This is a genomic window from Caballeronia sp. LZ035 (assembly GCF_031451175.1).
Taxonomy (GTDB): Bacteria; Pseudomonadota; Gammaproteobacteria; order Burkholderiales; family Burkholderiaceae; genus Caballeronia.
The window spans coordinates 2,395,720-2,452,787 of record NZ_JARUXS010000001.1; the positions used below are offsets into that span (position 1 = coordinate 2,395,720).

Below are 57,068 nucleotides of genomic sequence, written 5' to 3' on the forward strand. Positions count from 1 at the left end.
AAAAGCGCTTGTCGACGACGCCGACATTCGTATTGAAGCGCGCGAGCCGCAGCGCCGCGCCCGAGCAATACACGAATGCTGCGAGCCAGCCCCAGCGGCCCAGGTCCTTCAGCACCCATTCGTACATCACGAGCGCCGGCGCGACGCCGAACGACACCATGTCCGAAAGACTGTCGAACTGTTCGCCGAACGCGCTCTGCGTGTGCGTCATGCGGGCGACGCGTCCATCCATGCCGTCGAGCACCATCGCGACAAAAATGGCGATGGCCGCGATCTCGAAGCGCACGTTCATCGCCTGCACGACGGCAAAGAAGCCGCAGAACAGCGCGGCCGTGGTGAAAGCGTTCGGCAACAGATAGATGCCGCGCTTCTTGAGGAATTGCTGCCGCTTGGCGCGGCGCGTTTCGACCGCGCCCACGTCCTGCACGGCCTTGTTGCGGCGGAACGCGCGCGGCGAAGCGCCGGACACGCGATTACGGCGTGGTTTGAATGCCGCCATGGAACCTCCGCGTTATTCCGCGAACTCGGCGAGAATCGTCGACGAGGCCGAAACCTTTTCGCCAATCGACACGCGCGGACGGCTTCCCACCGGCAGATAGACATCGACCCGCGAGCCGAAGCGGATAAAACCGTAGCGCTGACCGCGCGTGAGCGGCTCGCCGACATGCACGTAGCACAGGATGCGCCGCGCGATGAGACCGGCGATCTGCACCGACGTCACCGTGTGACCGGCAGCCGTCTGCAGCACGACGGCATTGCGCTCGTTCTCGGTGGATGCCTTGTCCACCGCCGCGTTCAGATACGCGCCCGGGAAGTACTGCACCTTGGTGATCGCGCCATCCACCGGCGAACGCTGCGAGTGCACGTTGAACACGTTCATGAACACGCTGATCTTGAGCGCTTCGCGGCCGGCATACGGATCGTGCGTGGTTTCCACGGCGACGATGCGGCCATCGGCCGGGCACAGCACGGCGTTGGCCTGCGAGGGAATGGGACGCGCCGGATCGCGGAAGAACTGGACGACGAAAATCACGATCAGCCAGAAGATCCAGGCGAAGCCCAGGCCGCCCATCGCCTGCACGAGGATGGCGACGACAGCCGCGATGGCGATGAACGGCCAGCCTTCGCGGGCGATGATCGGATGAGGATAGTTCATGAACGGGTTCTGTGTTTTTTAAAACCGTAGGATAACAAAAGCCGCCCGGCGCCAAGGGCGTCCGGACGGCTTTTGATGCAGCAAGAAGCGTGACTGGCGAAAGACCTTAGTTCTTCGACTGGTCGACCAGCTTGTTCTTCGCGATCCACGGCATCATCGCGCGCAGCTTTGCACCGACCTGCTCGATCTGGTGCTCGGCCGTGATGCGGCGGCGCGATTGCAGCGTCGGCGCGCCGGCGCGGTTCTCGATGATGAAGCTCTTCGCGTACTCGCCGGTCTGGATGTCCTTCAGGACTTCCTTCATCACCTTCTTCGTGTCTTCGGTGATGATGCGCGGACCCGTCACGTACTCGCCGTATTCGGCGTTGTTCGAGATCGAGTAGTTCATGTTCGCGATGCCGCCTTCATAGATCAGGTCGACGATCAGCTTCAGTTCGTGCAGGCACTCGAAGTACGCCATTTCCGGCGCGTAGCCGGCTTCCACCAGCGTTTCGAAACCGGCCTTGATGAGGTCGACCGTACCGCCGCACAGCACCGCTTGCTCACCGAACAGATCGGTTTCGGTCTCTTCACGGAAGTTCGTTTCGATGATGCCCGCACGGCCGCCGCCGTTGGCCGCCGCATACGACAGCGCGACGTCGCGTGCCGAACCCGACTTGTCCTGTGCCACGGCGATCAGGTGCGGCACGCCGCCACCTTGCTGGTACGTGCCGCGCACGGTGTGGCCCGGGGCCTTCGGCGCGATCATGATGACGTCGAGGTCCGCGCGCGGGATCACCTGGCCGTAGTGCACGTTGAAGCCGTGCGCGAAGGCCAGCGCTGCGCCTTGCTTGGCGTTGGCGTGCACTTCGTTCTTGTACACCTCGGCGATCTGCTCGTCGGGCAGGAGCATCATGACGACGTCCGCGCCCTTCACGGCTTCGCCCACTTCCTTCACCTTGAGGCCGGCGTTCTCGGCCTTGCTCCACGATGCGCCGCCCTTGCGCAGGCCGACCGTCACGTTCACGCCGCTTTCCTTCAGGTTCAGCGCGTGTGCATGGCCTTGCGAGCCATAACCGATGATGGTGACTTGCTTGCCCTTGATGAGGGAGAGGTCGGCGTCCTTGTCGTAGAAAACTTTCATGGTGGTTCCTTGAGTCCTGATGATGCGTTGAAATAGGTTGCGCTACGTGTGCTGCTGAAGAGATGAACCGCGCCGCTACACCCGCCGTTACACCTTGAGGATGCGCTCGCCCCGGCCGATGCCGGAGCTGCCCGTGCGAACCGTTTCGAGGATCGCCGTGGCGTCGAGCGCCTGGATGAACGCGTCGAGCTTGTCGGACGCGCCGGTCAGTTCCATCGTGTAGGTCTTCTCGGTCACGTCGATGATGCGGCCGCGGAAAATGTCCGCCATGCGCTTCATCTCTTCGCGTTCCTTGCCGACCGCCCTGACCTTGATGAGCATCAGCTCGCGCTCGATGTGGGCGCCCTCTGTCAGGTCGACCACTTTCACCACCTCGATCAGGCGGTTCAGGTGCTTCGTGATTTGTTCGATCACGTCGTCCGAGCCAATCGAGACGATGGTCAGCCGCGACAGCGAGCTGTCTTCGGTCGGCGCCACCGTCAGCGTTTCGATGTTATAGCCGCGTGCCGAAAACAGCCCCACGACGCGCGATAACGCGCCCGGTTCGTTTTCCAGCAAAACGGAGATGATGTGTTTCATGTTCATGTTTCCCGATGTGTTTCCAGAATGGCGCCTGCCCGAAAAACCCGCGCGCCGCGCATGTCCTTTGTGAAGACAGGCGCGCACGAGCCTCGCGAGACAAACCCGCGTTAGAGATCCTCAGACCCGAGCAGCATTTCCGTGATGCCTTTGCCTGCCTGCACCATCGGGAATACGTTTTCGGTGGGATCGGTCTGGAAGTCGAGAAATACAGTGCGATCCTTGAGACGCAGTGCTTCCTTCAGCGCCGGCTCGACGTCCGCGGTCTTTTCGACGCGGATGCCGACGTGGCCGAACGCTTCGGCAAGCTTCACGAAGTCAGGCAGCGCGTCCATGTACGAACTGGAATAGCGCTTCTTGTATTCGATCTGCTGCCACTGGCGCACCATGCCGAGATAGCGGTTGTTCAGCGAGATGATCTTGACGGGCGTGTTGTACTGCTTGCACGTCGAGAGCTCCTGGATGCACATCTGGATGGAGCCTTCGCCGGTGATGCAGACCACTTCGTCGTCCGGATAGGCCATCTTCACGCCCATCGCCGCCGGCAGGCCGAAGCCCATCGTGCCCAGGCCGCCCGAGTTGATCCAGCGGCGCGGCTTGTTGAACGGATAGAACTGCGCGGCCCACATCTGATGCTGGCCGACGTCCGAGCACACGAAGGCGTTGCCGTCGGTGAGTTCCCAGAGCTTTTCGACCACGTATTGCGGCTTGATGATCTCGCTCTTGCGGTCGTAGGCCAGGCAATCCTTCGCGCGCCAGCCTTCGATCTCGTCCCACCACGACTTGAGCGCGGCGGTGTCCGGGCCGTGCTCCGCGTGCTGCAACTGCTCGATGAGATCCTTCAGCACTTCCTTCACGTCGCCGACGATGGGAATGTCCACCTTCACGCGCTTCGAAATGGAGGAAGGATCGACGTCGATATGGATGATCTTGCGCGGCGACGAGGCGAAATGCTTCGGGTCGCCGATCACGCGGTCGTCGAAGCGCGCGCCGATGGCGATCAGCACGTCGCAGTTCTGCATCGCCATGTTGGCTTCGTACGTGCCGTGCATGCCGAGCATGCCGAGGAACTTCTTGTCCGAGGCACGATAGCCGCCGAGGCCCATCAGCGTGTTGGTGACGGGGTAGCCCAGCAGGTCGGCGAACTGGTTCAGTTCGCGCGCCGCGTCGGCCAGGATGATGCCGCCGCCGGTGTAGATGTACGGACGCTTCGCCGACAGCAGCAACTGCACCGCTTTGCGAATCTGGCCGGAATGGCCCTTGGTGACCGGATTGTACGAACGCAGCGACACGCTCTTGACCGGCTCGTACTTGCACGGCGCTTTCGACACGTCCTTCGGAATGTCGATCAGCACCGGGCCGGGACGGCCGGTACGGGCAATGTAGAAGGCTTTCTTGACGGTTTCCGCCAGGTCGCGCACGTCCTTCACGAGGAAGTTGTGCTTCACGCACGGACGCGTGATGCCGACGGTGTCGCATTCCTGGAAAGCGTCGAGGCCGATGGCCGCGGTGGGCACCTGGCCGCTGATGACGACGAGCGGAATGGAATCCATGTAGGCCGTGGCGATGCCGGTGACGGCATTGGTGACGCCCGGGCCGGAAGTCACGAGACACACGCCTACTTTGCCGGTGGAACGCGAATACGCGTCGGCGGCATGGACGGCGGCCTGCTCGTGGCGCACGAGGATGTGCTGGATCTGGTCCTGCTTGTACAGCTCGTCGTAGATGTAGAGTACCGAGCCGCCGGGATAGCCCCAGATGAATTCGACGTTTTCATCGGCCAGGGCGCGCATGAGCACGGTGCCGCCGATGGAGTCAGCTTCTGGAGAGGGGGTCGTATCCGACGTGGAGAATTCCGCGCTGGGCATGTTCATTCATCACCTTTCGAATTTTCGGCAAAAAATTGATCGGGTGCTCTCTGCCGGGCTTATGGCTCGGGTTCAAGCGGCGCGTCTAGGTTTGACAGGCGTGCTTCTTGGGCTCGCCTCAAAGCAGACATTTCACTGGATGATGCGAGTCAGAAAATGTAACAGCGGCGCAACGGGCGGGTCAAGTAAAAAGTTTCCATTCTGGCCGCGCGCTGGCCAGAATCTTTCAAGCCTGTCGCATATGTCCGCTTATCGTGCCGCAATCGGCGCGCTGGCCACTGTTCCCGCCGCACGCGCAAACCACCGGTCGAGCGTCAAGAACCGCAACAAAACATCCCGAAACCGCCGAATTGCACGAAACTTTGCTAGGATTCGCAGGTTTTCCCAGAACTCCACGATCCCTCACCGACGCAATCCTGACGCAACTTCGAACGCAGATTCGTTGCGCCGGGTCCCAACGGATGGCCTCAGACAAGGAACTCGCCGACTTCCTGGCGGGCGTCGAAAGACGCGCGTTCAAGCAGACCGTGTACACCGTTCGCGATGACGACGCGGCGCTGGACGTCGTCCAGGAAGCGATGATCAAGCTGGCCGAAAAGTACGGCGACCGGCCACCCTCCGAGCTTCCGCTTTTATTCCAGCGTATTCTCCAGAATGCGACGCACGATCATTTTCGTCGCCAGAAGGTGCGCAACACCTGGATCAGCCTGTTTTCGTCCTTCGGCAACGCCGACGACGACGAATTCGACCCGCTCGAAACCTTCGAATCCGGAGACGGCGCGGTCGGCAGCGAAAGCAGCGAGAACCAGCTGGAGCGCGAGCAGGTCCTCAATCTGATCGACGCCGAAATCCAGAAACTGCCCGCACGTCAACGAGAAGCTTTTCTCATGCGTTACTGGGAGGATATGGATGTCGCCGAGACGGCCGCCGCGATGGGTTGCTCCGAGGGCAGCGTGAAGACACATTGCTCCCGCGCTACGCACGCTCTCGCTCAAGCCCTGAAAGCCAAAGGGATCACGCTATGAGTTCCGCACTTGAAACGAAGGAAAACGAGTTCGCGCTGAAGATCGCCCGCGCGCTCGACGAAAACACCGCCAGCCTTCCCGCTGCCACCGTCGACCGGTTGCGGGACGCCCGCCGCGCGGCAATCGCCCGCAAGAAGCCCGAGAAGGTGGCGGTGGCCGTCAGCGCGCCCGCGTTCACGCCGGCCTTCGCCAGCGCGGGCGCTACGTTCACCACGGGCGGCTCCGGCGAGGAACCGCCCGCGCGTGGCCTGTTCGCGCGGCTGGGCGGTCTCGGGCTTGCGTGGCCGCTGGCGGCCCTGATCATCGGCATCGCCGGCATCGCGTACTGGGAAGACCAGCAGCGCCGCGCCGAACTGGCCGAGATCGACGCCGCCATGATGAGCGACAGCCTGCCCATCGACGCCTATCTGGACCACGGCTTCAACGCGTATCTGACGCGCAATCACTAAGCACTGAACCAAGCAGCACTGAACCAAGCAGCACTGAACCAAGCGGGGGAATTTTCGGGTGAGTTACAAGCGCGGTCTCGCGATTGTCTTTGGTTGCGCGATTGCGGGACTGGTCGCGTTCGCCGCAACCTATCCGCGCTTCTACTCCGCCACTCCCGCCGCGCCTTCGGCTGCGGCCGCGCCGGCCGGCGGTTCGGCCACGTCGCCGGATGGCAGCGCCGCTGCGGCTGCCTCCACGAGCCCGCTTTCCTGGAATCATCTGACCGACGCCCAGCGCGTCGCGCTCGCGCCGTTCGCCACGCAGTGGGATTCCTTCTCCGACGAACGCAAGCAGAAGTGGCTCAAGATCGCCTCGCGGTTTCATCGCATGTCGCCGGATGCGCAGAAGCATCTGCATCAGCGCATGGAAGAGTGGGTGCGACTCACGCCCGACCAGCGCAAGGTCGCGCGCGAGAACTACCAGGTGTCGAAATCGGTGCCGCTGGAGAAGCGCGAGAAGGCCTGGGATGCTTACCAGAAGCTGTCCGAGGAGCAGAAGAAAAAGCTGGCGGCGACCGAGCGCACGCGCCGCGGCAACGTCGTCTCCGCGCCGCCCACCGGCAAGACCGAAGTGAAGGACATCAACCGGATCGTCACCGCGCGCGAGCAGGGTCATGCCGGCGCGCACGCGGAAGGCGGTTCGGGTGCGGCGCCCGGCATGGCGGCGCCCGCGTCCGGCGCGCCGGTTCAGCCGGCCATTCCGAATGCCGCGAGCATCGTGCCGGCCACGCCGATTCCGGTATCGCCACAACAGGCGCCCTCGATGTACAACGGCTCGTGAGCGGCTCGTGAGCGCCCCGCCCGTGATCCCCGCCGCCGACCCGCTGCGCGCGCCCACGCTGCGCCGCCGGCTCGCCACGATGCTCTACGAGAGCGTCATCCTGTTCGGCGTGGTGTTCATCGCCGGCTATCTGTTCAGCACACTCACGCAGCAACGCAACGGCCTCACGCATCACAACTGGCTGATGGCGTGGATCGGCATCGTGCTCGCCGCGTATTTCGTGTACTTCTGGACCCACGGCGGCCAGACGCTGCCAATGAAAACCTGGCGTCTCAAGCTCGTCGATACGCGCGGTCAGCCTCTTCGGCCCGCGCGCGCATTCGTGCGCTATGTGCTCGCGTGGCTCTGGTTCCTGCCGCCGCTCGCGCTGCATCCGCTCTTCTCCCTCGCCGTGCCCCAGACGCTCGCCGTCTTCGCCGCGTGGATCGTGCTGTGGGCCGCCGCCGTGCGCCTCGATCCGGCGCGTCAGTTCCTGCACGACCGGCTCGCCGGCACCCGCATCGTCACGGCCCAGGCGGCTGTCAAGTAATAAGAACTTCTCGTGACTGTCACGGCTCGGTCATGGCCGCATGGCGCAATGCGCATACCGAAACCCGATGCGCGAGCCAATGGCCTACACCTCGTCTGTCCGCCCGGCAATCGATCCGCCTGTTGAACTGACATCGTCTCCTTTTCGCTTCGGCAACGGCGAGCTGCGCGCCGGGCCCACCCTGCGCTCCGAATCCACCGACTCACCGCCCTCCGCATCATCGGGCGCGTCGTCGAGCCCGGTCGATCCGCGTCTCGCGTCTTCCCGTCACGATGACGACGACGACTCCACCGACGCGCCCCAACGCTATCGCACCATCTGGCTGTCGGACATCCATCTGGGTTCGGGCGGCTGCCAGGCGCCCTATCTCCTCGACTTCCTCCGTCATCACGAGTCGGAGTACCTGTACCTGGTCGGCGACATCATCGACGGCTGGCAGTTGCGCAAGGGCTGGTTCTGGCCGCAGGCGCACAACGACGTCGTGCAGAAGATCCTGCGCAAGGCGCGCAAGGGCACCCAGGTCATCTATATCCCCGGCAATCACGACGAAGCCGCGCGCCAGTTCTGCGACCTCGCGTTCGGCGACATTCACGTGCGCGGCGAAGCGTTCCACACGACGCTCGCCGGCAAGCGCCTGTGGATCGTTCACGGCGATCTCTTCGACGGCGTGATCCAGCATGCGAAGTGGCTCGCCTATCTCGGCGACACCGCCTACACGATGATCCTGCTCCTGAACCGCTGGTTCAATCGCGTGCGCACGAAACTCGGCTTCAATTACTGGTCGCTGTCGCAATACCTGAAACACCAGGTGAAGAACGCCGTCAACTTCATCTCCCAGTTCGAAAAAGTGATGACCGACGAAGCGCGCCGCCGCGGCTGCGACGGCGTCGTCTGCGGACACATCCACAAGGCCGAGATTCGCGACATCGACGGCGTCCTGTACTGCAACGACGGCGACTGGGTCGAGAGCCTGTCGGCGCTCGTCGAGACTTACGACGGTGAACTGAAGATCGTCTACTGGACCGTCATGCGCTCGCCTTCGCAACGCGCCACGCGGGCGCGCGCGACGGTCTGAACACTGCGCCGAAACCTTCAAGCGACACCAACCCAGGGCCGAACCGATGAAAATCATGATCGTTACCGACGCATGGCAGCCGCAGGTCAACGGCGTCGTGCGCACGCTCACGCAGACGACGAAGGAACTCACCGCGCTGGGACATCGCGTGGAGTTGCTCACGCCGCTCGAATTCCGGACGATTCCCTGCCCCACGTACCCTGAAATCCGCCTCTCGCTGATGCCGGGCCGCCGCGTCGCGGAGCGCATCGACGCGTTCGAGCCGGACGCGCTGCACATCGCGACGGAAGGCCCGCTCGGTCTCGCCGCGCGCGCCTATGCGAAGCGTCACAAGCTGCCCTTCACGACCGCTTACCACACCCGTTTCCCCGAGTACGTGAAAGCGCGCTTCGGCATTCCGCTGGCGCTGACGTATCGCTTCCTGCACTGGTTCCACAAGCCGTCGCAGGCGGTCATGGCGCCCACGCCGGTGGTGCGCAGCGACCTCGAACACTACGGCTTCACGAACGTGGTGCTGTGGACGCGTGGCGTGGATCTCGAGATCTTCCAGCCGATGGATTCGAAGGTCCTCAACACCGCGCGGCCGATCTTCCTGTATGTCGGACGCGTGGCGGTGGAGAAGAACGTCGAGGCCTTTCTCAAGCTCGACCTGCCCGGTTCGAAGTGGGTGGCGGGCGAAGGTCCGGCGCTCGCCGAACTGAAGTCGAAGTACACCAACGTGAACTATCTCGGCGTGCTGTCGCAGACGGAACTGGCGAAGGTCTACGCCGCCGCCGACGTCTTCGTGTTCCCGAGCCGCACCGATACCTTCGGCCTCGTGCTGCTCGAAGCGATGGCCTGCGGCACGCCGGTCGCGGCCTATCCGGTGACGGGTCCGATCGACGTGCTCGGCACGGAAGGTCCGGGCGCGCTGAACGACGACCTGCGCGAAGCCTGTTTGCAGGCGCTGAAGATCGAGCGTAGCGATGCGCGCGCGTGGGCCGAGCGCTTCTCATGGCGCGCGGCGTCGGAGCAGTTCGCCTCGCATCTGCGTCATTTCGGACCGCGCGCGACCTCCGAGCAGGCGGCCGCATGACGCGACGCGCGGCGCCGCGGGAACATGCTGAAGCCAACGCGTCCGCGCGCGATCCGTTCGACGACGAGATCGACGATGACCCGGACGACACGTTGAACCCGGTCAACGGCGTGAACGGCGTGAATGGTGCAAGCGCACCGACCCGCGAACCCCTGAGCCCCGACGACCTGCCCTTCAACCCGTACAAGGGCAATCGCGGCGTGACGCGCGCGTGGCACGCGATGAAAAACTCGCTGTACGGCTTCCAGGTCGCGATTCGCGAGGAGAGCGCGTTCCGCCAGGAACTGACGCTCGCCGCGATCCTGTTGCCGTGCAGCCTGTTCGTGCCGGTCGCGCCGGTGGAACGCGCGGGGCTGATCGCCTCGGTGTTGCTCGTGCTGATCGTCGAGTTGCTCAATTCGAGCGTCGAGGCGGCCATCGACCGCATCTCGCTCGAACGTCACGAACTCTCGAAGCGCGCGAAGGATCTCGGCAGCGCGGCCGTGATGGTCGCGCTCGGCACCTGCCTGATCACCTGGGGGCTGATTCTCTGGCCGCTTGCATCCGCGTGGTTCGCGCGTATCGTGTAACGGAGGGACTGCCGTGCGGCGTACGGCCGATGCGCCCGAACGGCCGGTTTATAATCGTCCGACATTCTCAGTAACAGCAACGGAAGCCGCGCGCGAATGCTCATTCCGAGCCGCGGGCCCGATGCCAAGGTCGGACGACATGGAAGCCAAACCACCCCGCCGCACGCGCGAACGGATACTCGAGCTGTCGCTGAAACTGTTCAACGATATCGGCGAGCCGAACGTCACCACGACGACGATCGCCGAGGAGATGGAAATCAGTCCGGGCAACCTGTACTACCATTTCCGCAATAAAGACGACATCATCAACAGCATCTTCGCGCAGTTCGAGCAGCAGATTCAGAAGCGGCTGCGCTTTCCGGACGACCATCGTCCGACCATCGACGAGATGTGGTCGTATCTGCAATACATGGCGGACTTCCTCTGGACGTACCGCTTCCTGTATCGCGATCTCAATGACCTGCTGGCGCGCAACCGCACGCTCGAAACGCACTTCAAGCAGATCATCACGCACAAGGTGCGCTTCGCGAGCCGCTTGTGCGAAGCACTGGTCGCCGATCAGGAAATGGTCGCGACGCCCGAGGAAATCCAGGTGATCGCGACCAACATGGGCGTCATCGCCACCTACTGGCTGTCGTACCAGTACGTGATGAACCCGCGCAAGTACAACGATCAGGAAGCGATCCGCGCGGAGCTGCATCAGGCGAGCCAGCACATCATCTCGATCATGGCGCCGTATCTGCGCGGCCGTTCGCGTCAACTCTTCGACGACCTCGTGTCGGGCAAGCTGCCGAAGCGCGAGTTCGCCGATTTCCGCGCGCCGCGCGACGAAACACCATCGCCGCTTCCTGCGGCGAAGAACGAAACCAAGGATTCCAGGCAATGAAAGCAGTATGTGTCTATTGCGGCTCCGCGAGCGGCGCCCGCCCCGTCTATGCCGAAGCAGCCAAGGCCTTCGGCCGGGCACTGGTGCAGAACGATCTCGCGCTCGTCTACGGCGGCGGACGCGTCGGCCTGATGGGCCTGATCGCCGATGAAGTCCTCGCCGCCGGCGGCCGCGCGGTCGGCGTGATTCCGGAATTGCTGCTCGCGAAGGAAGTGGGCCACACGGACCTGACCGAACTGCACGTCGTGCCTGACATGCACGAGCGCAAAAAGATGATGGCGGATCTCTCGGACGCGTTCGTCGCGATGCCCGGCGGCGTCGGCACCTTCGAGGAGTTCTTCGAGGTCTATACGTGGGCGCAACTGGGTTATCACCAGAAGCCGGTCGGCCTGCTCGACGTGAACGGCTACTACGATCCGCTGATGGCGATGCTGCGTCACACCGTCGAGGAAGGCTTCATGCGCGCGCCCTATCTCGACATCATCCAGGTCGCGGCTGGACCCGACGAGATGATCGCGAAGCTCGCCGCCTACACGCCGCCCGTGCATGACAAGTGGGCCCAGAAGCGCGACGCCGTCTGACTGTCTTGACCCAAGGGGAAGCCATCCGATGTCCAAAGTCATCCTGATTACCGGCGGCAGCCGCGGCATCGGCCGTGCGGCGGCGGTGCTCGCGGGCCGGCGCGGCTGGTCCGTCGGCGTGAACTATGCGTCCAACGCCGCGGCCGCCGAAGACACCGTCGCGGCAGTCGTCGCGGCGGGCGGCAAGGCGCTCGCCATCGCGGGCGATGTCAGTGACGAAGCCTCCCTCATCGCGATGTTCGACGCCACCGAGCACGCCTTCGGGCCGCTGGACGGCGTCGTGAACAATGCCGGCATCGTCGCGCCCGGTTCCGCGCTCGCGGACATGGACGTGGCGCGCATGAAGCGCATCTTCGACATCAACGTGCTCGGCGCGTATCTGTGCGCGCGTGAGGCGGCGCGGCGCATGTCGACCTCGCGCGGCGGCCGGGGCGGCTCGCTGGTGAATGTGTCGTCGGCGGCGGCACGGCTTGGCGGACCCAACGAGTATGTCGATTACGCGGGCTCCAAGGGCGCGATCGATACCTTGACGATCGGGCTCTCGAAGGAACTCGGCCGCGAAGGCGTGCGCGTGAATGCGATCCGCCCGGGTCTCATCGATACCGAAATCCACGCGAGCGGCGGCAAGCCGGATCGCGCGCATGTGCTGGGCGTGCAAACGCCGATCGGACGCGCGGGCACAGCGGAGGAAGTGGGTGAATCGATCGTCTGGCTGCTGTCGGACGAGTCGTCTTACGTGACCGGCGCGATTCTCGACGTCACCGGCGGCAGATAACGAACGGCGTTCAGAAGCCGCCGTGTGCGGCGAGCCAGGCTTCTTCCTCGGGCAACATCGCGCGCCCGAGAATGCGATTGCGATGCGGAAAGCGCCCGAAGCGCGCGATCACGTCCGCATGCCGTTGCGCCGCTTCGTGAAAGGACGAGATGCCGGTTTCGTCCATCAGTCGTTTGAACAGCCGTAGCGCTTCGTGCTGGCTCGGCATCGACTCGTCGTGCTCGAAAGGCATGTAGGCGAACGCGCGATGCCAGGCGCTCGGCAGTCGCATGTCGTCGCCTTGTGCGACCAGCGTGCGCGCCAGTGACAACGCGCGAGCATCGCCGGCGAAAGCGCGCGGCGTGTTGCGAAAGCAGTTGCGCGAGAACTGGTCGAGCAACACGATCAGCGCGAGCATCGAAAGCGGCGCGCGCTCCCATTCGCGCAGACCATCTTCATGCGCGCTCACCAGCAGTGCGCCGAAACCTTCGGTCAGTTGCGCGTCGAAGGCGCGCTTCTTCTTCCACCACAACTTGCGATCGGTGCCGAACTCGGGCGAGCCCGGCGCGCCGAACCACACGTCGAGCACCGCCTGCGCGCGCGGATCGATCTCGGCCGCCACGCTCAGACCAGTTCCAGCACGAGCCGCCGCGTGCGCGCGCTCTTCTTCTCCAGCTTCGCGATACGCAATGTGCCGATCTCGTTCGTGTTGCGCACATGCGTGCCGCCGCACGGCTGCAGGTCCACTTCGTCGATGCGCAGCAGCCGCACGCGGCCGAGGCCCATCGGCGGTTTCACGCTCATCGTGCGGACGAGTTCGGGGCGCGCGGACATTTCGTCGTCGGTGATCCATTCGGTGCGCACGTCGTGCGCGCCGCCGATCAACGCATTCAGCTTCGCTTCGACCGCTTCCCGCTCGATCGGCTCGACGGTCGCCAGATCGAGGCGCGCGTAGTCGGTCGTGATGCTGCAACCGTCCACCGGATACGGCAACACCGCGCAGATCAGATGACTCGCCGTGTGCAGGCGCATGCGCCGGTAGCGCTGCGCCCAGTCGATTTCCGCCGTCACCATGTCGCCGACCTTCAGGCCGGCCAGCGCCGCTTCCTGACCCGGTGCCGGGACGTGGATGGCGTCGTCGGGCGTGGCGCCTTCGAACTTCGCCTTGCGCGTATCCGCGATCACGATCGTCGTGCCGTCCGCAAGCTTCAGTGTGCCCGCATCGCCCGCCTGACCGCCGCCGAGCGGATAGAACACGGTTTGATCGAGCTGAATGCCCTGTTCGTCGATGGCGGTAATGCTCGCCTCGCAGTGCGTCAGATATGCGTCCTCGCGGAATAGCGCGCGTGTGCCCATGATCGTGCTTCCTTGCTGTATTCGGGGATGAGGCGCTCAAGCGCCTGCGAGCGGACATGATGCAGTACACCCGGCGCAATCGAACCGATACAAAAGCCAGCGATTCAACCGGGACGGTTGCGCATCCAGTCGGCCGTGTCGAAGAACGACGTGAGCAGCCGCTCGCGCAAAGCCTCGTCGAGGCCGATGTCTTCCATCGCCCAGGCCATGCAGCGCAGCCATTGATCGCGCTCGCCCGACGCAATCGCGAACGGCAGATGCCGCGCCCGCAGACGCGGATGTCCGAAACGGCTGATGTAGTGATCCGGTCCGCCCATCCAGCCGCACAGGAACCAGAAGGTCTTGTTGCGCGAATTGTCGAGCGTCGGCGGATGCAGCGCGCGAATGCCCGCGAACTCGGGTTCGAGGTCCATCAGGTCGTAGAAGCGGTCGACGAGCGCGCGCAGGCGCGCTTCGCCGCCGATCAGCTCGAACGCCGTCGGCTGCTGGACTTCGTCTTCAGGGGAAGGTGGGGAGGAATTGACTTCGGTCATTGCTTGAGAACCGGTGAAACACTAGGCGTCGCGCAGCGACTGCAACGCGGGACGCGCGAGCACGCGCCGCAGGCTGAGCCAGCCGCTCAAGCCCGCGCAGGCGACGCCCGCGACCACGCCCGCCGGCACGAGCCACGGATTGAAATCGATATGGAATTCGAACACGCGCGCGGCCAGCACATAGCCGATGCCCTGCGCGCCGAGCGCCGCCATCAGGCCCGACAACGCACCCACCGCGACGAACTCCGCAATCTGCACCGCGCGCACTTGGCCGTGCGACGCGCCGAGCGCGCGCAGCAGCGCCGACTCGCGCACGCGCTCATCCCGCGTGCCGGCAAGCGCCGCGTACAGCACGAGCACGCCCGCCGCGAGCGTGAAGATGAACAGGAACTGCACTGCGCCGATCACCTGCGCGAGCGTACGATGAATCTGCGCGAGGATCGGCGCGACGTCGATGGCCGTGACGTTCGGATAGCGCGCGACCAAGCCGTCGATCATCCGTTGTTCGCTCTCGGGCAGATGAAAGCTCGTGATGAAGGTCGCCGGCAGATCGGCGAGCGCTTCGGGCGGCATCAGCACGAAGAAGTTCACCTTGAACGAATTCCAGTCGACCTTGCGCAGACTCGTCACCGGCGCTTCCACCGGCAGACCCGCGACGTCGAAACGCAGCATGTCGCCTTCTTTCACGCGGATCGTCTTCGCAATGCCCTCTTCGATCGACACCTGCGGCTTCGCGTCCGTGCCGAACCACGTGCCCTGCGTCACGCGGTTGTCGTCGGGCAGCTCGGTGGTATAGGACAGGTTGAATTCGCGATCGACCAGGCGCTTCGCATCGGCCTTGTCGTAGTTGTCGGGATTCACCGGCTTGCCGTTGATCGATACGAGCCGCGCGCGCACCATCGGCGACAGCACGGCGGCCGGCTGACCGTGTGTATGCAGATAGTCGAGGACGCCCGCGCGCTGGTCCGGCTGGATATCGATGAGGAACTGGTTGGGCGCGTCGGGCGGCGTGGCATCGCGCCAGCCCTTGATAAGATCGTTGCGCGTCATGCCGATCAGCAGCAGACACATCAGCCCGATGCCGAGCGCGGTGATCTGCAGCGCGCTCGAGCCGCTGCGCCGTTCCAGCGACGCCAGCGCATAGCGCCAGCCCACGCCCGCGCGGCTGCGTTCGCGCCGCACGAAGCGCGCCGCCGCCCACAGCGCCGCGCGCGCGATCGCGCCGAACACGAGCAAGCCCGCCGCGAAGCCGCCCGCGACGATGCCGCCGAGCTTCCACTCGCCCGCCGCGACGATCAGAAGCGCCGCGAACAGCAGCACGCCGACGCCGTAGGCCGCATGCGCGACCCGCTGCGCGTCGCCGAGTTCGCGGCGGATCACGTGGACCGGCGGCACGCGCGTGATCGGCAGCAGCGGCGGCAACGCGAAGCCGAGCAGCAGCACGAGGCCCATCGCGATGCCTTGCAGTGCGGGCCATGCGCTGGCCTGCGGCAGTTCCACGTCAACGAGCGAGCCCAGCCAGTTCAGCAGCACGAGATGCCCGCCGAAACCGAGCACGACGCCCGTCACGCTGCCGATCACGCCGATCGCCAGGAATTCGTTCAGGAACAGCAGACGCAGCGTGCGCTGGCTGACGCCGAGACAGCGCATCGCGGCGCAGCCGTCGAGATGGCGGCGCGCGAACCGATGCGCGGCCATCGCGATCGCAACCGCCGCGAGCAGCGCGGTCAGCAGCGACACGAGCGTGAGGAAGTGGCTCGCACGGTCGATCGTCTGGCGCACCTGCGGCTGCCCGTCCGACAGCGATTCGAGGCCGACGCCGCGCAGCTTGCCGCCGTCCACCTGGTCGCGCGCGAATTTCGCGAACTCTTCGACCCGGTCGTCCGGTCCCGCCACCAGCAGGCGATACGTGACCCGACTGCCATAGCCGTTCAGGCCAGTGCCCGCGATTTCATCGGCGCGCATCATCAGGCGCGGCGAAAAGTTCACGAAGGAGAAGCCGCGATCCAGTTCCCGCGTGATGACGCCCGCCACCGTGAAGGTCCTCGTGCCGACCTTGAGCGTGCCGCCCACCTTCGTCTTGAGGGCATCGAGCAATGCGGGATCGGCCCAGACCGTGCCGGGCGCGGGAATGCCGTGCGCGGGGGCGTCGGGGGCATCCAGCGCGGGCGCGATGCGCAGCGCACCGCGCAACGGATAGCCGTCGGTCACGCCCTTGATCGCCGCGAGCCGCGAGCTGGGCTGCGAGCTGGGCTGTGAACCGGGCTGTGAACCGGGCTGTGATGCAGTCGAGCTGATCATGCTCGGGAAAATCGTGGTGCCCGCCGTCTCCAGTCCGAGCGACTTCGCTTCAGTGGCGAAGGTCGCATCGACGGGATGATCGGCGCGTACGACGAAATCGGCGGCGATCATCTGGCGGCCGTCGCGGGCCAGCCCCTGGCGCATACGATCGGCGAGAAAGCCGACACTCGACAACGCGGCAACCGCCAGCACGAGCGCGAGCAGCAGCATGGTCAGCTCGCCCGCGCGCCAGTCGCGTGCGGTCATGCGCCACGCCTGGCGCATCAGCGGCACGAGGCCGAGCCGCACGGGCGCATGCGCCGCGCCAGCCTTGCGTGTGACGTGGGAAGGGTTGGAACCGGGCTTCGCTGCGGTGCTCAATCGTGCTTGCTCCGCAGCCGGTCGATACGCGCATAGGTGCGCGGCAGCATGTGCTTGGCCATGCGCGACACGCCGCCGTGCACGCCGCGCGCGAGCCGCGGCAAGGCCCAGCCCGCCAGCACGAGGAACACCAGCACGAGAATGAGGAACAGCAGCGGCACGAACAGCGCGAGGGTAATGCCCGCGAGCGCACCGACATCCTCGGTGGTCGACGCAGCCCAGTTCGACACCGGTTCCGGCGAAAGATTGATGAGCGCGCGCGTGCCCGCCTTGGCGAAATGCGATGCACCGGCGAGCGTGCCGCCCGCGAGCGCCGCGATGGTCAGCATGGCGGGATCGGCGTGGCCGAGCGCGCCGGCCGCGAGCACCGCGCCCGCTGGAATGCGAATGAAGGTGTGGACCGCGTCCCAGAGGGAATCGACAGCGGGGATTTTATCGGCGAGAAACTCGACGACGGTAAGCACCGCCGCGGCACCGATCACCCAGGGGGAAGAAAGAATGGCGAGGGAATCCGGCAGGTGGACGAGGCCCATGCGCTGGAACATCCCGGCGATGAAGACCGTCAGGTACAGGCGCAGCCCGCTCGCCCATGACAGGCCCGCCGCGAGCGAAAGTGACTCAAGCATTGCCGCCTCCCTTGATGCTGCTGCCGAGGTTCGCCGCTGGCGGGCGATTGACCGGCTGAAAATTGCGGTCTTGCCGGGGATGATGAAAAACGTCGCCTGCTGCCATGAAGCCGTGCGGCCCAAACGTGCGATGGCGCATCGGGCGGCGCACGAAACACAGGAATCTGACGAAAACCGGTTGACCTCAGACCATTATATCCACGCAAAACCACGCGGTGCAGCAACAACCCAAGCGATCGGCGTTCCCGGTGCGTCAGCGCACGGCGGCGCCGGACGTACTTTCAATGCCCTGACGAGAGCTTGAGACCGATCAGCCCCGCGACGATCAGCACAGCGCTGAACACGCGCGCCGCCGTGAGCGCCTCGCCCATGAACACGATGCCGAACACGAAAGCGCCGACCGCGCCGATGCCCGTCCAGACCGCGTAGGCCGTGCCGAGGGGCAGTTGCCGCATGGCCATGGCGAGCAGCACGAAGCTGCCGGTGGCGGTGACGAGGGTGAAGACGGACGGCCACAGACGGGTGAAGCCTTCCGAGGTCTTGAGGCCGGCGGCCCAGGCGACTTCGAGCAGGCCGGCGATGAACAGCAGGATCCAGGACATTGGGGTGACTCCCTTGAAAGCGGGGCCGTCCCCGATGGACACGATGCGCAGGCGGTCGTCCGCATGGCCTTGAAGCGAAGCCCGGATTTTACCAAAGTGGTGCATGGCTCGCCCGCAGCGGCGCCGGATTGCCCGTCCGGTTGACGCCGCGCCCGACCTCCGTCATCAAAACCGTGTATTAATCTTGGAAAGCCAGGAGCACAACACGCCGGCGCCCGCGCGCGGCGTCTGGTCTGGCAACCCTGTCAGGAATGCCTCACAAGGAGCGTTCATGCACGTCGATTCGGTCCTGCTGTCCCGTTTCCAGTTCGCCTGGGTCGTCGCGTTCCACATTCTGCTGCCGGCGTTCACGGTCGGCCTGTCCTGCTTCATCGCCACGCTCGAATTCAATTGGTGGGTCACCAAGCGCGACGTCTACCGCCGCCTGTCGGCGTTCTGGCTCAAGATCTTCGCGGTGTCGTTCGGGATGGGCGTGGTGTCGGGCATCGTCATGCCGTTTCAGTTCGGCACCAACTGGAGCCGCTTCTCCGATGCCACCGCCAACGTCGTCGGCCCGCTGATGGGCTACGAGGTGCTGACGGCGTTCTTCCTGGAATCGGCATTTCTCGGCGTCCTGCTGTTCGGCCGCAAGCTGGTGCCGCAATGGGCGCACGTCATGTCGGCGGTGTTCGTCGCCGCGGGTACGGTGATCTCGTCGTTCTGGATTCTCGCCGTGAACAGCTGGATGCAGACGCCGCAGGGGCATCGCATCACGCCCGACGGCCGGTTCGAGGTGGTCAGTTTCTTCGACGTCATCTTCACGCCCTCGTTTCCGTACCGGCTGAGCCATACCGTGAGCGCGTTCCTCGTGACGACCGGTTTCGTGATTCTCGGCGTCGGCGCAATGTACCTGCGACAGCGGCGCGCGCTCGAGGAAAGCCGCGTGATGGTGAAGATGTCGCTGATTTTCCTGATCATCATGGTGCCGATCCAGATGGTGCTCGGCGACTCGCACGGCATCAACACGCTGAAGCACCAGCCCGCCAAGCTCGCCGCGATGGAAGGCCTGTGGGAATCCGGCACGCGCATTCCGGCCAATATCTTCTCGATCCCCGACCAGGACGAAGAGCGCAATCACTTCGAGATCTCGATTCCGGTCCTGGGCAGCCTCTATCTGACCCACGATCCGAACGGCTACGTGCGCGGCCTGAAGGATTTCCCGCGCGAGGACCGGCCGCCCGTCGCGGTGGTGTTCTTCGCGTTCCACATCATGGTGGGCATCGCGCTGCTGATGTTCGCGCTGGTGCTGTGGGGCATCGTGCTGTTCGCGCGCGGCAAGGTGGAGACGAGCACGCGCTGGCTGCGCTGCGCGACCTGGTCGATGCCGGCGGGCTTCATCGCGGTGATCGCCGGCTGGACCACCACCGAAGCAGGCCGTCAGCCGTGGACGGTGTACGGCATCCTGCGCACGAAGGATTCGGTGACGCCTTCCCTGACCGCCGCCGACGTCGGCCTCTCGTGGCTGCTCTACGTGCTCGCGTATCTGGTGATCTTCGGCGCGGGCTTCTTCCTGCTGCGCCGGCTGGTGCGCGTCGGGCCGGCGGAAGTGGCGCATGCGCACGAGAAGGACGAGCTCGACACGAAGACGCGCGCCTCACGGCCGCTCTCGGCGGTGTCGGCGGGTGCGGGCAGCGCGACGCGTCCGGTGAGCGGCGACGACATCGTCCCGCCGGGCCGCGGCCGTTCCTGAGCGCCGCTGAGCGCACCCGATCGCACTGACAAGAACCGAACCGGAGAACCCGATGCTCGATCTCGTGCCCCTGTGGGCCGCCATTCTCGCGCTGGCGGTATTCATGTACGTGCTGCTCGACGGTTTCGATCTGGGCGTCGGCATCATGTTCCTGCTGCGCCGCGACGGCGAGTCGCGCAACCTGATGATCAACTCCGTCGCACCGGTCTGGGATTTCAACGAAACCTGGCTGGTCCTCGGCGGCGGCGGGCTCTTCGCGGTGTTTCCGCTGGCCTTCGCGATCATCGTGCCGGCCGTCTATTTCCCGATTCTCTTCATGCTGCTCGGCCTCATCTTCCGCGGCGTCGCGTTCGAGTTCCGCGAGGTGATCGGCGCGCGCAAGCGGCTCTGGGACGGCGCGTTCGGGCTCGGTTCGCTGGTCGCCACGTTCTCGCAGGGCATCGTGCTCGGCATGTTCATCCAGGGCTTTCCGATCGAAGGCCGCGTCTACACCGGCACCAGCTGGAACTGGGTCGCGCCGTTTCCGCTGCTGACCGGCGTCGGCATGATCTTCGGTTACGCGCTGCAAGGCACGACCTGGCTCGTGCTCAAGACCGAGGGAGAATTGCAGGAGTGGGGACGCCGGATGGCGCGCTATGCGCTCATCGGCGTGATTGCGTTCATTGTGCTCATCAGCCTGTGGACGCCGCTCAAGGACGCGCGTATCGCGGCGCGCTGGTTCGGCTTTCCGGACAGTCTCGTGTTCGCGCCGGTGCCGGTGCTGACCGTGCTGCTCGCCTGGACGCTGTGGACCAGTCTCGCGAAGGGCCGCGAAGTCACGCCGTTCCTGTGTTCGATGGGGCTGTTCTTTCTGGCCTTCACGGGTCTGGTGATCAGCCTGTGGCCGTTCATCGCGCCGCCGTCGGTGACCTTGTGGGATGCCTCGACGGCGCCGCTCTCGCAGCAGTTTCTGCTGATCGGCACGATGTTCCTGCTGCCGGTGCTGATCATCTACGTGGTCTGGTCCTACTGGGTGTTTCGCGGCAAGGTGCGTGGCGACATGGGCTACCACGCGGAGTGATCAGAGCTTCTGCTGGGTCGCAAGCGTCAGCAGCCGCGCCCACTGGTGCGCCTGCGCGCGATCGCGCATCGGCAGGGTCCATTCGCCGTGCTGCGCGTCGCGCACGTCGAGCACGACCTGCCACGCGCCGCCGCTGGCCGGCTCCAGCATGCGCGCGCCGCGCAGGTCCGCGAAGATGTAGCTGCCCTGCGCGTCGCCCACGCGCACGTCGCACAGGCGCTTGCCCGCCGCCAGCCGCACGCCGCCCCACTCGGCCTTGAGTTCGTGGGTCCAGTCGCCGTGCTCGCCGCGGCTCAGGTTCGGCGCAATCTCGCGACGGCTCGCGCGCCAGCGCATCAACCCCGCCGCGATGAGCGCCAGCACGACCACCGCCGCGCCGATTGCCGCACCGAGGCCGAAGTGCGCGTGAATGGTATCGAATGACCAGATCGCGCCGTAGATCAGCAGGCCGACAACGATCAGTCCGACGACGATGGGCATGGCGGCTCCGGTGGGTTCAGATCAGAAAACCGCAGTGCTTCACTGCGCCTTGTGCTTCGCGTTCCAGTCGCGCAGCGCCTGCAGCGTGTTGCTGACGTGCTGGTCCGGCGACAGGCTCGTGTACTCGTAGATGACCTTGCCGTCCGGCGCGATCACATAGGACACGCGATTGGCCATCGTGCTCTTCATGGGCATCGAGGCGTCGTACGAGCGGATGATCTTCGAATCGGCGTCGGCCGCCACCGGGAACTTGCTGCGGCACTCGCTGACGGAGAACTGCTTCAGCGTGTCGATGTTGTCGTGCGACACACCGATGACCGTCGCGCCTTCCGCCTTGTATTGATCGACCGCTTCGGCGAACTCGTGCGCCTCGATCGTGCAGCCCTTGGTGAACGCGGCCGGATAGAAGTACAGCACCACCGGGCCTTTCTTCAGCGCGTCGGCGAGCGAATAGTCGTACACGTTGCCGCCCAGCGATGCCTGTGCGGTGAAGTTGGGCGCGGCATCGCCGGGTTTGAGCGTCGCGGACGCACTGAGCGGATGAAGCACGGCCGCGCAGGCGATGGCCGCCGCCCACATGCGGGCGCCCCGCGCCGTCCGGTTGAGAGACTTGCTGTTCATGCGCGCTCCTTGCGGTGAATGTCGATGATGGGGTGCGCCGCGCGCCCGTCACGCGTTGCCGGCGTCCTCGTCCAGGCGATGCTCGGCAAACCACGCCGCCGCCTCGACCTGCAGCTTGGCCAGCATCGCGGGCGTGAGCGCGTCGAGCCCGGGTTGCGCCAGACGGCTTGCGTCGATGGCAGGCGCATCGCCCCGCTCCGCCGCCCGCGCGACGCCCAGCAGCGTGCCGAGGGCGCCGCTGCCCGTGAGAATGGCGGCGCGGATGTCGGCTGCCAGATGGAGCTTATCGAGAATCTCCGCCGGCTGCATGTCGAGCACGACATGCACCAGCGAAAAGATGCCGGTCATGAAGGCGGCGTCGGCGAGCGCTTCGTCGCCGGGGCGCAGCACGCCGGCCGTGAGTTCCAGGAAGCGCGCGCGGGTGCCGACGAGTTGCAGCAGCGGGTCCGAGCGCCACGGCAGGCCGCTGCCGTCCGCGTAGAGCAGCAACTGCGCCCAGCGCATCAGCTGGCGGGTGCCGACCGCCGCGATCGCTTCGCGCAGCGACGATACGCGCCGCCCGCGCGTCTGCGCGCTCGAATTGGCGAGGCGCATCAGCTGCACGACGATATCCGGGTTGCGCTTGAGCTCCGTTTCGAGTTCGCGCATGCCGGGTTCGCCGGCGAGCACGGTCATCAGCCGCAGCAGCGCGCCGCGCGCCGGGCTGGCGCGCCGCGCCGACAGCACCTGCGGCCGCGCGAAGAAATATCCCTGGAACAAATCGAAGCCGAGCTTCCGGGCCTGCGAGAAGTCGTCGTGCGTCTCGACCTTCTCGGCCACCAGCTGCTTGCCGCGCAGTTTCACCGCCGCCGCCAGTTCCGGCAGTTGCGCGCGATCGGCGGCGAGGAAATCGACCTTGACGATGTCGACCGAGGGGAGCGCTTCGAGCAGTGCGTCGTCGAGCCGCACGACGTCGTCGAGCGCGAAACGAAAGCCCGCCTTGCGCAGTTGCGCGCAACGCTTGAACAGCACGTCGTCGAAGGTGATGTTTTCGAGCAGCTCCAGCACGAAGCGCTGCGGCTGCATGATGTGGACGATGTCGTCGAACAGCAGTTCGCGGCTCATGTTCACATAGCCCGGATACGGACCGAGCACCGCCGGTACACCGATTTCTCCCACCGTACGGGCGACCACGTGAGCGGTGGCCTGCACGTCGTCGTGGACGCGCGCGCGATTGTCGGGACCGTCGCGGAACAGCAGTTCGTAGGCGACCAGCGCGCCGTCGCCATCGAGGATGGGCTGGCGGCCCACGTAGACGCTCTGGCCCCGCCGCCCCAGTATCGAGCGCCTCAGGAACGAATCAGGCATGTCGGGAAGCGCGCTTGGGCGGGCTGGAGGGCGGACGTTGCCGTCGGCGTGTCGGATGGATGCTTGAAGGCCGGCCTGACGATCCGGGCTCGAGCCCGGGCCGGCAGCGAAAGGAAGTCGATCATGAGGCGAACGGAGGCTGGGAATTCACAACGCGGCGAAGGCTGGCCATTGGCGGAGATACCGTTTCCTGCTGAAACCGCGCCACTGTAACCGATATCGCGGGCATACATAATATGAAACTTGATATCGACAATCGCTGGACAATTCTTGACCCCGGCGTGTTTGGTTGCATTTAGGTGACTTGTTAAAGAAACCCACCCCCTGCGCCGATAACTCGCCTGATAGAGCGTGCCGCGCCCGTTCCGGCATGTCCCGGCGGCAGGCGCGAGCCTTAAGTGAGCGCGCCGTCCTTTGCCGGACACGCGCGCCGCCGCCCGAACCCCACCGAAATCATGCAAGCGAACCGGATCACCGCCTCCCGCCGCGCACCGTGGCGCATCGCGCTCGATGCGCTGTCACGCGCATGGGGAAGCGCCGCGCGCGAGCGCCGGGAACACGCCGCGCCGGCCGACGCGCCGCCGGCCCATGCGGCCGAAGACATCGACGCACTGGCTGCGGCATTGGCCACCACCGACGTGACCCAGGCCACGCCCGTTTCACCCGCGCCCGAAGCCATGCTCGGCGCCGTCGATTTCCTCGCCCAGCTCGACGACGCATTGCGCTTTCAACATGTGTCGGACGCGAGCATCGAATTCATCGGCTATCACCGCGACTACCTGAGCATGCTGACCTTGCACGATCTCGTCGCCTCCGAGGAGGCCGACGAGCTGCATGCGCTGGTCGCCCGGGCGCGCGCGAGCGGCAGGCTCGAGTCGGCGGTGCTGACGGTGGTGAAGTCGCTGACCTATCCGATCTGCGTCGAGCTGCGGCTCATTTCGACAGCCGCGCGCGGCACGCCGGGATTCGCACTCGCCGCCTTCGACGTGTCGCACTGGCGCGAACGCGAAGCCGAACTCAACCATCAGCTGCATCACGATCCGCTGACCGGACTCGAAAACCTGACCGCGCTGAAGACCGCGATCGGCGCCGCGCAGGCCGAAGCCGAGCTGACGCGCACGTACGCGGGTCTCGTGCTGCTGGGCATCGACGACTATCAGCGCATCAACCGCGCGCTCGGCTACGATGCCGGCGACGAACTCCTGCGCGAAACCGCGCGCCGCATCCAGCACACGGCAAGCCACGGCGAGCGCGTCGCGCGCGTGGCCGGCGACGAATTCGCCGTGCTGCTGCCGCCCGGCACCTCGCCCGAACTCGCCGAAGCGCTCGGGCGCCGCCTGCTCACCGCGATCGCCCAGCCGTACCGGCATCGCGGGCAGCATACGCACTTGTCGGCGAGCGTAGGCGTCGCGCTGTATCCGGACCAGACCGGCAAAAACGCGCGCAGCAACGTGCAGACGAGCCTGCTGCGCATGGCCGATCACGCGCTCGCGCAGGCCAAGGAAGCGGGCGGCAACGCGCTCGTGTTCCATACCGTCGACGACAATCCCGCCGACGCCGAACGTCTGAAGCTCGAAGCCGACTTGTACGAAGCCGTGCGCAACGGCGAGTTCTCGCTCTACTTCCAGCCGATCACGAAGATCCTGACCGGCGCCGTGGTGGGCGTGGAAGCGCTGATGCGCTGGAATCATCCGGTGCACGGACTGGTGCCGCCCTCGACCTTCATTCCGCTCGCGGAATCGATCGGCCTCATCAACTATCTGGGCAACTGGGTCCTGAAGGCCGCCTGCATGCAGATCGTGCAGTGGGATGCAATCGGCATCCGGCTCGACTATGTTTCCGTGAACGTGTCGCCGCAGCAGTTCCGCGACAAGCGATTCACGGCGGCCGTTCAGGAAGCGCTGGCGCTGACTGGCATCGACGCCCGGCGGCTCGTGTTCGAGATCACCGAGAGCCTGCTGATGCACGATCCGGAAGAAGCGACCGGCCTGCTGGAGGCGCTGACCGCAGTCGGCATCCGCTTCGCCGTGGATGACTTCGGCACCGGCTATTCGAGCCTCGCCTATTTGCAGCGTTTTCCGCTTTCCAAGCTCAAGATCGACCGCAGCTTTGTCGAGAACATTGTTACCTCGCGCAACAACCGTGCGATCGTCGGCGCCGTGGTCGGGCTCGCGCAGTCGCTCGGGCTCGAGCTGGTCGCCGAAGGGGTCGAGACGGAAGCGCAGCGCGATCTGCTGGCGGGGCTCGGCTGCGATCACATCCAGGGCTGGCTGATCAGCCATGCGCTGCCGTCGGACGAACTGGCCCGCTCGTTCCAGTCGAATACGCTGGTGTTGTACGAGGCATGAAGCGCGCCCCTTGGTTCGCGTTCAAATTGAGGAACGCGCCGTAACTCCCTAATAACGTGTAAATTTCGTTATCAGGTGCTGGGATTGTAGGTGCTGGACCGCCTCGGGATAGCCGTCGCGTAACGCAGGGTTCTTATTTTTAGCAATGGCACGCACCAAGGCCGAACTATTGGACAAGTTGTGGTCGCGCATGAGCGAGCGCGGGGATTTCCCCATGCTCTCGCAGGCGCTGCGCTCGACTGTCTCCGCCATGAGCGATGACGACCTCGACTTCACGTCCCTCGTGCAAGTCGTGCTGTCGGACGTCGGCCTCACGCAGAAGGTGCTGCGCCTCGCCAATTCCGCGATGTACGTCGCGTTCGGCGGCAACATCACCACCGTCACGCGCGCGCTGATGGTCCTCGGCATGGACGCCGTCGGCCATCTCGTGGTGGGACTCAAGATCGTCGACCACTTTCACCAGAGCGCGCCGCGCCGTATCGACGCCAAGCTGGAACTCAATCGCACGCTGCTGTCCGGCGCGGTCGCGCGCCAGCTCACCGAACACAAGGACCTGCGCTCCGGCGAGGAAGCCGTGGTCTGCACGCTGATGCGGCAGATCGGCAAGCTGCTCGTGGCGTTCTATCTCGAACACGAGTGGGATCAGTTGCGCCGCAAGGCCGCGTCCGAAAATATCCCGGACAGTGACGCGTGCGCGGCGCTGCTGGGCGTGACCTTCGACGAAATCGGCCTCGAAGCCGCCGACCGCTGGCGCCTGCCGGAGACCATCCGCGAAGGCATGCGCGCGACCGACCCGAACGCGCCCGTCGATGAAACCGTGCCCAAGCACGTACGCTGGCTGCGCGCCATCTCGAACTATTCGACCGAAGTCGCCGACGCCCTCACCGCGCAGAACGTGGCGTCGGAAGGCCGCGAGTCGGTGGTCTTCGACATCTCCAGCCGTTACGCCGGCGCGCTCAACACCGACGCCGACGTCCTCACTTCAATGAGCCTCGCGCTCGCCAACGAAGAAGCCAGCGACGGCGTGATCCGCGAGATCTCCGAACTGCAGGCCAACGCCGACGCCATGGCGCGCGCGAAGATTTCAGCGGAGGCGCGCATCGGCGCGAGCATCGAAGATTTACGCGCGCTGCCCACCCGGAATGCACTGGCGCCGGCGCTTGCGCTGGTCTCCGAATCGATCCTGGCGAGTTTGCATCTGTCGCGCACCGTGGTCTTCGTGCGCCAGGCCAACAATGAATTCCACGCGCGGCTCGGGCTCGGCAGCGGCGTGGAGCCCATGTTGCCGGCACTGCGCTTCTCCGCCGAGTTCCGGCCCGACGTGTTCCATCTCGCCATCAGCAATCCGGTGGGCATCTTCATCGAGAACGCGCACGACGCCCGCATCGACGCGCGCCTGCCGCGCTGGTACAAGGACACGCTCGGCGAGGCGCAGGCGTTCGTGCTGCTGCCGGTGAAGTCGAACGATTCCACCATCGCGCTCATCTATGGCGACTGGACGCATCCGCAGCACGTGCGCAAGATCTCGGCGCCCGAAATGAGCGCGCTGAACGGCCTCACGAAGGAACTGAGCCGCTTCTTTCTCGGCGCCAACTGGAAGGAAGTCGAGCTGATCTGAAGCGGCTTCCGCTCTCCAGACGCGCCTTATTCGCGCCTCAGGATCGCCACGGCCTGCTCGCCGTAACGCACGACATAGCCGCCGTGCGCGCGCTGCCAGTCGAGCGCTTCCGCCTCGTTCGCAAACCAGTTCTTCTCGAAGTCATTGAACGCGCCGGCGTCGAGCCGGTAGCGGTCGATGACCGCATCCGGCTGCGTGTCGATCACGGCCTTGCACGCGTCCCAGTTCGCGTAGCCCAGTTCGGCGGCGATGAGCGCCAGCAGGTGTTTTAGTTGCAGGTCCGCGCGCCGCGCGTGGAGGTGAGTGAGGCCGCCGGCCGGCAGGACGCGTGCCGCGAGCAGGCGGCGCAGCACCGGCATCGACGCGCTCGTGTCGCCGTCGCGAACGAGGCGCAGCAGGCGTCGCGCGTGTTCGCGCAGGTAGTCGCTGTGGGAAACAGGCGAAGCGATGGGACAGGATGTGGACCACATGACGTTGTTCCTTTATGGCGCCGTTCTCGCTGCGGCTGAAAAGGTTCGACGTTGCGGTTCGATCCGGGGTGACGGTACGTCGTGGTCAGGTGCGCAGGACTTTCGCGAGAACGGGCGCCCTGCCGCGCCCGTCCGCGATTTTAACCCACCGTCTGCTTCAGGCCAGCTGGAATTTGCCGACCAGCGCTTTCAGCGCGCGTGCCTGGTCATCGAGCGATTGCGCGGCGGCCGCCGCCTGTTCGACCAGTGCCGCGTTCTGCTGCGTGCCGGCGTCCATCTTCGAGACCGCGTCGCCGATCGATTCGATGCCCGTCTTCTGTTCGGCCGACGCCGCCGAAATCTCGCCCATGATGTCGGTGACGCGGCGCACCGCGCGCACGACTTCTTCCATCGTCGTGCCGGCTTGCTGCGCGTAGGCGGAGCCGTCCGACACCCGCGACACCGACGTGTCGATCAAGCCCTTGATCTCCTTGGCCGCCGACGACGAACGCTGCGCCAGGCTGCGCACCTCGCCCGCGACGACCGCGAAGCCGCGTCCCTGTTCGCCCGCGCGCGCCGCCTCCACAGCCGCGTTCAGCGCGAGGATGTTGGTCTGGAACGCGATGCCCTCAATCACGCCGATGATGTCGCCGATGCTCTTCGCGCTCGCATCGATCCGCTGCATCGTTTCGACGACGCGATTCACCACCGCGCCGCCCTTCTCCGCGATCGCCGACGCGCTTTGCGCCAGCGTGCTGGCCTGCAGCGCGTTGTCGGCGTTCTGACGTACGGTCGAGGTGAGCTGCTCCATGCTGGTCGCGGTCTTTTCCAGCGCGACCGCCTGTTCCTCCGTGCGGCGCGACAGGTCGACGTTGCCGGTCGAGATTTCGCTCGATGCCGAAGCGATTGCCTCCGCGCTCGCCGCAATGTCACCGACGGTCGCCGACAGGCCGGCCCGCATGTCGGCGAGCGCGTGCAGCATGCTGTCGTCGTCGCGGCGCCGGAGCGTGATCTCGTGGGCCAGGTCGCCCGCCGCGATGCGCCGCGCGATGTCCTTCGCGTAGCCGGGTTCGCCGCCGAGCTGTCCGGCGAGCCGTCGCACGACCCATTCGGAGACGCAGATCGCGAGCGCGCACAGCGCGAGCGTCAGCACGGACACCATCACGAACGACGAATGGAAGATGAACGCGGCGGCATCGATGGTGGCGCGCGCGGCGGCGCCCCGGCGCGCGACGAGTTCGTCGACGCGCTTTTCGAGCTTGCCGGTCTCGACCAGCAGCGACACGTCCTGCGTGCCGACCTGCCAGTTCATCTGCGACAGATCGAGCGGCTGTTCCTTGACGAGCTTGACGAAGGTGCGCAGGTTGTTGCTCCAGGTGCCGACGGCGCCGGCGAAGGCTTTCTGCTGCGCGAGTGCGTCATGGTCGGCGTGATCGACGTATTGCGCCAGTTGCGCCTGTTCCCGGCCGATGCCCGCGAGCGCCTGCTCGATTTCCACGCCGAGATCGTCGCGTTCCTTTGCGGTGCTGGCGGTGAGCAGCATCTTTTGCGAGCGGCTCGCGCGCAGCAGATAGCCGCGCGTTTCCTCGGCGGCGCGGCTCGCGACATAGCCCTGCGTATAGATGGATTCGGTCGAGCCGTTGAGGCGGCTGATCTGCGTCAGAGCCAGCGCGCCGATGACGAGCGTGCCCACGAGCACCACGCCGAACGCCAGCCGGAGCGACGCCTTGACGGACAACCCGCGTGGCCGGGCCGTGGCCGCGAAGGATGCGCGTTGAGCGCCCGCTGGAAAGCCCGCGTCGTGTGCGCCGCGTCGCGAAAACAGTTTCATCGATCGATTCCCCGCTTGTGGTCTGCGGACGGCGCCGTCGTGTGGCGCGTCCGGGTCTGGTCCCGCCGGTAGTACGGCAGTTGGCCGGCTTTCTTGAGCCGCTCTTTTACGGTAAGCGAACAGGCGTTCGCTGCCGCCTCAAGCATTTATAGCGTGCCAAAAAAGCTTTTTGTCAGTGGAATGATCGATCGCGGTGCACCAAGCTGTCCGATTCGCGACAAAGCTTGGCAGGACAACGCAACGGGGACAGCCTACACTTGTCAGAAATTCAGTTAGCGCATAAATCGCTGACTGGAAACAACAAAAACAAAGACAAATCCGCTTACCTCAGCCATTCACCATGCAAACCAGCATCGACAAGGGCGCGTTGTCGCCCGCCGGCGCGACGGCCGGCACTTCCGATACCCAAACGGCCAAGCCCGCGGCCGCAGCCCAACGCACCGTCTATTCGGTACTGGGCGCAATCAGCTTCTCGCATCTGCTGAACGACATGATCCAGTCGCTGATCCTGGCGATCTATCCCATGTTCAAGAGTGAGTTCGCGCTCTCGTTCGGGCAGATCGGCCTCATCACGCTGACCTACCAGATCACCGCGTCGCTGCTGCAGCCGCTCGTCGGGCTTTATACCGACAAACATCCCAAGCCCTATTCGCTGCCGGTCGGCATGGGCTTCACGTTGGCGGGGCTGCTGCTGATGTCGGTGGCAGGCAGCTTCGGCATGCTGCTGGTCGCGGCGGCGCTGGTCGGCTGCGGCTCGTCGGTGTTCCATCCGGAATCGTCGCGGGTCGCGCGCATGGCCTCGGGCGGAAAGCACGGCCTCGCGCAGTCGCTGTTTCAGGTGGGCGGCAATGCGGGTTCGTCGCTCGGACCGCTGCTCGCCGCGCTGATCATCATTCCGCACGGCCAGCGCAGCATTGCGTGGTTCTCGGCGGCGGCGCTCGTCGCGATGTTCGTGCTCGCCAACATCGGCCGCTGGTACAAGCGTCATCCCGCCACGAAGAAAGGCCGCGCCCAGGTGCAGCACGCCACGCTGCCGCGCAAGACCGTCATCATGGCGATGAGCGTGCTCGTGCTGCTCGTGTTCTCGAAGTACTTCTACCTCGCGAGCATCAACAGCTACTTCACCTTCTATCTGATCAACAAGTTCGGGCTGTCGGTGCAGTCGGCGCAGATTCACCTGTTCGTGTTCCTCGCAGCGGTCGCGGCGGGCACGGTGGTCGGCGGGCCGATCGGCGACAAGGTCGGGCGCAAGGTGGTGATCTGGGTGTCGATTCTCGGCGTCGCGCCGTTCACGCTGCTGATGCCCTATGCGAACCTGTTCTGGACCAGCGTGCTGTCGGTGATCATCGGGCTGGTGCTGGCGTCGGCGTTCTCGGCCATCCTCGTGTATGCAACCGAGCTGATTCCCGGCAAGGTCGGCATGGTCGCGGGCCTGTTCTTCGGCTTTGCGTTCGGCATGGGCGGCGTGGGTGCCGCGGTGCTCGGCCAATTGGCCGATGCAACGAGCATCGAGTTCGTCTACAAGGTCTGCGCGTTCCTGCCGCTGATCGGTGTGCTGACGGTGCTGCTGCCGAAAACGCACGACGAGCATGCGAAGGCCTGATTCATCACGCTGATGAGGCCGAAGACGGCGGGCGCATGCGCCCGCCGTTTGTATTTGCGCTTCAGTGTCCGAGCGCCTCCCGCACCAGCGCCAGCGCACCCGGATCTTCGATCGTCGGCAGTTCGCCTGGATCACGCCCTTCCGCCAGCGCCGCAATCGCGCGGCGCAGCAGCTTGCCCGAGCGCGTCTTCGGCAGCATCGTCACGAAATGCACACGCGCCGGACGCGCGATCGCGCCCAGTTGCCTATCCACCGCACGGCACAACTCCGCTTCCATCGCCTCGCGCGCGCCCGGCGCCTCGATGCACGCCGCATCGCGCAGCACGACGAAAGCCGCCGCCGCCTGCCCCTTGACCGCATCGGCGATACCGACCACCGCCACCTCCGCAACCGCCGCGTGCGCCGACAGCGCTTCCTCGATCTCCCGCGTCCCCAGCCGATGGCCCGCGACATTGATCACGTCGTCGGTGCGCCCGAGGATCGACACATAACCGTCCTCATCCTGCACGCCCCAGTCGAAGGTCGAGTAGACGAGCTGGTTCGGCACGCTGTTCCAATAGGTATCCACGAAACGCTGGTCGTCGCCCCACACCGTCTGCATGCACCCCGGCGGCAGCGGATAGTCCAGCGTGACCACGCCCTTCTCGCCCGGCGCGCATTCGTCGCCGCTTGCTTCGTTGCGCAGCTTGAGCCCGAAGCCCAGCGACGGCACGCCCGGCGAACCGAGCTTCGACGGCAAGGCCTCGATGCCGCGCGGGATCGCGATCATCGGCCAGCCGGTTTCGGTCTGCCAGTAGTTGTCGATGACGGGCTTGTGCAGCGCGCCCTGGATCCAGCGCGCGGTGGGTTCGTCAAGCGGTTCGCCGGCGAGGAACAGCGTGCGCAGGCTCGACAGGTCGTAACGCTCCATCAGCGCCGGGTCCTGCTTCTTGAGCACGCGGATCGCGGTGGGCGCGGTGAACATCAGGTTGATGCCGTACTGCTGCACGAGCCGCCACCAGATGCCGCCGTCGGGACGAATGGGCGTGCCTTCGTACATGACCGTCGTACAGCCGGCGATCAGCGGCGCATAGATGATGTAGCTGTGCCCTACCACCCAGCCGATGTCGGACGCGGTGAACATCGTGTCGCCGGGCTGGCCCTCGAAGATATGCTCCATCGACGCGGCGAGCGCCACCGCATAGCCGCCGACATCGCGCTGCACGCCTTTCGGCCGGCCGGTCGTGCCGGACGTGTAGAGCACGTACGACGGCTCGTTGGATTCGAGCCACTCGCAGGGCACGTGGGCGTCGAAGTAACGCTCGCGCAGCGGTTCGTAGGCGACGAGATAGCTCGCTTGCAGGCGCTCCGGCGCCAGTTGCCGGTCGATCAGCAGCACTTGCGGCACCTTGAATTCCGCGCGCGAGAGCGCTTCGTCGACGAGCGGGGTGTAGTCGATCACCCGGCCGCCGCGCGCGCCCGCATCCGCGGTGACGATGAGCGCGGGCTCGGCATCGTCGATGCGCGCGGCGAGATTGGGCGCCGCGAAGCCGCCGAACACGACCGAATGAATCGCGCCGAGACGCGCGCAGGCAAGCATCGCGAAGAGCGCTTCGGGGATCATCGGCAGATAGATCAGCACGCGGTCGCCCTTCTTCACGTGCAGGGAGCGCATGACGGCCGCCATGCGGTTCACTTCGGCATGCAACTCAGCGTAGGTGTAGCGGCGCTCGATGCCCGTTTCCGTCGAGACATACACGAGCGCGTCCTGCTCCGCGCGCGAGGCCAGATGGCGGTCGACGGCGTTATGGCAGAGATTGGTCCTGCCGCCGACGAACCAGCGCGCGAACGGCGGACGGCTCCGGTCGAGCACCTGATCGAACGGCGTCTGCCAGTGAATGCGGCGGGCCTGTTCGGCCCAGAAGTCTTCAGGTTGCTCGATCGACCGGCGATACGCTTCTCGGTAACTCGGCATGCGCGTCGTCCTCTGCAAGGCGGCTTTTTGGCTCCTCAGGATAGAGCAGCCGTAAAACCCCTGCTAGACAGGGCGCGCCCTGATCGATGCCGCGCGTGACGGCGTTCAGCGCGCCTTGCTGCGCGTCGCGGGAAACGGCGCCGCCGTGGGCGCGGAATGCTTGAGCAGCACGGGCGCGAGTTCGCCCGCCACCCGCAGGCTCGACACGACGACCGTCCGCACGCCGCTGCCCTCGGTCAGCGCGCGCTGCTTTTCGCGGGTCGTCGCCCGCGCCTCGATGCGCGGCTCCACGACGATCAGCCCACGGCAGAACGTCGCAAGCACCGCGCGATGCGTGCGCATCCACGCGGCGCGCAGGCGCGCGTCGTCGGCGGATTCGCGTTCGTCGTGCTCGACGGCCAGCACGAACGGCGTCGCGAGCGCCAGCAGGCGGCTCATCTGCGCGCTCCACGCGAACGCATAGCCCGTCCGGACAGCGCGCGGGCGCAGTCGCACGAACGGAAAGCGGCTCGTGTCGAAGAAACGCTCGTCGAGCACGAGCGACGGAATTTCGACGGATCTCGTCACGGAATCGGCGGCATTCACAGCGGTTTCGGACTCCAGTAGTTCAATGCGGCGATCAGGCTCGGCCAGCGCGAAAGCCGCGGCACCACGCGTCGTTTCGATTGTGCGGCGCGTTTCGGGCGGCGCTCGGAATGAGCGTGCGTCTGGCTCGCGGCGGCTTCGCTCCACGCGCGGCGCGTCGTGTCGAGCACACGCTCGGCATTCACCGATACGGCGCATGCGTCACTGCGTGCTTCCCGCTCGTCCGTCGCGCAGGCGGGACTTGCCGCGCCCGCCGCGCCGATGGCGGTGAAATCGTTGGTCATGGTCTTGAGACCTCCCGTTTTTGTTGCCTCAGGTTCTATGAGGCCATTGTATTGAGAATCATTCTCAACTACAAGCGGGATTTGGCCGATCCGGGCGAAATGCGGGAAAGCCCTGCCCGTCTGGCGCCGTGAGGCACTTAGCGGCTGGCAGGCAAAAAGCGCGAAACGATGCCCGACGACCAGGTCGCGGCGATCGCCGTCAGGAAATCGACGAAGGAGGTGGGCGCGGCGGCGTCGGCGGTATCGGAGACGGTGCGCACGACGGCGCACGGCACGTCGTGTTCGAAACAGACCTGCGCGAGCGCCGCGCCTTCCATTTCGACGGCCAGCGCATCCGGCAATGCGTCGCGCAAGGAAAGCAGCGCGTCATGGCTGGCGATGAAACGATCGCCACTGATGATCAGACCGCGATGCACGCGCGGCACAGCGATGCCGAAGCGTTCCGCGAGCACGGCGCCCTGCTCGGCCACGAACGATGCAGCCGCGGCGGCCAGCGCGTTGCTCAGCGCGGCATCGGGCTCGAAGCGCGCGCGTTCGAGCAGCGGCACTTCGTAGCGCGGGAACAGCGGCGAGGCGTCGAGATCGTGTTGCAGCAGCGCATCCGCAACGACGATGTCGCCCACTTTGACATCGGCCCGCACGCCGCCCGCAACGCCCGTGAAGACGATGGCATCGACGTCGAAGACATGGATCAGCGCGCTGGCCGTCGCGGCGGCCGCGACCTTGCCGATGCGCGCCAGCGTCACGACGACGGGCACGCCATGCGCCTGACCGACGTGATACTCGCGCCGCCCGAGCGTCACCGTGCGGAACTCGCCGGCTGCCTGCATCTGCGCGATCAAATCGCCCAGTTCCTGCGGCAGCGCGGCCATGATGCCGAGCCGTTTCATTCGACGGCCTGCAGTTTCGCGATCGCCAGCGCGAGCCATTTCTCGCCATGGCGCTTGAAGCGCACCTGCGCACGGGCATCGCCGCCGGCGCCTTCCAGCGCAGTCACGGTGCCTTCGCCGAACTTCGTATGGAACACGGCCTGCCCGACCTTGAAGCCGGTGTCGGCGGCGCGCTGTTCGTTCGCAAACGACGGCAGCGCCGCGCCCGAGGCCTGCTGGTCGCGCGCAAACGACGAACCGCCGCGCTCCTGCCCCGGCCGCGCGAACCAGTCGCGGCCCCAGCCGGCGTTGTCGGAGCGGCCGCCCCAGCGCGCGCCCGCCTCGACCTTCGGCGTGAGCCACTTGAGCGTGCCTTCGGGCAATTCGTCGAAGAAGCGCGAGCGGATGTTGTAGCGGGTCTGGCCATGCAGCATGCGGCTCTGCGCGAACGACAGATACAGCCGCTCTTTGGCGCGTGTGATCGCCACGTACATGAGGCGGCGCTCTTCTTCCAGTCCGTCCGATTCCTGCGCGCTGTTCTCGTGCGGAAACAATCCCTCTTCCAGCCCGGTGATGAACACCGCCATGAATTCGAGGCCCTTGGCCGCGTGCACGGTCATCAGCTGGACCGCGTCCTGGCCGGCCTGCGCCTGGTTGTCGCCGGCTTCGAGCGAGGCATGCGACAGGAAGCCCGCGAGCGGCGTCATCGTGTCGGGATTCTGGGCGGGGTCGGCAATGCCGGGCGCGTCGAGCACTTCGATCTCGCCGTCTTCGCTCACCGCCGCGATCTCCGGCGCCGCCGTCGCGCCCGGGCGCAGCGGAATGGACCGCGCCGGGGTGTCGAGACCGTAACCTTCCTCGCTCACGAACGCCGCCGCCGCGTTCACGAGTTCCTGCAAGTTTTCCAGCCGGTCCTGACCTTCGCGCTCGGTCTCGTAGAACGCCGCGAGACCGCTCGCGCGCACCACGTACTCGACGGTTTCCGGCAGGCTCATCTGCTGCGTCTCCGCGCGCATCTTCGCGACCAGCGTCGCGAACGCGCCAAGGCTCGAGCCCGCCTTGCCGGTGACGTAGGGCACGGCGGCGGCCATCGAACAGTTATAGAGACGCGCCGCGTCGGCGACCTGCTCGATGGACCGCGCGCCAATGCCGCGCGTCGGAAAGTTGACGACGCGCGCGAACGCGGTGTCGTCATTCGGATTGTCGATGAGACGCAGATACGCGAGCGCGTGCTTCACTTCCTGGCGCTCGAAGAAGCGCAGGCCGCCATACACGCGATACGGAATGCCCGCGTTCACCAGCGTGTGCTCGATGGTCCGCGACTGCGCATTGCTCCGATACAGCACCGCGATCTCGCCGCGCGCCGCGCCCGCATGGATCAGCGCCTTGATTTCCTCGACGATCCAGCCCGCTTCCTGCGAATCCGTGGCCGCTTCATAGACGCGCACCTGCTCGCCGTGTCCCGCGTCGGTCCGCAGGTTCTTGCCGAGCCGGTTGGCGTTGTTGGCGATCAGATAGTTGGCCGCGTCGAGAATATGCCCGTGCGACCGGTAGTTCTGCTCCAGCTTGATCAGGTTGCGCACGCGGAACTCGCGCTCGAAGTCGTGCATGTTGCCGACGTTCGCGCCGCGAAACGCGTAGATGGACTGGTCGTCGTCGCCGACCGCAAAGATCGCGTTGTTCTCACCCGCGAGCATCTTGAGCCACGCGTACTGGAGCTTGTTGGTGTCCTGGAACTCGTCGACGAGGATATTGCGGAAGCGCGCCTGGTAATGCGCCCGCAGCGGCGGATTGTGCGCCAGCAGTTCGAAGCAACGCAGCAGCAGTTCCGGAAAATCGACCACGCCTTCGCGCTGGCATTGCTGGTCGTAGGCCTGGTAGAGCTCGACGAACTTGCGGTTGAAGTCGTCGGTGGCATCGACGTCCTTCGGGCGCAGGCCTTGTTCCTTCGCGTTGTTGATGAAGTACTGAAGGTTCTTGGCCGGATATTTCTCGTCGTCGATATTCAGGCCCTTCATCAGCCGCTTGATGGCGGACAGCTGGTCGGCGGTATCGAGGATCTGGAAGGCCTGCGGCAGGCCGGCGTCACGGAAATGCGCGCGCAGCATGCGGTTGCACAGCCCGTGAAACGTGCCGATCCACATGCCGCGCGTGTCGATGGGCAGCAGCGCCGAGAGCCGCGCCATCATTTCCTTGGCGGCCTTGTTCGTGAAGGTGACGGCCAGCACCGTGGGCGGCGACGCATAGCCCTGCTGGATCAGCCACGCGATGCGGGTGATGAGGACGCGCGTCTTGCCGCTGCCGGCGCCCGCGAGAATGAGCGCGGACTCGTCGGGCAGCGTCACGGCGGCGTGCTGTTCGGGATTCAGGTTGGCGAGCAGTTCGGGCATGGAAAAAGGCGGCGCGGAGGGGTCGAGGCAAGCCGGTCATTATAAGACCGCGCTGCCGGCGACGTTCGGGGGCACGGGCCGCGCCCTCGGCCGAATTCGTCCGACAGCCCGTGCGGAACCTTATAATTGGCGATTCTCCGCATCTTTTCACGCATTTTTCGGCAGATTCCACCATGAGCGACAGCACGCTTGCCAAGAGCTTCGAGCCTCAGCAGATCGAATCCCAATGGGGCCCGGAATGGGAACAACGCGGCTATGCCGCCCCCACGTTCCAAGAAGGCGCGAAGAACTTCTCCATCCAGTTGCCGCCGCCGAACGTCACCGGCACGCTGCACATGGGGCACGCGTTCAACCAGACCATCATGGATGGCCTGACGCGCTATCACCGCATGCTCGGCGAGAACACGCTGTGGGTGCCGGGCACCGATCACGCGGGCATCGCCACGCAGATCGTGGTCGAGCGCCAGCTCGACGCGCAAGGCATCTCGCGTCACGACCTCGGCCGCGAAGCGTTCCTCAAGCGCGTGTGGGCGTGGAAACAGCAGTCCGGCTCGACCATCACGAACCAGGTGCGGCGCCTGGGCGCGTCGATCGACTGGTCGCGTGAATACTTCACGATGGACGACAAGATGTCGGCCGCCGTGCGCGACGTCTTCGTGACGCTCTACAAGCAGGGCCTCATCTATCGCGGCAAGCGCCTCGTGAACTGGGACCCGGTGCTCGGCACCGCCGTCTCGGACCTGGAAGTGGTCAGCGAGGAAGAGAACGGCAACCTCTGGCACATTTCCTATCCGCTGCCGGATGGCTCGGGCCATCTGACGGTCGCCACCACGCGCCCCGAAACCATGCTCGGCGACACCGCCGTGATGGTGCATCCGGAAGACGAGCGCTATCAGCACCTGATCGGCAAGACGGTGACGCTGCCGCTGTGCGACCGCGAGATTCCGGTCATCGCCGACGAATACGTGGATCGCGAATTCGGCACCGGCGTGGTGAAGGTCACGCCCGCGCACGACTTCAACGACTACGCGGTGGGCCAGCGCCACACGCTGCCGATGATCGAAATCTTCACGCTCGACGCGAAGATCAACGACAACGCGCCCGCGAAGTATCGCGGCATGGATCGCTTCGACGCCCGCAAGGAAGTCGTCAAGGATCTCGAGGCGCTCGGCCTGCTGGAATCCGTCAAGCCGCACAAGCTGATGGTGCCGCGCGGCGACCGCACGGGCGTGGCCATCGAGCCGATGCTGACCGACCAGTGGTTCGTCGCGATGAGCAAGGCCGCGCCGGAAGGCACGTTCAATCCGGGCAAGTCCATCACCGACACCTCGCTCGAGGTCGTGCGCAGCGGCCAGATCAAGTTCGTGCCGGAGAACTGGACCACCACGTATTACCAGTGGCTCGAGAACATCCAGGACTGGTGCATCTCGCGGCAGCTCTGGTGGGGTCACCAGATTCCGGCGTGGTACGGCGAGAACGGCGAGATCTTCGTCGCGAAGACGGAAGACGAAGCCCGCGCCGAAGCCGACGCGCAAGGCTATACAGGCGCACTGCGCCGCGACGAAGACGTGCTCGACACGTGGTTCTCGTCGGCGCTGGTGCCGTTCTCGTCGCTCGGCTGGCCGAACGAGACGCCGGAACTGAAGGCATTCCTGCCCTCCTCCGTGCTCGTGACGGGCTTCGACATCATCTTCTTCTGGGTCGCCAGAATGGTGATGATGACCACGCACTTCACCGGCAAGGTGCCTTTCGACACCGTCTATGTGCATGGCCTCGTGCGCGACGCCGAAGGCCAGAAGATGTCGAAGAGCAAGGGCAACACGCTTGACCCTATCGATATCGTCGACGGCATCGACCTCGAAGCGCTGGTCGCCAAGCGCACCACGGGCCTCATGAATCCGAAGGCCGCCGCGCAGATCGAGAAGAAAACGCGCAAGGAATTTCCGGAAGGCATTGCGTCGTTCGGCACGGACGCGCTGCGCTTCACGATGGCGTCGATGGCCACGCTCGGCCGCAACGTCAACTTCGACCTCGCGCGCTGCGAGGGCTATCGCAACTTCTGCAACAAGCTGTGGAACGCCACGCGTTTCGTGCTGATGAACTGCGAAGGCCACGACTGCGGCTTCGCGAACCCCGGCGCGTGCAAGCCGGGCGATTGCGGCCCGGGCGGCTACACCGATTACTCGCAGGCGGACCGCTGGATCGTTTCGCTGTTGCAGCGTACCGAGGCGGAAGTCGAGAAGGGTTTCGCGGATTATCGTTTCGACAACGTCGCCAGCGCGATTTACAAGTTCGTGTGGGACGAGTACTGCGACTGGTACCTGGAACTGGCGAAGGTGCAGATCCAGACCGGCACGCCAGAACAGCAGACGGCCACGCGGCGCACCTTGCTGCGCGTGCTGGAGACGGTGCTGCGCCTCGCGCATCCGATCATCCCGTTCATCACGGAAGCGCTGTGGCAAAAGGTAGCGCCGCTGACGGACGCCTTCCCGGCGGACGCGAAGGAAGGCGAAGCGTCGATCATGACGCAGCCCTACCCGCGCGCCGAGCAGAAAAAGATCGATGAATCGTCTGAACAGTGGGCGGCCGAACTGAAGAGTGTCATCGACGCGTGTCGTAATCTGCGTGGCGAGATGAATCTGTCGCCCGCCGTGAAGGTGCCGTTGCTCGCACACGGCGACGCGGCGCGGCTTGCCACGTTCGCACCGTATGTCGCGGCGCTTGCGCGCCTGTCGGAAGTGAAGATCATCGCCGACGAAGCCGCGCTCGACCACGAGGCGCAGGGCGCGCCGGTCGCGATCATCGGCGGCAGCAAGCTGGTGCTGAAGGTGGAGATCGACGTCGCCGCCGAGCGCGAGCGTCTCGGCAAGGAAGTGGATCGTCTGAGCGCCGAAGTCGTCAAATGTAACGCGAAGCTGGGCAATGAAAGCTTTGTTTCAAAAGCGCCGGCGGCTGTCGTGGAACAGGAGCGAAAAAGGCTGGCAGAATACGAATCCACGATTGAGAAGCTTCAGGCCCAATTATTGCGAATGGCTGTTTGATTCGGGGTTTGAATTATCGAGCCCCTTCGGTTATCTCGACGTTCGAGTGTTTTTAAGAGGATCAGGGTTATCACATGCTAAAAGTTACCAAAGCGGTATTCCCCGTCGCGGGTCTGGGCACGCGGTTCCTTCCCGCGACCAAGGCCAGCCCGAAGGAAATGCTGCCTGTCGTTGACAAGCCGCTGATTCAATACGCGGTAGAGGAAGCGATGGCGGCCGGCATTACCGAAATGATCTTCGTGACGGGCCGCAGCAAGCGTGCCATCGAGGATCACTTCGACAAATCCTACGAGATCGAGGCTGAACTCGAAGCGCGCGGCAAGGCCAAGCTGCTCGAACTCGTGCGCAGCATCAAGCCGAGCCATGTCGATTGCTTCTATGTGCGTCAGGCCGAAGCGCTCGGTCTGGGTCACGCGGTGCTGTGCGCCGAAAAGCTGGTCGGCGACAACCCGTTCGCCGTGATCCTCGCGGACGACTTGCTGTACGGCAAGCCGCCGGTCATGTCGCAGATGATCGAGGTGTTCGACCACTATCACAGCTCGGTGATCGGCGTCGAAGAGATTCCGGCGGAAGACTCGAAGTCGTACGGCATCATCGACGGCAAGGAGTGGGAAGACAACATCTTCAAGCTGTCGGGCATCGTCGAGAAGCCGGAGCCGGCCGTGGCGCCGTCGAATCTGGGCGTGGTCGGCCGTTATGTGCTGAAGCCGCGCGTGTTCGACCACATCCGCGCGCTGAAGCCGGGCGCGGGCGGCGAGCTGCAACTGACGGACGCGATTCAATCGCTGCTGTCGGATGAACAGGTGCTGGCGTACAAGTATCACGGCACGCGTTTCGATTGCGGCAGCAAGCTGGGCTATCTGAAGGCGACCGTTGAATTCGCGCTGCGCCATCCGGAAGTCAAGGCGGAGTTCGAGGAATATCTGCGCAATCGCGCGCCGATTCTCGAAGGCTGAAGCTGCGGTTGAGCGGTTTGTAAATGAAGAGCCCGTCACGATGTGACGGGTTTTTTGCTTTTGTGCGGCTGGTTTAGCACTTAGCGCCGGCGCATCAGGAAGATGAACGTCTTGTCCTGCGCCGTTGTCTCGACGATCTCATTACCGGTCTGCTTGGCAAACGCAGCGAAATCGCGCTGCGATCCCGGGTCCGTGGCCAGGACTTTCAGGATCTGACCACTCGTCATGTCGGCGAGCGCTTTCTTCGCCCGCAGGATCGGCAACGGACAGTTGAGCCCGCGCGCGTCGACTTCCTTGTGAACTTCCATCGCGATTGAACCTTTGTGTGTGGCTGGAGTGAGTGCGCTCTGCTTGAGGATTTTAACGTAGTGGGCTTTCGCCCACCGTGCGACAGCGGGCGCTTGGTAGTGCGCATATCCAGCAGGACTTGCGATGCGCGCCTCCACTGTCTCTGGCCAGGCACGGAATCGATCACCAGGCGGCGGCCCACCGCATGTCAAAATGCCTCATATGTTTGGCAAATCAGACTTTTCTGCCTAATATACATGGCACTATGCCCAAGTCCACGCTACCCATGTTTCCTGCTGCGCTTCGCCAGCTTGAAGCACTGGGCGAACGTCTGCGTCTCGCCCGCCTTCGTCGGCAACTGACGACCGAACTGTTTGCCGAACGCGTCGGCATCTCGCGCGAGACATTGAGGCGGCTCGAGAAAGGTGATCCCTCCATTGCTATCGGCACCTACCTGCGCACGCTACGAGTGCTCGGACTGGAGCACGATATCGACTCAGTCGCGCGTGACGACGAACTCGGCCGCAAGCTGCAGGACCTCGGCCTGCCTCGCCCGCGGCCACGTGGACGTACAAGGACGAGGACGAACTAACCCATGTGAAGCAATCCATGACGAAAAAGAAGGAACGCGCGGAATACGAAGTGCATCTGCAGACACCGGAGCTGGACGTGAGCCAGCGGGTGGGCACCTTGTTTCCGCACGAAGCGATCACCGCGTTGGCTGCATCATTCGAGTACGACACAACGTGGCTCGCGAGCGGAGCGGCATTCATGCTGGACCCTCGACTGGCACTCTTCGCCGGCGAACAACATCCGCACAATAAGGCGCCCGCTTTCGGCATTTTCATGGACTCCTCGCCAGACCGATGGGGCCGCGTCCTGATGGAGCGTCGCGAAGCCGCAGCCGCTTCAAAGCAAGACCGCAAGATGCGCAAACTGCGGGAGATCGACTACCTGCTCGGCGTGTACGATCACACCCGGATGGGCGGCCTGCGTTTCCGGTCTTCAACAGGGCCTTTCCTTGACGACAGCAATAACGCTGCGCCACCGGTATCGTCGCTCAAGGAACTGGCGTATATCAGCCGCCGCGTTGAAGAACCCGGCGTCGAGAACCTTCCGGAATATGAGCAATGGCTCGCGATGCTGGTGGCCCCAGGATCCTCACTTGGCGGCGCGCGTCCCAAGGCAAATTTCACCGATGACGATCAGCGGCTCTGGATTGCAAAGTTTCCTTCCCGAGAGGATCGCTACGACGTCGGGGCCTGGGAGTTTCTGATGCATGTGCTTGCCGCCGCGGCGGGCATCATCCTGCCCGAGGCGCGCCTGGAAAAGCTCTCGGAGCGGTATCGCACGTTCTGTGCGCAGCGCTTCGATCGTTCCCCTCGTGGGCGCCGCATGTACGCCTCGGCAATGACGTTGCTGGAACGTCAGGACGGCGATGCAGGTGCGAGCTATCTTGACTTGGTGCAGTTCATCTCGGACACCGGTGCGCAAGGGCATATCAACGAAGACCTTGAGCAGCTCTTCCGCAGGCTGCTGTTTAATGTCATCGTCGGCAACCGGGACGACCATCTTCGCAATCACGGCTTCATTCGCGAGCCTTCCGGCTGGCGCCTGTCCCCGGCTTTCGATGTCAACCCCAACCCGTACAAGGCAGACCATGCGCTGACGCTCGACGGCCTGAACGCTACGCCGGACGTAAATGCGGTGATGGCCACGGCAGCGCTCTATCGCCTGACTGATCAGCGCGCAGAAGTCGTCAGGAAACAGGTCGAATCCGCGGTGGCAGGCTGGCGGGAGGAAGCCAGAAGGCTCTCGATTCCATCATTCGAGGTAAAGCAAATGGAGAACGTCATTCAGATCTGAGCGTTGGTGAAGCTAGCAGTAGTCATTCAGGTTGAAAGCCCCTCACCGCTCGACCGCTGCCACCTGACTCCTTATGAAAAATATAGAGACAAGCATCCAGCACGTAACGAAAACCGGCACCAACCTGTTTGCCGAGCTAGGATTCCCTCGAGACGAAGCGCGGCACTACCAAGCCGAATCGCTGGCCTTGATCGGTCAGACGCTGGAACTGAGAGAGCAGTTGATGAGCGATACATCGCACCGATCGACATTCACCACTTGAAGCAGGCCTGACCCGCAGACCGCTCGAACGTCGCAGGTATCAGTTCTCCTCCTCATCGGTTGAAGCCCGTCCCCTCAAACCTCCACCCCCCGCCCCTCCTCGAACGCCCGCCTCATCGCCACTCCGATGCGCGTCGCCTCGCGCGCATCGTCGAGCGTGAGCCCCGTCTGCGTTCCCTCCCGCAGCAAGCCGACGAACGCCCGCGCCTCGCGCAGGAACGCGTCCTCGAAACGCTCGAAGAACGTCGGCGTACACACGTTGCGCATGCCGTGCGTATCGGCGATCTCGACCCGGTTCAGCCGCGGATTGCGCCCCACCGACAACGCGCCTGCCGTACCGATCACCTCAGTCTGCGTATCGTGCCCGTGCGCCATCGTCCGCGACGCATACAGCACCGCCAGCCGCCCGCCTTCGAACTCGATGGTACCCACGCCGTTGTCGATGTCATTGCACGCCCGCAAGCCCTCATGAATCGCAATCGTGCCGCTCGCATACACGCGCTTCGCCTTTGGATTGCCGAGCAGCCAGCGCGCGAGATCGATATCGTGAACACTGCAATCGAGAAACAGCCCGCCCGACGTCGGCGCGAAGCGCACGAAGAATCCATCGGGATCGTTCATGTCGCAGGTCTGCGAACGCACCATGAACGGCCGTCCGATCGCGCCTTGCGCCACCTGATCGAACGCATCGCGATAACTCGCATCGAAGCGCCGCACGAAGCCGATCATCACCTGCAGATGCGGATGACGCGCATGTTCCTCGATCACCGCGTCGCATTCCGCGAGGTCCAGCGACAGAGGCTTCTCGCAGAACACGTGCTTGCCCGCGCGCAATGCGGCGATGATCTGCGTCGCATGCAGCGAGGTCGGCGTGACGAGCCATACCGCATCGATGGCCGGATCGGCGAGCAACGCATCGGAGTCCGCATGCAACGCCAGTTCGGGCAGCCGCTCCCGTGCCCACGCCCGCTCTTCCTCCACCGGACTGCACGCGGCGACGAGCCGCGCCCCCGGCACATGCCACGCCAGATTTTCCGCATGACGGCGTCCAAGCCTTCCCAATCCGACGATCCCGCAACGCACCGCGCTCATGCGTTCTGCTCCCCAAGCCTGACGATGCGCTTTTCACGCCAGGACAAGGTCGCGGCTTCGGCGAGTTCAAGCGCCTTCAGCCCGTCGGCGACGGTCGTGCGCACCGGCTTGCCATGATTGACCGCATCGAAGAAATGGGCGATCTCGGCCGCGTACGCCGCGCGATAGCGCTCCAGAAAGAACGCCTCGGGCTTGTCGCTCGACACCGCGGCCGCCGTGTACGCCGTGACTTCGGTCGGCCGTACATTGCCCGCCTGGAGCATGCCGAGACTGCCGAGCAATTCGAAGCGTTGATCGTAGCCATATGCCGCACGCCGCGCCGTGTTGATCTGACACAAGCGACCGCGTTTCGTGCGGATCGTGACGGCGGTCGAATCGATGTCGCCCGCCTCGGCGATGGCCGGATCGGAGAGACAACTGCCGGTCGCATGCAGCGTGTCGGCTTCGTCGTCGAGAATCCAGCGGAAGATATCGAAGTCGTGAATCAGCATGTCCTTAAAGATGCCGCCCGAATGCTCGATGTACGCAACAGGCGGCGCGCCCGGATCGCGACTCGTCACGATCAGCATCTCGGGCTCGCCGATCTCGCCGGCATCGATGCGCGCTTTCACGGCCGAGAACGTCGGATCGAAGCGCCGCTGGAAGCCGATCATGCAGACCACGCCGGCTCGCTGCACGGCATCGGCGCACGCGCGCGCCCGTTCGACGGTCAGATCAACCGGCTTCTCGCAGAACACGTGCTTGCGTTGCGCCGCGGAAGCGAGGATCAGGTCGGCATGCGTATCCGTGCTCGAACAGATGACCGTCGCGCCGACCGATGCATCGCCCATTGCGCCATCGATATCGGCGGCCATCGCGCCGTGCTCCTTCGCGAGCGCGGCGGCCGCGTCGCGGTTCACATCGACGACATACTTCAACCGCACGCCCGGCTGCCGCGCGAGATTCGCCGCGTGAATCCTGCCGATGCGCCCTGCTCCGAACACCGCCACGTCAATCGTCATAGCCGCTTGTCTCCTTGGATTCCTCGACGTTCAATTCGAGCCGGTACGCAAGCGCAATGAACAACGCCTGGCACAGGCAGATGGTGCTCGTGAGCGAACGGAACGCAAACGCGCTGCCTTCCTTCACGAACAGACTCGCGCTCGCATGACGCGCGAGCGGCGAAAGCTGGCTGTCGGTGATGACGAGTGTCTTCGCGCCGTGATGCTGCGCGGCGCGCACGCAATACTGCGTTTCCTTGCCATAGGGCGCGAAACTGATCGCGATCACTACGTCACTCTTCTTCACGCTGCGGACCTGCTCGCGGAACATGCCGCCCAGTCCGGAAATGAGATGCACGCGCTTGCGCGTGTGCTGCAACGCATACACGATGTAGCTCGCCACCGCGAACGACCGGCGCACGCCGATCACATAGATGTTCTCCGCCTGCGACAGCATCTCGACGGCAGCTTCGAACTGCGCGTCATCGAGACCGGCTTCGAGTTCGGACAGCCCGGTGCGGCTCGCCGCGATGAACTCGCGCGCTACCGACACACCCGAGGCCTCGCCTGCCTTCTCGTCGATCAGCTTGCGGATGCGCTCCTGATAGCTCTGCGGCGATGCCCCGCCCGCATAGGCCTGCCTGAACACGGCCTGCAAATCCGAAAAGCCCGAGAAGCCGAAGCGCTGCGCAAAACGCACCACGGCGGAAGCATGCACGCCGCAGGCGCTCGCGATGTCGCTGGTCCGGTCCATCATCACGCTGCTGCGATGCTGCTCGATATACGTCGCCACGCTCTTCAGCTGACGCGGCAGCGAGTCGTAGGCGTCGGTGATCCGTTGCATCAGTTCTTCGACGCCCTGCACTTCGTTGCTGGTCTCTTCCATGTCCACGCTCGTGTTGTGCGCGCCGGATGCCGCGCGCCGTGCAATCGATTATAGGAACGACGGAAGCAAATTGGAATGTATTTTCCATTTGAATCGCGGGTGAAATATCTATTGCAGGCCTCGGGAAACTGACCTACTCTTGGTCCTGAACGCGGCGTTCGGTCGGTTCGAACCCGGCGCCGCGTTCGCCAAAACATCACACCAGACAACAACCGAGATAGGTGGAGACAATGACCCTTTGCAACGGTCGGGCCGCGCTGCGCGCGCTGGCGGCTGCTGCTGCGTTGTGCAGCGCGGCGTGGATGTCGGCAAGTCCCGCTCAGGCAGCGCCTGACGCGAAGTTCGTGTTGATCAGTCACGCGCCGGACTCGGATTCCTGGTGGAACGTCATCAAGAATGCGATCAAGCAGGCGGATGAAGACTTCAACGTACAGACCGACTATCGCAATCCGCCGAACGGCGATATCGCGGACATGTCGCGGCTGATCGAGCAGGCGGCGGCGCGCAACTACGACGGCGTCATCACCACCATCGCGGACTTCGACGTCTTGAAGAGCGCGATCACCAAGGTCACGGCGAAGAAGATCCCGCTCGTGACGATCAACTCGGGCACCGAAGAACAGAGCGCGCAACTGGGCGCGATCATGCATATCGGCCAGCCAGAATATGTGGCGGGCAACGAGGCCGGCAAGAAGGCGAAGGCCGCGGGCGTGAAGTCTTTCCTGTGCGTGAACCACATCGCCACCAATACGGTGTCCTTCGATCGCTGCAAGGGCTTCGCGGATGCACTGGGCATCGACTACAAGGCGTCGACCATCGACTCGGGACAGGACCCGACCGAGATTCAATCGAAGGTCTCGGCGTATCTGCGCAATCATCCGGACACGCAGGCCATCCTGACGCTCGGACCGACGCCCGCCTCGGCGACGCTCAAGGCCGTCACGCAAATGGGTCTGCAAAACAAGATCTACTTCGTGACCTTCGACTTCTCGGATGACATTGCGAAGGGCATCAAGGACGGCACCATCAAGTTCGCGATCGACCAGCAGCCCTACTTGCAGGGCTACATTCCCGTCGCGGTGCTCGCGGTGGTCCACAAGGAGCACACCACCGATCCGGCGAAGATCCGTCAGATCCTCGAAGCCAATCCGAAATTCAAGGCGCGCCTCGAAACCTATGGTTTGCAGCCCTCGTATGGCCCGAAGAACATCCGCTCGGGTCCGGGTTTCATCACCAAGGAGAATCTCGACAAGGTCGTGAAGTACGCCGGTCAATATCGTTGACCGTCACCTGACCTGTTTCGGGCAGCCGTCCTGGCCTGCCCGCTTTTATCCGCTCGACCCGTCTCCCCCGCTGCCCTTCATGGACGCGGGTGGAGACGCGCAACTCGCCACAGGATCAAGTTAGTTTCAAGGAGCCATCATGGGCGTAGCCGGCAAGCATTACCCTCCCCACGCGAATCCACATCCAGAGACCGCTGACACACCCGACACGGCCAAACCGTCGGACGAACGCGTGCGCCGCCAGTCATGGTTCGGCCATCTGCTCAACCGCCCGGAATTCGCGGCCATCTCCGGCACCGTGCTGGTGTTCCTCGTGTTCGGCTTCGGCGCCGGGTCCTCGGGCATGTTCAACCTCGACGGCGTGATGAACTGGTCGCAGGTCGCCGCCTATCTCGGGCTGCTTGCCGTCGGCGCGTGTCTCCTGATGATCGCCGGCGAGTTCGACCTGTCCATCGGCTCGATGATCGGCTTCGCGGGCATGATGGTCGCGCTGCCCGCTGTATACCTGCACTGGCCGCTGTCGCTTGCCATCCTGTTCGCGTTCGTCACGTCGATGCTGCTCGGCGCGCTCAACGGCTATCTCGTGATGAAGACGCGCCTGCCGTCGTTCATCGTCACGCTCGCGTTCCTGTTCATCCTGCGCGGCCTCACGCTCGCGCTCTCGATCATGTTCGCGGACCGCACCATCATCTCCGGCGTCGGCGATCTCGCCCAGAGCGATCCCGTCGCCAACACGCTGTTCCATGGCGTCGCGCTGCACGGCGTGTTCACGTGGCTCGCGCACATGGGCGTCGGCAAGCTGCTCGACAGCGGCGAACCGCTCGTGCCCGGCATTCCGAAGGTCATCATCTGGTGGTTCGCGCTCGCGGCGGTCTGTGCGTTCGTGCTCGCCAAGACCCGCTATGGCAACTGGATCCTCGCGGTCGGCGGCGACGCCAATGCCGCGAAGAATGTCGGCGTGCCGGTGCGGCGCGTGAAGATCTCGCTGTTCGTGCTCACCGCGTTCTGCTCGTGCCTGTTCGCGGTGCTGCAAGTGTGCGACATCGGCTCAGCCGCGGCGGATCGCGGCCTGCAGAAAGAGTTCGAAGCCATCATCGCGGCCGTGATCGGCGGCACGCTGCTGACGGGCGGCTACGGCTCGGTGGTAGGCGCCTGTTTCGGCGCGCTGATCTTCGGCGTCGTGCAGATCGGCATCACCTACACGAACGTGAGCTCGGACTGGTTCCGCGTGTTCCTCGGCGTGATGCTGCTGCTCGCCGTGCTCTTCAACCACTACGTGCGCCGCCGCGTGTCGCAGGCTCAATGAGGAGACAAACATGAACGACGACAACATCCTCGCGCTCGAAAACGTCAGCAAGTTCTTCGGCAAGGTGATCGCGCTGAACGGCGTTACCTTGCGGCTCAGGCGCGGCGAAGTGCACTGCCTGCTGGGCGACAACGGCGCGGGCAAGTCCACGCTCATCAAGACGCTGGCGGGCGTCCATGCGCCCTCGTCGGGCGAGTATCTCGTCGATGGCAAGCCGGTCCGCTTCGAGTCGCCGAAGGACGCGCTGGATCTCGGCATTGCCACCGTGTACCAGGATCTCGCGCTGGTGCCGCTGCTCAGCGTGGCGCGCAACTTCTTCATGGGTCGCGAGCCGCAGAAGAAGCGCTTCGGCGTCTTCAGCGTGATGGACCTCGATCTCGCCGCCGAGACCTCGCGCGCCAAGCTGGCCGAGATGGGCATCAACGTGCGCGACCCGCATCAGCCTATCGGCACGATGTCCGGCGGCGAAAAGCAATGCCTCGCGATTGCGCGCGCGATCCACTTCGGCGCGCGCGTGCTGATTCTCGACGAACCCACGGCGGCGCTCGGCGTGAAGCAGAGCTTCAACGTGCTCAAGCTGATCCACAAGGCGCGCGAAAAAGGCATCTCGGTGATCTTCATCACGCACAACGTGCACCACGCCTATCCGATCGGCGACTCGTTCACGCTGCTCAATCGCGGCCGCTCGATGGGCACCTTCACGAAGGACACCATCAGCAAGAACGAGGTGCTCGACATGATGGCGGGCGGCGCCGAAATGCAGCAGATGATGAACGAGCTCGAAGGCGCGACGATCTGAGGACCCCAGCATGACCACACTTTCCACCTCTCGTTTTGCTGCGGACCGCGAACACGACATCGTGTGCCTCGGGCGGCTCGCCGTCGATCTGTACGCGCAGCAGGTCGGCGCGCGGCTCGAGGATGTGTCGAGCTTCGCGAAGTATCTCGGCGGCTCGTCGGCGAACATTGCGTTCGGCTGCGCGCGGCTCGGGCTCGCATCGTCGATGCTTGCGCGCGTCGGCAACGATCACATGGGCCGCTTCCTCACTGAAACGCTCGCACGCGAAGGCTGCGACGTGAGCCACGTGCGCGTGGATCCGGACCGGCTCACCGCGCTCGTGCTGCTCGGGCTCGAAGATCGCGACACCTTTCCGCTGGTGTTCTATCGCGAGAACTGCGCGGACATGGCCGTGGACGAAGCGGATTTCGACGAAGCGTATATCGCGTCTTCGAAGGCGCTGCTCATCACCGGCACGCACTTCTCGACCGAACAGGTGAACCGCACGAGCCGGCGCGCGCTGGAGGTTGCGCGGCGTCATCAGGTGCGCACGGTGCTCGACATCGACTACCGGCCCGTGCTGTGGGGACTCACCGGCAAGGCCGATGGCGAGACGCGCTTCGTCGCGAACGAAGGCGTCACCGCGCACCTGCAACGCATCCTGCCGCTGATCGATCTCGTGATCGGCACGGAGGAAGAATTCCGCATCGCGGGCGGCAAGGACCGCCTGACCGACGCCCTCGCGATGGTGCGCAAGGTCACGGGTGCTACGCTCGTCGTGAAGCGCGGGCCGCTCGGCTGCTCGATCATCGAAGGGGAAGTGCCCGCCTCCATCGACGACGCCCCCATCCACGGCGGCGTCGAAGTCGAAGTGCTCAACGTGCTCGGCGCGGGCGATGCGTTCGCGTCGGGCTTTCTCTCCGGATGGCTGCGCGACGCGCCGCTCGAAGCCTGCGCGCGCGCGGCGAATGCATGCGGCGCGCTGGTCGTGTCGCGGCACGGCTGCGCGCCCGCGATGCCCACGCCCGCCGAACTCGATTACTTCCTCGCGGCCGCCCACGAAGACCCGGTGCGCATGCGTCGGCCGGATCGCGATGCGACGCTGGCGCGCCTGCATCGCGTGAGTCCGAAGCGCATGCAATGGGACGAAGTGCTCGGTTTTGCCTTCGATCATCGCAACCAGTTCTTCGATCTCGCGCAGCAGACCGGCGCGAGCGAGACGCGCATCGCGACGCTGAAGAACCTGTTTGTCGAGGCGGTCGCACAAACCGAAAAACAGCTTGGCCTCGAAGGCCGGATCGGCGTGCTGATCGACGACCGCTACGGGCAGGATGCGTTGAACGCCGCGACGGGCCGGGGCTGGTGGATCGGACGTCCGGTCGAGTTGCCGGGCTCGCTGCCGCTGGTGTTCGACCATGGCCGCTCGATCGGCACGACGCTCGTGCAGTGGCCGCGCGAACAGGTCGCGAAGTGCCTCGTGCAGTATCACCCCGATCATCCGCACGAACTGAGGCTCGAACAGGAAGCGCAAGTGCGCGCGCTTTACGACGCCGTGCAGGACAGCGGCCACGAACTGCTGCTGGAAGTGATCGTGCCGAAGAACGGGCCGCCCGTCGCGGACGACACGGTGGTTCGCGCGTTGAAGCGTTTCTACAACCTGGGCATCTACCCCGAATGGTGGAAGCTCGAAGCGATGAACGCACGGCAATGGCAGGCGGTGGATGCACTGATCGCCGAACGCGATCCGTATTGCCGCGGCGTCGTGCTGCTGGGTTTGTCGGCGGGTGTCGAACAGTTGCGCGATGGCTTCAAGGCGGCGGCGGACTCGGCGACCTGCCGGGGCTTCACGGTCGGACGGACCATCTTTCATGAGCCGAGCCGAGCGTGGCTTTCAGATCAGATCAACGATGCCGAACTGATCGCGCGTGTGCGGCACACGTTCGAAACGCTCATCGCCGCCTGGCGCGAAACGCGCGATCCGTCTACAGCGGCCCTTCACACCCGACAGGAGCAGATCGCATGAACCAGCGAGCCACGCAACCGGAGACCGAGGTGTCGTCCACGGTTCGACTGACCGCCGCGCAGGCAGTGGTGCGCTATCTCGCGGCGCTGCGCACGGAGCATGGCGAGCCGCTGTTCGGCGGCGTGTTCGCGATCTTCGGGCATGGCAATGTCGCGGGGCTCGGCGAGGCGCTGTATCGCTATCGCGACGAACTGCCGACCTATCGCGCACACAACGAGCAGGCGATGGCCCACAGCGCGATCGCCTATGCGAAGGCGCACATGCGCCGCCGCATGATGGCGGTGACGACGTCCATCGGCCCGGGCGCGACCAATCTCGTCACCGCGGCGGCGCTCGCGCACGTGAACCGCCTGCCGGTGTTGCTGCTGCCGGGCGATATTTTCGTGTCGCGCGCGCCGGACCCGGTGCTTCAGCAACTCGAAGACAGCCACGACGGCGGCGTCTCCGCCAACGATGCGCTGAAGCCCGTGTCGCGTTACTTCGATCGCATCGTGCATCCGGCGCAATTGCTGAGCGCCCTGCCGCGCGCGATTCGCGTGCTCACCGACGCGGCCCAATGCGGCCCGGTGACGCTCGCGCTGCCGCAGGACGTGCAGGCGATGGCCTTCGATTACCCCGCTTCGTTCTTTGCGCCGCGTGTGGTCGAGTTTCATGCGCCCGCGCCGCTGCCGCGCGAGATCGAACGCGCCGCCGCGCTGCTGCGCAACGCGCGCGAGCCGGTGATCGTGGCCGGCGGCGGCGTGCTGTACGGTCTGGCGGCGGAGACGCTGCGCACCTTTGCGCACCGCCATGGCGTGCCGGTGGCTGAAACCCAGGCCGGCAAGGGCGCGCTGGCGTGGGACGATGCGTTGAATGTCGGCGGCATCGGCGTGACGGGCGGCACGGCTGCGAACGAACTGGCGCACGCGAGCGACTGCGTGCTGGCGGTCGGCACGCGGCTGCAGGATTTCACGACGGGTTCGAACACGCTCTTCAAGCAGGCGCGACTGGTCGCCATCAACGCCAATCCATTCGATGCGCTGAAGCAGGACGCCGTCGCCGTGCAGGCGGACGCGCGGCTCGCGCTGGAGGCGTTGTCGGCGGCGCTCGGCGACTGGCGCGCCGCGCCGCAATGGACCACGCGTGCGCATCGTCTCGCTGAGGACTGGCGCGCGACCGTCGCCCACGTGACGAACACGCCGCCCGACGCGGGCCAGTTGCCGCGTGAGGCCGATGTGATCGGCGCCGTGCAGCGTTCGGACGATGCCTCCCCCACGGGCGATATCGTCGTGTGCGCGGCCGGCACGCTGCCCGCCGACTTGCAGAAACTCTGGCGCACGAGCGCGCCGGGCGGCTATCACGTCGAATATGGCTATTCGTGCATGGGCTACGAGATCGCCGGCGGCCTCGGCGTGAAGCTCGCGCGCCCGGAGCGCGAAGTGATTGTGATCGTCGGCGACGGCAGCTATCTGATGATGAACAGCGAACTGGCGACCTCCGTGATGCTCGGCGCCAAGCTGATCGTCGTGCTGCTCGACAACCGTGGCTTCGGCTGCATCAACCGGTTGCAGCAGGCCTGCGGCGGCGCGCCGTTCAACAATCTCATCGACGACTGCAAGCAAGGCGCGCTCGGTGCGCCCGCGATCGACTTCGCGATGCATGCGCGTTCGCTCGGCGCGCTGTCGGAGCATGTCGCGAACATCGACGAGCTCCAGGCTGCCATGAAGCGTGCGCGCGCAGCGGATCGCAGCTATCTGATCTCCATCGACACCGATCCCGCGCGCCCGACCGAGGAAGGCGGCTGGTGGTGGGAAGTTGCGGTGCCGGAAGTGTCCGAACGCGCGGCGGTGGTGGTGGCCCGGGAAGCCTACGAGCGCGCGCTCAACGCGCGCGCCGGCGATTCGCAAATCAACGATGAGGATCCGACATGTCCTTGAACGTACGTATCGGCATCAATCCGCTGTCGTGGATGAATGACGATCTGCCTTCGCTCGGCGGGGAGACGCCGCTGTCGACCGCACTCGCGGAAGGCAAGCAGATCGGCTATGCGGGCTTCGAGCTCGGCAACAAGTTTCCGCGCGAGCCGCAAGCGTTGAGAACGCTGCTCGCGCAGTACGATCTCGCGCTCGTGTCCGGCTGGTATTCGGGACGGCTTGCGGCGCGCGGCGTCGAGGAAGAGATCGACGCGGTGGGTCCGCATCTCGATCTGCTGGCGAAGAACGGCGCGACGGTCATGGTGTATGGCGAGGTCGCCGACTCGATCCAGGGCGCGCCACGGCCGCTGTATCAGCGCCCGCGCTTCTTCTCGGACGCCCGCTGGAACGAGTACGCCGAGCGGCTCGACCGCTTCGCCGAATACACGCGCTCGCGCGGCGTGCGTGTTGCCTATCATCATCACATGGGCGCGTACGTGGAAACGCCCGCCGACGTCGATCGCCTCATGGCGCTCACGAGCGATGCGGTGGGCCTGCTCTTCGATGCCGGGCACATCACCTTCGCAGGCGGGGATGCGCTGACGGAACTGAAGAAACACATCGGGCGCGTATGCCACGTGCATTGCAAGGACGTGCGTCCGGAGATCGTGAAGCTCGCGCGCAACCGCAACTGGAGTTTTCTGGATGCGGTCATCAATGGCGCGTTCACCGTGCCGGGCGATGGCGCCGTGGATTATCCGGGCATCATCGCGTGTCTGGCGGCGCATGATTACGCGGGCTGGCTGGTGGTCGAGGCGGAACAGGATCCGGTCATCGCGCCGAGTTACACCTATGCGGAACGGGGCTATCGCACGTTGCGCGGGCTTGTCGACGGAATCTGCAAGGAGGCGGCATGAGCTTGCTGGTGAAGGCTTCGCGCGACGGCCAGACGATCGCGCGCGTGACGCCCGCTTCGGCGGGGTGGAAGCATGTCGGCTTCGCGGCGTATCGCGTGAGCGCGGGAGACGTGCTGCATGTGTACGACGCGGACCGCGAGAGTTGCATTGTCGTGCTGACGGGCACGGTGAGCATCGAGGCGGGCGACGAGCACTGGCAGTCCATCGGCACGCGCGACAGCGTGTTCGAGGACGCGGCGCCGCATGCCGTGTATGTGCCGCCGAAGCTGGCGGCCATCGTGCGGGCGGAACGCGATGCGGAGATCGGCGTGGCGAGCGCGCCGGCTAAAGGCGAATACCCGCCGCGGCTGATCGAGCCGGCACAGATGAAGCGCTCGACGCGCGGCAAGGGCGCCAATACGCGCTACGTGTGCGACATCCTCCCGCAGACCGAGCCGGCGGAGTCGCTGCTGGTGGTCGAGGTGCGCACGCCGGGCGGGCATGCGTCGAGCTATCCGCCGCACAAGCATGACCGGGACAACGTGCCGGCCGAGAGCGCACTGGAGGAAACGTATTACCATCGGCTGGATCCGCCGCAAGGGTTTGCGTTCCAGCGCGTCTATACCGATGAGCGCGATCTCGACGAGACCATGGCCGTCGAGAATCACGACGTGGTGATGGTGCCGCGTGGGTATCATCCGGTCGTCGTGCCGTATGGCTATGACAACTATTATCTGAACGTCATGGCGGGAGACAAGCGGACCTGGCACTTCAAGAACGATCCGAAGCATGAGTGGATCGTGGAGCGGGATAGCAAGGTGTCGACTTAGCCGACGGAGAGCCATTCGCGTTTGATCGCCTCGTTTTCCGCGAGCGACGCGAATGGCCCTTCGAACTGCACTGCCCCATGCCCCATCACCGCGACACGCGCATTGAGCGTGCGCGCGATGCTCAAGCGCTCTTCGATCAACAGCATCCCCACACCGCGTGCGCGCAGCAACTTCAGGCACTCCGCCACCTGCGCGAGCACCTGAGGCGCGAGCCCTTCCCCGGGTTCGTCGATCACCACCAGCGACGGATCACCCGCCAGCGTGCGCGCAAGCGCAAGCATCTGCTGTTCGCCGCCGGACAGCGCACCCGCCTTCACCGCCGCGCGTTCGCCCAGCACCGGAAACAGGCGATACGCATCGTCCTGCGTGAACCGCGTGCCGCGCCGTTCACCGAGCAGCAGGTTCTCGCGCACTGTCAGCGCGGGAAACACGTCGCGGGTCTCCGCCACATAGCCGATGCCCAACCGCGCAATCCGATGCGGCCGCATCCCGACCAGCGACACCTCGCCATAACGCATCTCGCCCGCGCACTGCACGAGGCCCATGATTGCTTTTGCCAGCGTCGAGCGGCCCGAGCCGTTGCGGCCGACGAGCGCGACCGCCTCGCCGGCCTCGATGCGCAGATTCACGCCATGCAGCACCTGCGCCGCGCCATACCACGCGCGCAGGTTGTCGATGCGCAGTGCGGCGCTCATGAGGACGCGCCGCCGAGATAAGCCACCTGCACGTCGGCGTGAGCGCGAATCTCAGCAGGCGTACCGGTCGCGATCACGCGTCCCCGCACGAGCACCGAGATGCGGTCCGCGAGTCCGAATACCGCGTCCATGTCGTGTTCGATGACGAGCAGCGTGCGGCCTGCCGTGATCGCCCGGATCAACGCCAGCGCCCGCGCAGCTTCCGCGCGATTCATGCCGGCCGTGGGCTCGTCGAGCAGGATGAGCGGCGCATCGGTGGCGAGCGCGATACCGAGATCGAGCGCGCGTTGCTCGGCGTACGCGAGGCGCGCGGCGGGCTCGTCGGCGCGGGCGGTAAGGCCGATCGCATCGAGCATCGCGCGGGCGCAGTCCTCGACCCGTCGCGACGACCACCAGCGGTCGATCAGGCGCGACGGCGCCGCCCCCAACGCCGCGCAGCGCAGGTTGTCGAGCACGGACAGGCCACCGAACACGCTGGTCGTCTGGAAACTGCGTGCGAGCCGGCGCGCCACGCGCGGCGGCGAGTGGCCCGTGATGTCCACGCCCTGCGTCACGATGCG

The 57,068-nt window shown here is 65.1% G+C and carries 53 protein-coding genes (2 of these 53 only partly in view); 26 read left to right on the forward strand and 27 right to left on the reverse strand.

Annotated features, from left to right (window positions below; all coding sequences use genetic code 11):
- The 5 genes from pssA to QCE88_RS11265 all read right to left on the reverse strand — a co-directional run.
- On the reverse strand, positions 1-499 hold the 5' portion of the coding sequence (gene pssA / locus QCE88_RS11245; protein WP_309901831.1) for a CDP-diacylglycerol--serine O-phosphatidyltransferase. The gene continues 368 nt to the left of window position 1, outside the view; the window shows 499 of its 867 coding nt (coding positions 1-499); it begins with the start codon at positions 497-499; its stop codon lies beyond the left edge, outside the window.
- Between the two features lie 12 nt (positions 500-511).
- Complete coding sequence (locus tag QCE88_RS11250) at positions 512-1,156, reverse strand: phosphatidylserine decarboxylase (RefSeq protein ID WP_309808878.1); 645 nt, start codon at positions 1,154-1,156, stop codon at positions 512-514.
- A gap of 106 nt (positions 1,157-1,262) precedes the next feature.
- Positions 1,263-2,279, reverse strand: coding sequence for a ketol-acid reductoisomerase (gene ilvC, locus QCE88_RS11255; protein WP_309901833.1), 1,017 nt, complete (start codon positions 2,277-2,279; stop codon positions 1,263-1,265).
- Positions 2,280-2,366: 87 nt separating this feature from the next.
- On the reverse strand, positions 2,367-2,858 hold the full coding sequence (ilvN, locus tag QCE88_RS11260) for an acetolactate synthase small subunit (RefSeq protein WP_008341906.1): 492 nt from the start codon (positions 2,856-2,858) through the stop codon (positions 2,367-2,369).
- A 110-nt stretch (positions 2,859-2,968) separates the two neighbouring features.
- Positions 2,969-4,732: an acetolactate synthase 3 catalytic subunit gene (locus tag QCE88_RS11265; RefSeq protein ID WP_309901835.1), complete on the reverse strand. Its 1,764-nt coding sequence runs from the start codon at positions 4,730-4,732 to the stop codon at positions 2,969-2,971.
- Between the two features lie 455 nt (positions 4,733-5,187).
- Here QCE88_RS11265 and QCE88_RS11270 point away from each other — a divergent pair, with 455 nt between their 5' ends.
- From QCE88_RS11270 to QCE88_RS11315, 10 genes are all read left to right on the forward strand, one after another.
- A complete protein-coding gene (locus QCE88_RS11270; protein WP_309901837.1) occupies positions 5,188-5,751 on the forward strand; it encodes an RNA polymerase sigma factor in 564 nt (187 codons plus the stop codon).
- Positions 5,748-6,200 (forward strand): DUF3619 family protein, encoded by a 453-nt coding sequence (locus QCE88_RS11275; protein ID WP_309901839.1) that lies wholly within the window; start codon positions 5,748-5,750, stop codon positions 6,198-6,200. Before QCE88_RS11270 ends, QCE88_RS11275 begins: the two co-directional genes overlap by 4 nt.
- A 58-nt stretch (positions 6,201-6,258) precedes the next feature.
- Entirely contained in the window at positions 6,259-7,020 is a 762-nt protein-coding gene (locus QCE88_RS11280) for a DUF3106 domain-containing protein (protein ID WP_309901842.1), read from the forward strand.
- Between the two features lie 7 nt (positions 7,021-7,027).
- Positions 7,028-7,549, forward strand: coding sequence for an RDD family protein (locus tag QCE88_RS11285; RefSeq protein WP_309901844.1), 522 nt, complete (start codon positions 7,028-7,030; stop codon positions 7,547-7,549).
- Between the two features lie 67 nt (positions 7,550-7,616).
- Entirely contained in the window at positions 7,617-8,624 is a 1,008-nt protein-coding gene (locus tag QCE88_RS11290) for a UDP-2,3-diacylglucosamine diphosphatase (RefSeq protein WP_309901846.1), read from the forward strand.
- A 46-nt stretch (positions 8,625-8,670) separates the two neighbouring features.
- Entirely contained in the window at positions 8,671-9,699 is a 1,029-nt protein-coding gene (locus QCE88_RS11295) for a glycosyltransferase family 1 protein (RefSeq protein WP_309901848.1), read from the forward strand.
- Positions 9,696-10,268 (forward strand): diacylglycerol kinase, encoded by a 573-nt coding sequence (locus QCE88_RS11300; protein ID WP_309901850.1) that lies wholly within the window; start codon positions 9,696-9,698, stop codon positions 10,266-10,268. The genes QCE88_RS11295 and QCE88_RS11300 overlap by 4 nt, the downstream gene beginning before the upstream one ends.
- A 139-nt stretch (positions 10,269-10,407) precedes the next feature.
- Entirely contained in the window at positions 10,408-11,154 is a 747-nt protein-coding gene (locus QCE88_RS11305; protein ID WP_309832723.1) for a TetR/AcrR family transcriptional regulator, read from the forward strand.
- Positions 11,151-11,735: a TIGR00730 family Rossman fold protein gene (locus QCE88_RS11310; RefSeq protein WP_309901852.1), complete on the forward strand. Its 585-nt coding sequence runs from the start codon at positions 11,151-11,153 to the stop codon at positions 11,733-11,735. The genes QCE88_RS11305 and QCE88_RS11310 overlap by 4 nt, the downstream gene beginning before the upstream one ends.
- Positions 11,736-11,763: 28 nt before the next feature.
- Positions 11,764-12,510: an SDR family oxidoreductase gene (locus QCE88_RS11315; RefSeq protein ID WP_309901854.1), complete on the forward strand. Its 747-nt coding sequence runs from the start codon at positions 11,764-11,766 to the stop codon at positions 12,508-12,510.
- Positions 12,511-12,520: 10 nt separating this feature from the next.
- On the opposite strand, the gene QCE88_RS11320 is transcribed toward QCE88_RS11315, so the two are convergent.
- The 6 genes from QCE88_RS11320 to sugE all read right to left on the reverse strand — a co-directional run bounded on the left by QCE88_RS11320 (position 12,521) and on the right by sugE (position 18,267).
- A complete protein-coding gene (locus QCE88_RS11320) occupies positions 12,521-13,111 on the reverse strand; it encodes a DUF924 family protein (RefSeq protein ID WP_309901856.1) in 591 nt (196 codons plus the stop codon).
- A 2-nt stretch (positions 13,112-13,113) separates the two neighbouring features.
- Positions 13,114-13,845 (reverse strand): alanyl-tRNA editing protein, encoded by a 732-nt coding sequence (locus QCE88_RS11325; protein WP_309901858.1) that lies wholly within the window; start codon positions 13,843-13,845, stop codon positions 13,114-13,116.
- A 104-nt stretch (positions 13,846-13,949) separates the two neighbouring features.
- Positions 13,950-14,378 (reverse strand): group II truncated hemoglobin, encoded by a 429-nt coding sequence (locus QCE88_RS11330; RefSeq protein WP_309901860.1) that lies wholly within the window; start codon positions 14,376-14,378, stop codon positions 13,950-13,952.
- Positions 14,379-14,399: 21 nt separating this feature from the next.
- A complete protein-coding gene (locus QCE88_RS11335; RefSeq protein WP_309903530.1) occupies positions 14,400-16,943 on the reverse strand; it encodes an FtsX-like permease family protein in 2,544 nt (847 codons plus the stop codon).
- 92 nt (positions 16,944-17,035) lie between these two features.
- Entirely contained in the window at positions 17,036-17,665 is a 630-nt protein-coding gene (locus QCE88_RS11340; protein WP_309901863.1) for a DUF4126 domain-containing protein, read from the reverse strand.
- Positions 17,666-17,946: 281 nt separating this feature from the next.
- Positions 17,947-18,267 (reverse strand): quaternary ammonium compound efflux SMR transporter SugE, encoded by a 321-nt coding sequence (sugE, locus tag QCE88_RS11345; RefSeq protein WP_309901865.1) that lies wholly within the window; start codon positions 18,265-18,267, stop codon positions 17,947-17,949.
- 271 nt (positions 18,268-18,538) lie between these two features.
- Between sugE and QCE88_RS11350 the strand changes: the two genes are divergently transcribed.
- Positions 18,539-19,996, forward strand: a complete 1,458-nt coding sequence (locus tag QCE88_RS11350) for a cytochrome ubiquinol oxidase subunit I (protein WP_309901867.1) — start codon at positions 18,539-18,541, stop codon at positions 19,994-19,996.
- A 52-nt stretch (positions 19,997-20,048) separates the two neighbouring features.
- Complete coding sequence (cydB, locus tag QCE88_RS11355; protein WP_309901869.1) at positions 20,049-21,056, forward strand: cytochrome d ubiquinol oxidase subunit II; 1,008 nt, start codon at positions 20,049-20,051, stop codon at positions 21,054-21,056.
- Here cydB and QCE88_RS11360 read toward each other — a convergent pair whose 3' ends face one another.
- The 3 genes from QCE88_RS11360 to QCE88_RS11370 all read right to left on the reverse strand — a co-directional run bounded on the left by QCE88_RS11360 (position 21,057) and on the right by QCE88_RS11370 (position 23,504).
- Complete coding sequence (locus tag QCE88_RS11360; protein WP_309901871.1) at positions 21,057-21,536, reverse strand: hypothetical protein; 480 nt, start codon at positions 21,534-21,536, stop codon at positions 21,057-21,059.
- Positions 21,537-21,575: 39 nt separating this feature from the next.
- Positions 21,576-22,115, reverse strand: a complete 540-nt coding sequence (locus tag QCE88_RS11365) for a peroxiredoxin (RefSeq protein WP_309903532.1) — start codon at positions 22,113-22,115, stop codon at positions 21,576-21,578.
- A 90-nt stretch (positions 22,116-22,205) separates the two neighbouring features.
- Positions 22,206-23,504, reverse strand: coding sequence for an EAL domain-containing protein (locus tag QCE88_RS11370; RefSeq protein ID WP_309901873.1), 1,299 nt, complete (start codon positions 23,502-23,504; stop codon positions 22,206-22,208).
- Between the two features lie 455 nt (positions 23,505-23,959).
- On the opposite strand from QCE88_RS11370, the gene QCE88_RS11375 reads away from it, so the two are divergent.
- Together QCE88_RS11375 and QCE88_RS11380 are read left to right on the forward strand one after the other, a co-directional pair.
- On the forward strand, positions 23,960-25,852 hold the full coding sequence (locus QCE88_RS11375; protein ID WP_309903535.1) for an EAL domain-containing protein: 1,893 nt from the start codon (positions 23,960-23,962) through the stop codon (positions 25,850-25,852).
- 145 nt (positions 25,853-25,997) lie between these two features.
- Positions 25,998-27,470: an HDOD domain-containing protein gene (locus tag QCE88_RS11380; RefSeq protein WP_309901875.1), complete on the forward strand. Its 1,473-nt coding sequence runs from the start codon at positions 25,998-26,000 to the stop codon at positions 27,468-27,470.
- 26 nt (positions 27,471-27,496) lie between these two features.
- Here QCE88_RS11380 and QCE88_RS11385 read toward each other — a convergent pair whose 3' ends face one another.
- Together QCE88_RS11385 and QCE88_RS11390 are read right to left on the reverse strand one after the other, a co-directional pair.
- Complete coding sequence (locus tag QCE88_RS11385) at positions 27,497-27,940, reverse strand: hypothetical protein (RefSeq protein ID WP_309901877.1); 444 nt, start codon at positions 27,938-27,940, stop codon at positions 27,497-27,499.
- A 157-nt stretch (positions 27,941-28,097) separates the two neighbouring features.
- A complete protein-coding gene (locus QCE88_RS11390; RefSeq protein ID WP_309901879.1) occupies positions 28,098-29,750 on the reverse strand; it encodes a methyl-accepting chemotaxis protein in 1,653 nt (550 codons plus the stop codon).
- Between the two features lie 340 nt (positions 29,751-30,090).
- Here QCE88_RS11390 and QCE88_RS11395 point away from each other — a divergent pair, with 340 nt between their 5' ends.
- Positions 30,091-31,353 (forward strand): MFS transporter, encoded by a 1,263-nt coding sequence (locus tag QCE88_RS11395; protein WP_309901881.1) that lies wholly within the window; start codon positions 30,091-30,093, stop codon positions 31,351-31,353.
- Positions 31,354-31,414: 61 nt separating this feature from the next.
- Here QCE88_RS11395 and QCE88_RS11400 read toward each other — a convergent pair whose 3' ends face one another.
- The 5 genes from QCE88_RS11400 to QCE88_RS11420 form a co-directional block, all read right to left on the reverse strand.
- The gene (locus QCE88_RS11400; protein WP_309901883.1) at positions 31,415-33,325 is read right to left on the reverse strand and encodes a propionate--CoA ligase; all 1,911 of its coding nucleotides are present in this window, start codon (positions 33,323-33,325) and stop codon (positions 31,415-31,417) included.
- An 87-nt stretch (positions 33,326-33,412) separates the two neighbouring features.
- On the reverse strand, positions 33,413-33,874 hold the full coding sequence (locus QCE88_RS11405) for a hypothetical protein (RefSeq protein WP_309901885.1): 462 nt from the start codon (positions 33,872-33,874) through the stop codon (positions 33,413-33,415).
- A gap of 14 nt (positions 33,875-33,888) precedes the next feature.
- Positions 33,889-34,176, reverse strand: a complete 288-nt coding sequence (locus tag QCE88_RS11410; RefSeq protein ID WP_309901887.1) for a hypothetical protein — start codon at positions 34,174-34,176, stop codon at positions 33,889-33,891.
- 137 nt (positions 34,177-34,313) lie between these two features.
- Positions 34,314-35,066 (reverse strand): 5'-methylthioadenosine/adenosylhomocysteine nucleosidase, encoded by a 753-nt coding sequence (locus tag QCE88_RS11415; RefSeq protein WP_309901889.1) that lies wholly within the window; start codon positions 35,064-35,066, stop codon positions 34,314-34,316.
- Positions 35,063-37,435, reverse strand: coding sequence for a UvrD-helicase domain-containing protein (locus QCE88_RS11420; protein WP_309901891.1), 2,373 nt, complete (start codon positions 37,433-37,435; stop codon positions 35,063-35,065). The genes QCE88_RS11415 and QCE88_RS11420 overlap by 4 nt, the downstream gene beginning before the upstream one ends.
- Before the next feature lie 173 nt (positions 37,436-37,608).
- Here QCE88_RS11420 and QCE88_RS11425 point away from each other — a divergent pair, with 173 nt between their 5' ends.
- Together QCE88_RS11425 and galU are read left to right on the forward strand one after the other, a co-directional pair.
- A complete protein-coding gene (locus tag QCE88_RS11425) occupies positions 37,609-40,476 on the forward strand; it encodes a valine--tRNA ligase (protein ID WP_309901894.1) in 2,868 nt (955 codons plus the stop codon).
- 74 nt (positions 40,477-40,550) lie between these two features.
- The gene (galU, locus tag QCE88_RS11430) at positions 40,551-41,432 is read left to right on the forward strand and encodes a UTP--glucose-1-phosphate uridylyltransferase GalU (RefSeq protein WP_309832758.1); all 882 of its coding nucleotides are present in this window, start codon (positions 40,551-40,553) and stop codon (positions 41,430-41,432) included.
- Positions 41,433-41,512: 80 nt separating this feature from the next.
- On the opposite strand, the gene QCE88_RS11435 is transcribed toward galU, so the two are convergent.
- The gene (locus QCE88_RS11435; protein ID WP_309901896.1) at positions 41,513-41,740 is read right to left on the reverse strand and encodes a sulfurtransferase TusA family protein; all 228 of its coding nucleotides are present in this window, start codon (positions 41,738-41,740) and stop codon (positions 41,513-41,515) included.
- A 245-nt stretch (positions 41,741-41,985) separates the two neighbouring features.
- Here QCE88_RS11435 and QCE88_RS11440 point away from each other — a divergent pair, with 245 nt between their 5' ends.
- Both QCE88_RS11440 and QCE88_RS11445 read left to right on the forward strand, forming a co-directional pair.
- Positions 41,986-42,312 carry a helix-turn-helix domain-containing protein gene (locus QCE88_RS11440; protein WP_309901898.1) on the forward strand — a complete coding sequence of 109 codons (327 nt, stop codon included), beginning with the start codon at positions 41,986-41,988 and terminating at the stop codon, positions 42,310-42,312.
- A gap of 17 nt (positions 42,313-42,329) precedes the next feature.
- On the forward strand, positions 42,330-43,586 hold the full coding sequence (locus tag QCE88_RS11445) for a type II toxin-antitoxin system HipA family toxin (RefSeq protein WP_309901900.1): 1,257 nt from the start codon (positions 42,330-42,332) through the stop codon (positions 43,584-43,586).
- A gap of 336 nt (positions 43,587-43,922) precedes the next feature.
- Here the strand turns inward: QCE88_RS11445 and QCE88_RS11450 are convergent, their stop codons facing one another.
- From QCE88_RS11450 to QCE88_RS11460, 3 genes are read right to left on the reverse strand one after another with little or no spacing between them, the layout of a single operon-like run.
- Positions 43,923-44,939 (reverse strand): Gfo/Idh/MocA family oxidoreductase, encoded by a 1,017-nt coding sequence (locus QCE88_RS11450; protein ID WP_309901903.1) that lies wholly within the window; start codon positions 44,937-44,939, stop codon positions 43,923-43,925.
- On the reverse strand, positions 44,936-45,940 hold the full coding sequence (gene iolG / locus QCE88_RS11455; protein ID WP_309901905.1) for an inositol 2-dehydrogenase: 1,005 nt from the start codon (positions 45,938-45,940) through the stop codon (positions 44,936-44,938). The genes QCE88_RS11450 and iolG overlap by 4 nt, the downstream gene beginning before the upstream one ends.
- The gene (locus QCE88_RS11460; protein ID WP_309901907.1) at positions 45,930-46,805 is read right to left on the reverse strand and encodes a MurR/RpiR family transcriptional regulator; all 876 of its coding nucleotides are present in this window, start codon (positions 46,803-46,805) and stop codon (positions 45,930-45,932) included. Before QCE88_RS11460 ends, iolG begins: the two co-directional genes overlap by 11 nt.
- A gap of 230 nt (positions 46,806-47,035) precedes the next feature.
- Here QCE88_RS11460 and QCE88_RS11465 point away from each other — a divergent pair, with 230 nt between their 5' ends.
- From QCE88_RS11465 to iolB, 7 genes are all read left to right on the forward strand, one after another.
- Complete coding sequence (locus tag QCE88_RS11465) at positions 47,036-48,088, forward strand: sugar ABC transporter substrate-binding protein (protein ID WP_309832766.1); 1,053 nt, start codon at positions 47,036-47,038, stop codon at positions 48,086-48,088.
- A 139-nt stretch (positions 48,089-48,227) separates the two neighbouring features.
- Positions 48,228-49,394, forward strand: coding sequence for an ABC transporter permease (locus QCE88_RS11470; protein WP_309901909.1), 1,167 nt, complete (start codon positions 48,228-48,230; stop codon positions 49,392-49,394).
- Positions 49,395-49,404: 10 nt separating this feature from the next.
- Positions 49,405-50,193, forward strand: a complete 789-nt coding sequence (locus tag QCE88_RS11475; RefSeq protein WP_309901911.1) for an ATP-binding cassette domain-containing protein — start codon at positions 49,405-49,407, stop codon at positions 50,191-50,193.
- A gap of 10 nt (positions 50,194-50,203) precedes the next feature.
- Positions 50,204-52,195, forward strand: coding sequence for a bifunctional 5-dehydro-2-deoxygluconokinase/5-dehydro-2-deoxyphosphogluconate aldolase (gene iolC / locus QCE88_RS11480; RefSeq protein ID WP_309901913.1), 1,992 nt, complete (start codon positions 50,204-50,206; stop codon positions 52,193-52,195).
- Complete coding sequence (iolD, locus tag QCE88_RS11485) at positions 52,192-54,111, forward strand: 3D-(3,5/4)-trihydroxycyclohexane-1,2-dione acylhydrolase (decyclizing) (protein ID WP_309901915.1); 1,920 nt, start codon at positions 52,192-52,194, stop codon at positions 54,109-54,111. The genes iolC and iolD overlap by 4 nt, the downstream gene beginning before the upstream one ends.
- Positions 54,102-55,004: a myo-inosose-2 dehydratase gene (gene iolE / locus QCE88_RS11490; RefSeq protein ID WP_309901919.1), complete on the forward strand. Its 903-nt coding sequence runs from the start codon at positions 54,102-54,104 to the stop codon at positions 55,002-55,004. Before iolD ends, iolE begins: the two co-directional genes overlap by 10 nt.
- Positions 55,001-55,813, forward strand: a complete 813-nt coding sequence (iolB, locus tag QCE88_RS11495; protein WP_309901921.1) for a 5-deoxy-glucuronate isomerase — start codon at positions 55,001-55,003, stop codon at positions 55,811-55,813. The genes iolE and iolB overlap by 4 nt, the downstream gene beginning before the upstream one ends.
- On the opposite strand, the gene QCE88_RS11500 is transcribed toward iolB, so the two are convergent.
- Together QCE88_RS11500 and QCE88_RS11505 are read right to left on the reverse strand one after the other, a co-directional pair.
- Positions 55,810-56,508 carry an ABC transporter ATP-binding protein gene (locus tag QCE88_RS11500; protein ID WP_309901923.1) on the reverse strand — a complete coding sequence of 233 codons (699 nt, stop codon included), beginning with the start codon at positions 56,506-56,508 and terminating at the stop codon, positions 55,810-55,812. The two genes, iolB and QCE88_RS11500, sit on opposite strands and share 4 nt — an antisense overlap.
- Positions 56,505-57,068, reverse strand: partial view of an ABC transporter ATP-binding protein gene (locus tag QCE88_RS11505; RefSeq protein WP_309903537.1) — the 3' portion only. 177 nt of this gene lie beyond the right edge of the window; the window shows 564 of its 741 coding nt (coding positions 178-741); the start codon falls outside the window, past its right edge; it ends in the stop codon at positions 56,505-56,507. Before QCE88_RS11505 ends, QCE88_RS11500 begins: the two co-directional genes overlap by 4 nt.

Coding starts and splice junctions, on each gene's coding strand:
- QCE88_RS11250 (WP_309808878.1), bottom strand. CDS start 1,156: ATGAACTATCCTCATCCGATCATCGCCCGCGAAGGCTGGCCGTTCATC.
- ilvC (WP_309901833.1), bottom strand. CDS start 2,279: ATGAAAGTTTTCTACGACAAGGACGCCGACCTCTCCCTCATCAAGGGC.
- ilvN (WP_008341906.1), bottom strand. CDS start 2,858: ATGAAACACATCATCTCCGTTTTGCTGGAAAACGAACCGGGCGCGTTA.
- QCE88_RS11265 (WP_309901835.1), bottom strand. CDS start 4,732: ATGAACATGCCCAGCGCGGAATTCTCCACGTCGGATACGACCCCCTCT.
- QCE88_RS11270 (WP_309901837.1), top strand. CDS start 5,188: ATGGCCTCAGACAAGGAACTCGCCGACTTCCTGGCGGGCGTCGAAAGA.
- QCE88_RS11275 (WP_309901839.1), top strand. CDS start 5,748: ATGAGTTCCGCACTTGAAACGAAGGAAAACGAGTTCGCGCTGAAGATC.
- QCE88_RS11290 (WP_309901846.1), top strand. CDS start 7,617: ATGCGCGAGCCAATGGCCTACACCTCGTCTGTCCGCCCGGCAATCGAT.
- QCE88_RS11295 (WP_309901848.1), top strand. CDS start 8,671: ATGAAAATCATGATCGTTACCGACGCATGGCAGCCGCAGGTCAACGGC.
- QCE88_RS11300 (WP_309901850.1), top strand. CDS start 9,696: ATGACGCGACGCGCGGCGCCGCGGGAACATGCTGAAGCCAACGCGTCC.
- QCE88_RS11305 (WP_309832723.1), top strand. CDS start 10,408: ATGGAAGCCAAACCACCCCGCCGCACGCGCGAACGGATACTCGAGCTG.
- QCE88_RS11310 (WP_309901852.1), top strand. CDS start 11,151: ATGAAAGCAGTATGTGTCTATTGCGGCTCCGCGAGCGGCGCCCGCCCC.
- QCE88_RS11315 (WP_309901854.1), top strand. CDS start 11,764: ATGTCCAAAGTCATCCTGATTACCGGCGGCAGCCGCGGCATCGGCCGT.
- QCE88_RS11325 (WP_309901858.1), bottom strand. CDS start 13,845: ATGGGCACACGCGCGCTATTCCGCGAGGACGCATATCTGACGCACTGC.
- QCE88_RS11330 (WP_309901860.1), bottom strand. CDS start 14,378: ATGACCGAAGTCAATTCCTCCCCACCTTCCCCTGAAGACGAAGTCCAG.
- QCE88_RS11335 (WP_309903530.1), bottom strand. CDS start 16,943: ATGCGCCAGGCGTGGCGCATGACCGCACGCGACTGGCGCGCGGGCGAG.
- QCE88_RS11340 (WP_309901863.1), bottom strand. CDS start 17,665: ATGCTTGAGTCACTTTCGCTCGCGGCGGGCCTGTCATGGGCGAGCGGG.
- sugE (WP_309901865.1), bottom strand. CDS start 18,267: ATGTCCTGGATCCTGCTGTTCATCGCCGGCCTGCTCGAAGTCGCCTGG.
- QCE88_RS11350 (WP_309901867.1), top strand. CDS start 18,539: ATGCACGTCGATTCGGTCCTGCTGTCCCGTTTCCAGTTCGCCTGGGTC.
- cydB (WP_309901869.1), top strand. CDS start 20,049: ATGCTCGATCTCGTGCCCCTGTGGGCCGCCATTCTCGCGCTGGCGGTA.
- QCE88_RS11360 (WP_309901871.1), bottom strand. CDS start 21,536: ATGCCCATCGTCGTCGGACTGATCGTTGTCGGCCTGCTGATCTACGGC.
- QCE88_RS11365 (WP_309903532.1), bottom strand. CDS start 22,115: ATGTGGGCGGCGGCCATCGCCTGCGCGGCCGTGCTTCATCCGCTCAGT.
- QCE88_RS11370 (WP_309901873.1), bottom strand. CDS start 23,504: ATGCCTGATTCGTTCCTGAGGCGCTCGATACTGGGGCGGCGGGGCCAG.
- QCE88_RS11375 (WP_309903535.1), top strand. CDS start 23,960: ATGCAAGCGAACCGGATCACCGCCTCCCGCCGCGCACCGTGGCGCATC.
- QCE88_RS11380 (WP_309901875.1), top strand. CDS start 25,998: ATGGCACGCACCAAGGCCGAACTATTGGACAAGTTGTGGTCGCGCATG.
- QCE88_RS11385 (WP_309901877.1), bottom strand. CDS start 27,940: ATGTGGTCCACATCCTGTCCCATCGCTTCGCCTGTTTCCCACAGCGAC.
- QCE88_RS11390 (WP_309901879.1), bottom strand. CDS start 29,750: ATGAAACTGTTTTCGCGACGCGGCGCACACGACGCGGGCTTTCCAGCG.
- QCE88_RS11395 (WP_309901881.1), top strand. CDS start 30,091: ATGCAAACCAGCATCGACAAGGGCGCGTTGTCGCCCGCCGGCGCGACG.
- QCE88_RS11410 (WP_309901887.1), bottom strand. CDS start 34,176: ATGACCAACGATTTCACCGCCATCGGCGCGGCGGGCGCGGCAAGTCCC.
- QCE88_RS11415 (WP_309901889.1), bottom strand. CDS start 35,066: ATGAAACGGCTCGGCATCATGGCCGCGCTGCCGCAGGAACTGGGCGAT.
- QCE88_RS11420 (WP_309901891.1), bottom strand. CDS start 37,435: ATGCCCGAACTGCTCGCCAACCTGAATCCCGAACAGCACGCCGCCGTG.
- QCE88_RS11425 (WP_309901894.1), top strand. CDS start 37,609: ATGAGCGACAGCACGCTTGCCAAGAGCTTCGAGCCTCAGCAGATCGAA.
- galU (WP_309832758.1), top strand. CDS start 40,551: ATGCTAAAAGTTACCAAAGCGGTATTCCCCGTCGCGGGTCTGGGCACG.
- QCE88_RS11435 (WP_309901896.1), bottom strand. CDS start 41,740: ATGGAAGTTCACAAGGAAGTCGACGCGCGCGGGCTCAACTGTCCGTTG.
- QCE88_RS11440 (WP_309901898.1), top strand. CDS start 41,986: ATGCCCAAGTCCACGCTACCCATGTTTCCTGCTGCGCTTCGCCAGCTT.
- QCE88_RS11445 (WP_309901900.1), top strand. CDS start 42,330: ATGACGAAAAAGAAGGAACGCGCGGAATACGAAGTGCATCTGCAGACA.
- QCE88_RS11450 (WP_309901903.1), bottom strand. CDS start 44,939: ATGAGCGCGGTGCGTTGCGGGATCGTCGGATTGGGAAGGCTTGGACGC.
- iolG (WP_309901905.1), bottom strand. CDS start 45,940: ATGACGATTGACGTGGCGGTGTTCGGAGCAGGGCGCATCGGCAGGATT.
- QCE88_RS11460 (WP_309901907.1), bottom strand. CDS start 46,805: ATGGAAGAGACCAGCAACGAAGTGCAGGGCGTCGAAGAACTGATGCAA.
- QCE88_RS11465 (WP_309832766.1), top strand. CDS start 47,036: ATGACCCTTTGCAACGGTCGGGCCGCGCTGCGCGCGCTGGCGGCTGCT.
- QCE88_RS11470 (WP_309901909.1), top strand. CDS start 48,228: ATGGGCGTAGCCGGCAAGCATTACCCTCCCCACGCGAATCCACATCCA.
- QCE88_RS11475 (WP_309901911.1), top strand. CDS start 49,405: ATGAACGACGACAACATCCTCGCGCTCGAAAACGTCAGCAAGTTCTTC.
- iolC (WP_309901913.1), top strand. CDS start 50,204: ATGACCACACTTTCCACCTCTCGTTTTGCTGCGGACCGCGAACACGAC.
- iolD (WP_309901915.1), top strand. CDS start 52,192: ATGAACCAGCGAGCCACGCAACCGGAGACCGAGGTGTCGTCCACGGTT.
- iolE (WP_309901919.1), top strand. CDS start 54,102: ATGTCCTTGAACGTACGTATCGGCATCAATCCGCTGTCGTGGATGAAT.
- iolB (WP_309901921.1), top strand. CDS start 55,001: ATGAGCTTGCTGGTGAAGGCTTCGCGCGACGGCCAGACGATCGCGCGC.
- QCE88_RS11500 (WP_309901923.1), bottom strand. CDS start 56,508: ATGAGCGCCGCACTGCGCATCGACAACCTGCGCGCGTGGTATGGCGCG.